At 57.1% G+C, this 55,704-nt stretch carries 62 protein-coding genes (1 of these 62 only partly in view); 36 read left to right on the forward strand and 26 right to left on the reverse strand.

Annotation, left to right across the window (positions count from 1 at the left end):
- Positions 1–91: 91 nt before the first annotated feature.
- The gene (ilvD, locus tag ACR0NM_RS13255) at positions 92–1,924 is read right to left on the reverse strand and encodes a dihydroxy-acid dehydratase (RefSeq protein WP_170395133.1); all 1,833 of its coding nucleotides are present in this window, start codon (positions 1,922–1,924) and stop codon (positions 92–94) included.
- A 104-nt stretch (positions 1,925–2,028) separates the two neighbouring features.
- Here ilvD and ACR0NM_RS13260 point away from each other — a divergent pair, with 104 nt between their 5' ends.
- From ACR0NM_RS13260 to ACR0NM_RS13275, 4 genes are all read left to right on the forward strand, one after another.
- Positions 2,029–2,586, forward strand: a complete 558-nt coding sequence (locus ACR0NM_RS13260; RefSeq protein ID WP_170395136.1) for an XRE family transcriptional regulator — start codon at positions 2,029–2,031, stop codon at positions 2,584–2,586.
- Positions 2,587–2,600: 14 nt separating this feature from the next.
- Positions 2,601–2,870 (forward strand): CBU_0592 family membrane protein, encoded by a 270-nt coding sequence (locus ACR0NM_RS13265; protein ID WP_170395139.1) that lies wholly within the window; start codon positions 2,601–2,603, stop codon positions 2,868–2,870.
- A gap of 93 nt (positions 2,871–2,963) precedes the next feature.
- Positions 2,964–3,818 carry a 3-mercaptopyruvate sulfurtransferase gene (sseA, locus tag ACR0NM_RS13270; RefSeq protein WP_480615135.1) on the forward strand — a complete coding sequence of 285 codons (855 nt, stop codon included), beginning with the start codon at positions 2,964–2,966 and terminating at the stop codon, positions 3,816–3,818.
- The gene (locus ACR0NM_RS13275) at positions 3,818–5,002 is read left to right on the forward strand and encodes an amino acid aminotransferase (protein ID WP_170664331.1); all 1,185 of its coding nucleotides are present in this window, start codon (positions 3,818–3,820) and stop codon (positions 5,000–5,002) included. The genes sseA and ACR0NM_RS13275 overlap by 1 nt, the downstream gene beginning before the upstream one ends.
- Positions 5,003–5,072: 70 nt before the next feature.
- On the opposite strand, the gene ACR0NM_RS13280 is transcribed toward ACR0NM_RS13275, so the two are convergent.
- Complete coding sequence (locus ACR0NM_RS13280; protein ID WP_170395150.1) at positions 5,073–6,395, reverse strand: ammonium transporter; 1,323 nt, start codon at positions 6,393–6,395, stop codon at positions 5,073–5,075.
- Positions 6,396–6,428: 33 nt separating this feature from the next.
- On the reverse strand, positions 6,429–6,767 hold the full coding sequence (locus ACR0NM_RS13285) for a P-II family nitrogen regulator (protein WP_039541190.1): 339 nt from the start codon (positions 6,765–6,767) through the stop codon (positions 6,429–6,431).
- 257 nt (positions 6,768–7,024) lie between these two features.
- Between ACR0NM_RS13285 and ACR0NM_RS13290 the strand changes: the two genes are divergently transcribed.
- Positions 7,025–9,211 carry a transglycosylase domain-containing protein gene (locus ACR0NM_RS13290; protein ID WP_480615137.1) on the forward strand — a complete coding sequence of 729 codons (2,187 nt, stop codon included), beginning with the start codon at positions 7,025–7,027 and terminating at the stop codon, positions 9,209–9,211.
- 57 nt (positions 9,212–9,268) lie between these two features.
- Here ACR0NM_RS13290 and leuB read toward each other — a convergent pair whose 3' ends face one another.
- Positions 9,269–10,372, reverse strand: a complete 1,104-nt coding sequence (leuB, locus tag ACR0NM_RS13295; protein ID WP_170515495.1) for a 3-isopropylmalate dehydrogenase — start codon at positions 10,370–10,372, stop codon at positions 9,269–9,271.
- Positions 10,373–10,463: 91 nt separating this feature from the next.
- Between leuB and ACR0NM_RS13300 the strand changes: the two genes are divergently transcribed.
- Positions 10,464–10,991, forward strand: a complete 528-nt coding sequence (locus ACR0NM_RS13300; RefSeq protein WP_480615139.1) for a redoxin domain-containing protein — start codon at positions 10,464–10,466, stop codon at positions 10,989–10,991.
- A gap of 6 nt (positions 10,992–10,997) precedes the next feature.
- Here ACR0NM_RS13300 and ACR0NM_RS13305 read toward each other — a convergent pair whose 3' ends face one another.
- Entirely contained in the window at positions 10,998–11,891 is an 894-nt protein-coding gene (locus ACR0NM_RS13305; protein ID WP_480615141.1) for a LysR family transcriptional regulator, read from the reverse strand.
- Positions 11,892–11,974: 83 nt separating this feature from the next.
- Between ACR0NM_RS13305 and ACR0NM_RS13310 the strand changes: the two genes are divergently transcribed.
- Entirely contained in the window at positions 11,975–12,880 is a 906-nt protein-coding gene (locus tag ACR0NM_RS13310; protein WP_480615143.1) for a sugar nucleotide-binding protein, read from the forward strand.
- A 7-nt stretch (positions 12,881–12,887) separates the two neighbouring features.
- On the opposite strand, the gene ACR0NM_RS13315 is transcribed toward ACR0NM_RS13310, so the two are convergent.
- From ACR0NM_RS13315 to ACR0NM_RS13340, 6 genes are all read right to left on the reverse strand, one after another.
- Entirely contained in the window at positions 12,888–13,910 is a 1,023-nt protein-coding gene (locus tag ACR0NM_RS13315) for an endonuclease/exonuclease/phosphatase family protein (protein WP_480615145.1), read from the reverse strand.
- The gene (locus ACR0NM_RS13320) at positions 13,907–14,737 is read right to left on the reverse strand and encodes a hypothetical protein (RefSeq protein WP_170395166.1); all 831 of its coding nucleotides are present in this window, start codon (positions 14,735–14,737) and stop codon (positions 13,907–13,909) included. Before ACR0NM_RS13320 ends, ACR0NM_RS13315 begins: the two co-directional genes overlap by 4 nt.
- A gap of 331 nt (positions 14,738–15,068) precedes the next feature.
- Positions 15,069–15,674 carry a 3-isopropylmalate dehydratase small subunit gene (gene leuD, locus ACR0NM_RS13325; RefSeq protein ID WP_170395169.1) on the reverse strand — a complete coding sequence of 202 codons (606 nt, stop codon included), beginning with the start codon at positions 15,672–15,674 and terminating at the stop codon, positions 15,069–15,071.
- Positions 15,675–15,716: 42 nt separating this feature from the next.
- On the reverse strand, positions 15,717–16,271 hold the full coding sequence (locus ACR0NM_RS13330; protein WP_170395171.1) for an HdeD family acid-resistance protein: 555 nt from the start codon (positions 16,269–16,271) through the stop codon (positions 15,717–15,719).
- 38 nt (positions 16,272–16,309) lie between these two features.
- Positions 16,310–17,713 carry a 3-isopropylmalate dehydratase large subunit gene (gene leuC / locus ACR0NM_RS13335; RefSeq protein WP_170395174.1) on the reverse strand — a complete coding sequence of 468 codons (1,404 nt, stop codon included), beginning with the start codon at positions 17,711–17,713 and terminating at the stop codon, positions 16,310–16,312.
- A gap of 43 nt (positions 17,714–17,756) precedes the next feature.
- A complete protein-coding gene (locus ACR0NM_RS13340; RefSeq protein WP_260023663.1) occupies positions 17,757–17,852 on the reverse strand; it encodes an isopropylmalate isomerase in 96 nt (31 codons plus the stop codon).
- Between the two features lie 123 nt (positions 17,853–17,975).
- On the opposite strand from ACR0NM_RS13340, the gene ACR0NM_RS13345 reads away from it, so the two are divergent.
- The 4 genes from ACR0NM_RS13345 to ACR0NM_RS13360 all read left to right on the forward strand — a co-directional run bounded on the left by ACR0NM_RS13345 (position 17,976) and on the right by ACR0NM_RS13360 (position 20,863).
- Entirely contained in the window at positions 17,976–19,337 is a 1,362-nt protein-coding gene (locus ACR0NM_RS13345; RefSeq protein WP_170408707.1) for a mechanosensitive ion channel domain-containing protein, read from the forward strand.
- A 164-nt stretch (positions 19,338–19,501) separates the two neighbouring features.
- The gene (gene rsfS, locus ACR0NM_RS13350) at positions 19,502–19,861 is read left to right on the forward strand and encodes a ribosome silencing factor (RefSeq protein WP_039541351.1); all 360 of its coding nucleotides are present in this window, start codon (positions 19,502–19,504) and stop codon (positions 19,859–19,861) included.
- Positions 19,862–19,905: 44 nt separating this feature from the next.
- Positions 19,906–20,376, forward strand: coding sequence for a 23S rRNA (pseudouridine(1915)-N(3))-methyltransferase RlmH (rlmH, locus tag ACR0NM_RS13355; RefSeq protein WP_480615147.1), 471 nt, complete (start codon positions 19,906–19,908; stop codon positions 20,374–20,376).
- 1 nt (position 20,377) lies between these two features.
- Entirely contained in the window at positions 20,378–20,863 is a 486-nt protein-coding gene (locus ACR0NM_RS13360) for a flavodoxin family protein (RefSeq protein ID WP_480615149.1), read from the forward strand.
- Positions 20,864–20,866: 3 nt separating this feature from the next.
- Here the strand turns inward: ACR0NM_RS13360 and ACR0NM_RS13365 are convergent, their stop codons facing one another.
- Positions 20,867–21,214, reverse strand: coding sequence for a hypothetical protein (locus ACR0NM_RS13365; RefSeq protein WP_170395187.1), 348 nt, complete (start codon positions 21,212–21,214; stop codon positions 20,867–20,869).
- A gap of 35 nt (positions 21,215–21,249) precedes the next feature.
- Positions 21,250–21,960 carry a DUF599 domain-containing protein gene (locus ACR0NM_RS13370; RefSeq protein WP_170818477.1) on the reverse strand — a complete coding sequence of 237 codons (711 nt, stop codon included), beginning with the start codon at positions 21,958–21,960 and terminating at the stop codon, positions 21,250–21,252.
- A gap of 80 nt (positions 21,961–22,040) precedes the next feature.
- Here ACR0NM_RS13370 and ACR0NM_RS13375 point away from each other — a divergent pair, with 80 nt between their 5' ends.
- The 15 genes from ACR0NM_RS13375 (at position 22,041) to ACR0NM_RS13445 (ending at position 36,573) form a co-directional block, all read left to right on the forward strand.
- Positions 22,041–23,480 (forward strand): FAD-linked oxidase C-terminal domain-containing protein, encoded by a 1,440-nt coding sequence (locus tag ACR0NM_RS13375; RefSeq protein ID WP_480615152.1) that lies wholly within the window; start codon positions 22,041–22,043, stop codon positions 23,478–23,480.
- A 50-nt stretch (positions 23,481–23,530) separates the two neighbouring features.
- On the forward strand, positions 23,531–24,625 hold the full coding sequence (locus ACR0NM_RS13380; protein ID WP_480615154.1) for an FAD-binding protein: 1,095 nt from the start codon (positions 23,531–23,533) through the stop codon (positions 24,623–24,625).
- Between the two features lie 3 nt (positions 24,626–24,628).
- Positions 24,629–25,942, forward strand: a complete 1,314-nt coding sequence (glcF, locus tag ACR0NM_RS13385) for a glycolate oxidase subunit GlcF (RefSeq protein WP_480615156.1) — start codon at positions 24,629–24,631, stop codon at positions 25,940–25,942.
- A 117-nt stretch (positions 25,943–26,059) separates the two neighbouring features.
- Positions 26,060–26,845, forward strand: coding sequence for a trypsin-like serine peptidase (locus ACR0NM_RS13390; RefSeq protein WP_170423291.1), 786 nt, complete (start codon positions 26,060–26,062; stop codon positions 26,843–26,845).
- Entirely contained in the window at positions 26,842–27,660 is an 819-nt protein-coding gene (locus ACR0NM_RS13395) for a trypsin-like serine peptidase (protein WP_480615158.1), read from the forward strand. The genes ACR0NM_RS13390 and ACR0NM_RS13395 overlap by 4 nt, the downstream gene beginning before the upstream one ends.
- A gap of 122 nt (positions 27,661–27,782) precedes the next feature.
- Positions 27,783–28,250, forward strand: a complete 468-nt coding sequence (locus ACR0NM_RS13400; RefSeq protein WP_170395206.1) for an Hsp20 family protein — start codon at positions 27,783–27,785, stop codon at positions 28,248–28,250.
- Between the two features lie 223 nt (positions 28,251–28,473).
- Positions 28,474–28,905 (forward strand): hypothetical protein, encoded by a 432-nt coding sequence (locus ACR0NM_RS13405; protein ID WP_170395209.1) that lies wholly within the window; start codon positions 28,474–28,476, stop codon positions 28,903–28,905.
- A 209-nt stretch (positions 28,906–29,114) separates the two neighbouring features.
- The gene (locus ACR0NM_RS13410; RefSeq protein ID WP_170423295.1) at positions 29,115–30,194 is read left to right on the forward strand and encodes a coiled-coil domain-containing protein; all 1,080 of its coding nucleotides are present in this window, start codon (positions 29,115–29,117) and stop codon (positions 30,192–30,194) included.
- 20 nt (positions 30,195–30,214) lie between these two features.
- Positions 30,215–30,592, forward strand: coding sequence for a hypothetical protein (locus ACR0NM_RS13415; protein ID WP_480615160.1), 378 nt, complete (start codon positions 30,215–30,217; stop codon positions 30,590–30,592).
- Entirely contained in the window at positions 30,585–31,703 is a 1,119-nt protein-coding gene (locus ACR0NM_RS13420) for a hypothetical protein (protein ID WP_480615161.1), read from the forward strand. The genes ACR0NM_RS13415 and ACR0NM_RS13420 overlap by 8 nt, the downstream gene beginning before the upstream one ends.
- A gap of 55 nt (positions 31,704–31,758) precedes the next feature.
- Positions 31,759–33,693 carry an AAA family ATPase gene (locus ACR0NM_RS13425; RefSeq protein WP_480615163.1) on the forward strand — a complete coding sequence of 645 codons (1,935 nt, stop codon included), beginning with the start codon at positions 31,759–31,761 and terminating at the stop codon, positions 33,691–33,693.
- Positions 33,690–34,316, forward strand: a complete 627-nt coding sequence (locus ACR0NM_RS13430) for a hypothetical protein (RefSeq protein ID WP_480615165.1) — start codon at positions 33,690–33,692, stop codon at positions 34,314–34,316. Before ACR0NM_RS13425 ends, ACR0NM_RS13430 begins: the two co-directional genes overlap by 4 nt.
- Positions 34,313–35,650: a DUF6638 family protein gene (locus ACR0NM_RS13435; RefSeq protein ID WP_480615167.1), complete on the forward strand. Its 1,338-nt coding sequence runs from the start codon at positions 34,313–34,315 to the stop codon at positions 35,648–35,650. Before ACR0NM_RS13430 ends, ACR0NM_RS13435 begins: the two co-directional genes overlap by 4 nt.
- Position 35,651: 1 nt before the next feature.
- Entirely contained in the window at positions 35,652–35,918 is a 267-nt protein-coding gene (locus ACR0NM_RS13440; RefSeq protein WP_170395242.1) for a hypothetical protein, read from the forward strand.
- 10 nt (positions 35,919–35,928) lie between these two features.
- Positions 35,929–36,573, forward strand: coding sequence for a DUF1523 family protein (locus tag ACR0NM_RS13445; protein ID WP_480615169.1), 645 nt, complete (start codon positions 35,929–35,931; stop codon positions 36,571–36,573).
- A gap of 38 nt (positions 36,574–36,611) precedes the next feature.
- Here the strand turns inward: ACR0NM_RS13445 and ACR0NM_RS13450 are convergent, their stop codons facing one another.
- The 6 genes from ACR0NM_RS13450 to ACR0NM_RS13475 all read right to left on the reverse strand — a co-directional run bounded on the left by ACR0NM_RS13450 (position 36,612) and on the right by ACR0NM_RS13475 (position 43,840).
- Positions 36,612–37,706 carry a flagellar basal body P-ring protein FlgI gene (locus ACR0NM_RS13450; RefSeq protein WP_170395247.1) on the reverse strand — a complete coding sequence of 365 codons (1,095 nt, stop codon included), beginning with the start codon at positions 37,704–37,706 and terminating at the stop codon, positions 36,612–36,614.
- Positions 37,703–38,710, reverse strand: a complete 1,008-nt coding sequence (locus tag ACR0NM_RS13455; protein ID WP_480615171.1) for a flagellin — start codon at positions 38,708–38,710, stop codon at positions 37,703–37,705. Before ACR0NM_RS13455 ends, ACR0NM_RS13450 begins: the two co-directional genes overlap by 4 nt.
- Before the next feature lie 2 nt (positions 38,711–38,712).
- Positions 38,713–40,164: a flagellar hook-associated protein FlgK gene (gene flgK, locus ACR0NM_RS13460; protein WP_480615173.1), complete on the reverse strand. Its 1,452-nt coding sequence runs from the start codon at positions 40,162–40,164 to the stop codon at positions 38,713–38,715.
- A gap of 33 nt (positions 40,165–40,197) precedes the next feature.
- Positions 40,198–41,493, reverse strand: a complete 1,296-nt coding sequence (locus ACR0NM_RS13465; RefSeq protein ID WP_255611994.1) for a flagellar hook protein FlgE — start codon at positions 41,491–41,493, stop codon at positions 40,198–40,200.
- Between the two features lie 98 nt (positions 41,494–41,591).
- On the reverse strand, positions 41,592–42,431 hold the full coding sequence (locus ACR0NM_RS13470; protein WP_480615175.1) for an OmpA/MotB family protein: 840 nt from the start codon (positions 42,429–42,431) through the stop codon (positions 41,592–41,594).
- A gap of 83 nt (positions 42,432–42,514) precedes the next feature.
- Complete coding sequence (locus tag ACR0NM_RS13475) at positions 42,515–43,840, reverse strand: FliI/YscN family ATPase (RefSeq protein ID WP_480615560.1); 1,326 nt, start codon at positions 43,838–43,840, stop codon at positions 42,515–42,517.
- A gap of 107 nt (positions 43,841–43,947) precedes the next feature.
- Between ACR0NM_RS13475 and ACR0NM_RS13480 the strand changes: the two genes are divergently transcribed.
- Genes ACR0NM_RS13480 through ACR0NM_RS13520 form a run of 9 tightly spaced genes read left to right on the forward strand, consistent with a single transcriptional unit; the run spans position 43,948 to position 48,478 of the window.
- Positions 43,948–44,334: a FlgB family protein gene (locus ACR0NM_RS13480; protein WP_480615177.1), complete on the forward strand. Its 387-nt coding sequence runs from the start codon at positions 43,948–43,950 to the stop codon at positions 44,332–44,334.
- 11 nt (positions 44,335–44,345) lie between these two features.
- Positions 44,346–44,732 carry a flagellar basal body rod protein FlgC gene (flgC, locus tag ACR0NM_RS13485; RefSeq protein WP_170395265.1) on the forward strand — a complete coding sequence of 129 codons (387 nt, stop codon included), beginning with the start codon at positions 44,346–44,348 and terminating at the stop codon, positions 44,730–44,732.
- Positions 44,733–44,744: 12 nt separating this feature from the next.
- Positions 44,745–45,035 carry a flagellar hook-basal body complex protein FliE gene (fliE, locus tag ACR0NM_RS13490; protein ID WP_480615179.1) on the forward strand — a complete coding sequence of 97 codons (291 nt, stop codon included), beginning with the start codon at positions 44,745–44,747 and terminating at the stop codon, positions 45,033–45,035.
- A gap of 3 nt (positions 45,036–45,038) precedes the next feature.
- The gene (locus tag ACR0NM_RS13495) at positions 45,039–45,311 is read left to right on the forward strand and encodes a flagellar biosynthetic protein FliQ (RefSeq protein WP_170395271.1); all 273 of its coding nucleotides are present in this window, start codon (positions 45,039–45,041) and stop codon (positions 45,309–45,311) included.
- Entirely contained in the window at positions 45,311–46,021 is a 711-nt protein-coding gene (locus ACR0NM_RS13500; RefSeq protein WP_480615181.1) for a flagellar hook-basal body complex protein, read from the forward strand. Before ACR0NM_RS13495 ends, ACR0NM_RS13500 begins: the two co-directional genes overlap by 1 nt.
- 21 nt (positions 46,022–46,042) lie before the next feature.
- A complete protein-coding gene (flgG, locus tag ACR0NM_RS13505) occupies positions 46,043–46,828 on the forward strand; it encodes a flagellar basal-body rod protein FlgG (RefSeq protein WP_480615183.1) in 786 nt (261 codons plus the stop codon).
- Positions 46,828–47,241: a flagellar basal body P-ring formation chaperone FlgA gene (gene flgA, locus ACR0NM_RS13510; RefSeq protein ID WP_170818494.1), complete on the forward strand. Its 414-nt coding sequence runs from the start codon at positions 46,828–46,830 to the stop codon at positions 47,239–47,241. The genes flgG and flgA overlap by 1 nt, the downstream gene beginning before the upstream one ends.
- Positions 47,241–47,972 carry a flagellar basal body L-ring protein FlgH gene (flgH, locus tag ACR0NM_RS13515; RefSeq protein ID WP_480615562.1) on the forward strand — a complete coding sequence of 244 codons (732 nt, stop codon included), beginning with the start codon at positions 47,241–47,243 and terminating at the stop codon, positions 47,970–47,972. The genes flgA and flgH overlap by 1 nt, the downstream gene beginning before the upstream one ends.
- 11 nt (positions 47,973–47,983) lie before the next feature.
- On the forward strand, positions 47,984–48,478 hold the full coding sequence (locus ACR0NM_RS13520) for a flagellar basal body-associated FliL family protein (protein WP_480615185.1): 495 nt from the start codon (positions 47,984–47,986) through the stop codon (positions 48,476–48,478).
- Between the two features lie 11 nt (positions 48,479–48,489).
- Here ACR0NM_RS13520 and ACR0NM_RS13525 read toward each other — a convergent pair whose 3' ends face one another.
- The 7 genes from ACR0NM_RS13525 to ACR0NM_RS13555 all read right to left on the reverse strand — a co-directional run bounded on the left by ACR0NM_RS13525 (position 48,490) and on the right by ACR0NM_RS13555 (position 55,367).
- Complete coding sequence (locus ACR0NM_RS13525; RefSeq protein ID WP_480615187.1) at positions 48,490–48,876, reverse strand: hypothetical protein; 387 nt, start codon at positions 48,874–48,876, stop codon at positions 48,490–48,492.
- Positions 48,873–49,958, reverse strand: coding sequence for a flagellar type III secretion system protein FlhB (gene flhB, locus ACR0NM_RS13530; RefSeq protein ID WP_480615189.1), 1,086 nt, complete (start codon positions 49,956–49,958; stop codon positions 48,873–48,875). Before flhB ends, ACR0NM_RS13525 begins: the two co-directional genes overlap by 4 nt.
- Positions 49,955–50,728, reverse strand: a complete 774-nt coding sequence (locus ACR0NM_RS13535; protein WP_170395294.1) for a flagellar biosynthetic protein FliR — start codon at positions 50,726–50,728, stop codon at positions 49,955–49,957. Before ACR0NM_RS13535 ends, flhB begins: the two co-directional genes overlap by 4 nt.
- Positions 50,725–52,812 carry a flagellar biosynthesis protein FlhA gene (flhA, locus tag ACR0NM_RS13540; protein ID WP_170515397.1) on the reverse strand — a complete coding sequence of 696 codons (2,088 nt, stop codon included), beginning with the start codon at positions 52,810–52,812 and terminating at the stop codon, positions 50,725–50,727. Before flhA ends, ACR0NM_RS13535 begins: the two co-directional genes overlap by 4 nt.
- Positions 52,813–52,821: 9 nt before the next feature.
- Complete coding sequence (locus ACR0NM_RS13545; protein ID WP_480615191.1) at positions 52,822–53,490, reverse strand: transglycosylase SLT domain-containing protein; 669 nt, start codon at positions 53,488–53,490, stop codon at positions 52,822–52,824.
- A gap of 72 nt (positions 53,491–53,562) precedes the next feature.
- Positions 53,563–53,991 carry an Lrp/AsnC family transcriptional regulator gene (locus ACR0NM_RS13550; protein WP_170626321.1) on the reverse strand — a complete coding sequence of 143 codons (429 nt, stop codon included), beginning with the start codon at positions 53,989–53,991 and terminating at the stop codon, positions 53,563–53,565.
- A 56-nt stretch (positions 53,992–54,047) separates the two neighbouring features.
- On the reverse strand, positions 54,048–55,367 hold the full coding sequence (locus tag ACR0NM_RS13555; protein ID WP_480615194.1) for an MFS transporter: 1,320 nt from the start codon (positions 55,365–55,367) through the stop codon (positions 54,048–54,050).
- Between the two features lie 144 nt (positions 55,368–55,511).
- On the opposite strand from ACR0NM_RS13555, the gene ACR0NM_RS13560 reads away from it, so the two are divergent.
- Positions 55,512–55,704: the 5' end (the start) of a ribonuclease D gene (locus tag ACR0NM_RS13560; RefSeq protein WP_170408673.1), read on the forward strand. 422 nt of this gene lie beyond the right edge of the window; the window shows 193 of its 615 coding nt (coding positions 1–193); its start codon is at positions 55,512–55,514; its stop codon lies off the right edge, out of view.

The following is a 55,704-nucleotide window of genomic DNA, read 5'->3' on the forward strand; positions in this document are numbered from 1 at the left end:
AAAGCGCGGCGCCGGGCCCAAATTCCGAAAGTGGAATCGGCGCAGCCGATTCCATGTATCGGGTGCGGGAGTATTCGCTCACCCGCAGTGCTTAGACCTGACGGACGGCCCCTTTCGCGGCACTGGTCGTCAATTTGGCATAGGCTTTTAGCGCGGTGGACACTTTACGCTTACGTGGTGCAACGGGCTGCCAGCCCTTCTCGTCCTGCTCTTCGCGCCGCGCGGCCAGGTCTTCGTCGGAGACCGCCAGATGGATGCTGCGGTTGGGAATGTCGATTTCGATCGTGTCGCCGGTTTTCACCAAACCGATCTCACCACCTTCCGCTGCTTCGGGCGAGACGTGGCCGATTGACAGTCCCGAGGTACCACCCGAGAAACGACCGTCAGTCAGCAGCGCGCAGGCTTTGCCCAGTCCCTTGGATTTCAGATACGAAGTCGGATACAGCATTTCCTGCATTCCCGGCCCACCGCGCGGGCCTTCGTAGCGGATGACCACCACGTCGCCTTCCTTGACCTTGCCGGTCAGAATATCATTCACTGCCTGATCCTGGCTTTCGCAGACATAAGCTGAGCCTGTGAATTTCAGGATGTTCTCATCCACACCCGCAGTTTTCACGATACAGCCGTCGCGCGCAATGTTGCCGAACAATACCGCCAGACCGCCATCCTGGCTGAATGCGTGCTCTTTCGAACGGATCACGCCGCCTTCGCGATCAGTGTCCAACTCCTTGTAGCGGTTAGACTGGCTGAATGCTTGTGTAGTACGCACGCCGCCGGGCGCCGCTTTGAATAGGTCCTGAGCCTTCGGGTTGTTGGCGACTTTGATGTCCCAGTTGGCAATTGCTTCGCCCATGGTGCCCGAATGCACTGTATGGCAATCCTCATGCAGCAAGCCTGCACGGCTGAGTTCACCGAGGATCGAGAAGATGCCACCAGCGCGGTGGACGTCTTCCATGTGCACGTTTTCGATGTTGGGCGCGACTTTGCACAAACAGGGCACTTGGCGGCTCAGGCGGTCCATGTCGGACATGGTGAAATGCACTTCACCTTCGTGCGCGATGGCCAGCAAATGAAGCACCGTATTGGTCGATCCACCCATTGCGATATCCAAGCTCATGGCATTTTCGAACGCGTCGAACGTGGCGATTTCACGCGGCAGGAAGCCTTTCTCGTCCAGATCATAGTGGCGCTTGGTGATCTCGACGATGCGGCGACCAGCTTCCAAGAACAACTCTTTACGGTCGGCATGTGTGGCCAGGGTCGAGCCATTGCCCGGCAGCGCCAGACCCAGTGCCTCGGCCAGACAATTCATCGAGTTCGCGGTGAACATGCCCGAGCATGAACCACAGGTTGGACAGGCGTTTTCTTCAATGTGTTGCACCTGCTCATCGGTAAATCGATCATCCGCTGCGGCAACCATCGCGTCGACAAGGTCGATCTTCTTGGCGTCCAGATCGGCGATGTCGATCTTGCCCGCCTCCATAGGTCCACCCGAGACAAAGATCGCAGGGATGTTCAGACGCATGGCCGCCATCAACATGCCGGGCGTGATCTTGTCGCAGTTCGAGATACAGACCATAGCGTCCGCGCAGTGGGCGTTAACCATGTATTCAACAGAATCCGCAATCACCTCACGCGAGGGCAGCGAATACAGCATCCCGTCATGGCCCATGGCGATGCCATCATCGACCGCGATGGTGTTGAACTCTTTGGCGACACCGCCAGCGGCCTCAACCTCACGCGCAACCATCTGTCCCAGGTCCTTCAGGTGGACGTGACCGGGTACAAACTGGGTGAACGAGTTGACGATGGCGATGATCGGTTTGCCGAAATCGTCGTCTCCCATACCGGTGGCGCGCCACAGGCCGCGAGCACCGGCCATGTTGCGGCCATGGGTGGAGGTTCTGGATCGGTACATTGGCATGATGCTGTATCCCTATTGCCCAAACTGCGATATTGGGTGTGTACGTTATAGCGCACGTATCATATGTACGTTATAACGCACAAGGCAAATCGCAGGGCGCGGGTATGGAATCGGACGAACTAACGCTAAAACTAAGGGATGTGCGGGCGGCATCCGGGCTAAGCCTGTCAAAAGTCGCGGAACTCACCGGGGTCAGCAAAGCCATGCTGGGCCAGATCGAGCGTGGCGAATCAAGCCCGACCATTGCGACCCTGTGGAAGATCGCGAAGGGTTTCCAGCTCCCGCTGAGTGCTTTGATTGGTACTGCTGCAATGCGTGACACGACAGATGCCGATGTGTTCAGTACCGTGAGATTTCCAGGAAGCATCGAAGTCAAGATTGTCTTTCCCTTTGATCCCGCATTGGGGGCCGAAACATTTCATGTCGAGTTGTCACCCAATCAAAGCCACGAATCTCCGGCCCATGCAGCAGGCGTAACCGAAGAGGTTTTTGTTCTGAGCGGAGCTTTGGACGTGCTGCGAAATGGAAACTGGGTTCCGCTACAATCCGGTCAAGGGTTGCGATTTTCTGCGGATGTGCCGCATGGATACCGCGCTGGTGATCAGGGAGCTGCTTTTCTAAATATGCACCACTATTCGCAACCAGCGGAAGTTTCAGAATAGGAAAGCCCCATACAATGACCGCACTACTGGACAGTTTGACCGTCGTCGATGCCATCGGCTCATTCGGGGCTTTGATCGTTGTTGCGGCATATTTTGCGACCCAGATGCGAGTGATGAACTCGGAGGATCTGGCCTTTCCGCTGGTGAATCTTATCGGTTCGGTGCTGATCGTGTTCTCACTGCTGCAGAACTTCAATCTGGCGTCGATGCTGATCGAAGGCTTCTGGATCATCATCAGCGTTATTGGGATCATCCAGTATTATCGCCTGCGTCGATTGCGATAAATCCAGTGTGGTCGGGACGCTAGCGCTATCCAGCCTTGAACCTGCATCCAGCCAAGTATAGGGAAAACCCAAGCTCGCTTAGGGGAGGCATAGATGCAGGACGATCCAAAAACCCTCGTTTCTACCGAATGGCTTGCCGCACATCTCAAGGATCCGGATCTAAGGATTCTGGATGGGTCGTGGTACCTGCCGCAGCAAGCGCGAGACGCCAAGGCAGAGTATGACTCTGCCCACATCCCTGGTGCGCGGTTCTTTGATATTGATGAGATATCCGACCATCGTTCTGACCTGCCGCATATGGCACCTCCGGTCGAGAAGTTCATGTCGCGCCTGCGCGCGATGGGCGTTGGAGATGGCCATCAGGTCGTGGTCTATGACGGTGCGGGGCTGATGTCGGCGGCGCGGGTCTGGTGGTTGTTCCGTCTGATGGGACAGGACAATATTGCCGTTCTGGATGGTGGATTGCCCAAATGGCAGTCTGAAGGGCGCGAGATCGAAGACCTGCCCCCCATTATTCGCGACCGTCATATGACGGTGCGGGTTCAGAACCACCTTGTCCGCGATGTGACGCAAGTTTCATCAGCCGCGAAGCTTGCGGATCACGAGATCATCGATGCCCGCTCGGCGGCCCGTTTCGTCGGGACCGAAGCTGAACCGCGCGAGGGGTTGCGCTCGGGTCATATCCCAGGCTCGCGCAACGTGCCTTTTGGAATGCTGTTGAACAAGAATGGCACGATGAAGTCGCCCGAAGACTGCCGCGCGGTTTTCGAAGATGCCGGCGTCGACTTATCGAAACCCGCGATCACATCCTGTGGCTCTGGTGTGACTGCCGCAATTCTCAGCCTTGCATTGGAACGCATGGGCAAGAAAGACCACGCGCTTTATGACGGCTCCTGGGCTGAATGGGGTGCCTTCCCAACCCTGCCCGTCGCAACCGGAGAGAACTGATGTTCGAGAACCTTAAACCGCAGCCAGCAGACAAGATTCTGGCGTTGATGCAGATGTACCGCGACGACCCACGTGATCAGAAGATCGATCTGGGCGTTGGCGTCTACAAGAACGCCGAGGGGGTCACTCCGGTGATGCGCGCGGTGAAAGCAGCTGAAAAGCGTATTCTCGAAGAGCAGGAGAGCAAGGCTTATACCGGTCTGGCTGGTGATCCAGCCTTTGCGGACGCGATGATCGACTTGATCCTCGGAACTTCTGTCCCGCGTGGCAACATTGCAGCCGTAGCCACCCCCGGTGGTACCGGTGCCTGTCGTCAGGCGTTTGAGATGATCCGTATGGCCAACCCCACCGCGCGTGTTTTCGTGTCGAACCCCACATGGCCAAACCATTTGTCGATCCTGAACTATCTAGGGATCGAGACAGTCCAATACCGTTATTTCGACGGAGAATCTCGTGGCGTCGATTTCGACGGTATGATCGAGGACCTGAAAACTGCCAATGCAGGCGACGTGGTTCTTCTGCACGGCTGTTGCCACAACCCAACGGGTGCCAACTTAAATATGGTGCAATGGCAAGAGGTCGTGAACCTGATCAACGCGCGTGGCCTCGTCGCAATGATCGACATCGCCTATCAGGGCTTTGGCGACGGTCTGGAAGAAGATGCGCAGGCAACCCGTCTGGTAGCATCGTCAGTGAAGCGCTGCCTGATCGCGGCGTCTTGTTCGAAGAACTTCGGCGTCTACCGTGAACGCACCGGCCTGCTGATGGCGATCAGTGACGATCCGGCACAGACTGCACTGAACCAGTCTACGCTGGCATTTCTGAACCGCCAGAACTACTCATTCCCGCCTGATCACGGCGCGCGGGTGGTGACGACGATCCTGAATGACGATGCTCTGCGGGCAGATTGGGCGACCGAATTGGAAGATGTCCGCCTTTCCATGCTGGGCCTGCGTCAGCAACTGGCTGATGAGCTGCAGAGCCTTAGTGGATCGGATCGATTTGGATTTATCGCCCAGCATCGCGGCATGTTCTCGCGACTGGGGGCCGCGCCAGAACTGGTTGAAAAGCTGCGTGCCGATCACGGCATTTACATGGTCGGTGACAGCCGTCTGAACATCGCTGGTTTGAACGCCAATACTGTGCCCATTCTGGCGCAGGCGATTGTCGATGTCGGCGTCTGAGCGATATCTTTGAATGAAGGAAAACCCGGGCGCGAACGCCCGGGTTTTTTTGTTTTTACTTGGTTGGCTATTAGCCCTTGGAGAATTCCGGATACGCTTCCATACCCAGTTCAGCCATGTCGAGGCCGTTGATCTCGTCCTCTTCGCTAACACGGATACCTACGGTGGCCTTCAGGATCGACCAAAGGATAAGAGCAGCACCAAAGGTGAAGACACCATAAGCAATGATCCCGGTCAGCTGAGTGATCAGGCTGGCTTCGCCATAGAAGATCACGGCGATGGTGCCCCAGATGCCAGCGAACAGGTGGACCGGGATGGCGCCGACTACGTCGTCGATCTTGAACTTGTCCAGCATCGGAACCGCGAAGACCACGATGATACCGCCCACAGCACCGATCCACAGAGCGCCGAACAGGGTTGGGGCCAGCGGCTCAGCAGTGATCGACACCAGTCCCGCCAGCGCGCCGTTCAGCACCATGGTCAGGTCGGGCTTTTTGTACAGCAGCTGTGTCATGATAAGGGCGGCAACGGCTCCGGATGCAGCAGCCATGTTGGTGTTGGCAAAGATGCGCGATACGTCCGAGACATCTCCTACAGTGCCCATCGCCAGCTGCGAACCACCGTTGAAGCCGAACCAACCCAGCCACAGGATAAAGGTACCCAGAGTGGCCAGAGCCAGGTTCGAACCAGGCATCGGGTGCACTTTACCGTCCTTGTACTTACCGATACGCGGCCCAAGGATGAGAGCACCTGCCAGAGCCGCCCAGCCACCGACCGAGTGCACGATGGTCGAACCAGCGAAGTCCGAGAAGCCTGCTTCGGACAGCCAACCACCACCCCACTGCCACGAGCCCGAGATCGGGTACATGATGCCGGTTAGGACAACAACGAAGGCAAGAAAGGGCCACAATTTGATCCGTTCAGCCACCGCACCGGACACGATCGAGGCGGTCGCTGCGACAAAGACCAGTTGGAAGAAGAAATCCGAACCGATTGAGGCGTAGTCAAGCGCCGCAGCATCTGCACCGACACCCACTGGGTCAAGCACGGTGGTCGAGAAAAACGGGCCCAGCCAGCCAGAAATGGTCCAACCATCACCGGGGTACATCAGGTTGAAGCCGATCAGCCAGTACATGATCGCGGCGATCGAAAACAGTGCGATGTTTTTGGTCATCTGCATCGCGACGTTCTTGGACCGCACCAGCCCGCCTTCGAGCATGGCAAAGCCTGCAGCCATGAAGAACACCAGGAAACCGCCCATCAGGAACAGCAGCGTGGTGAATATATATTGGGTGTGTTGCGCGGGCTCTCCGGTAGCGGCCTCTTGCGCAAGACCCATCTGCGGCAGTGCGACGATCGCAGCGGCAGGGATGAGAGATTTCATCAGGTTCATTGTTAGTCCTCGAGTGATTGTGAGTAAGCGCGCTTAAAGCGCCTCTTCGTTGGTTTCCCCGGTCCGCACGCGCAGGGCTTGCTCGACATCGAGGACGAAAATCTTGCCGTCACCGATCTTGCCGGTCTTGGCGGTTGTGGTGATGGTTTCGACGATCTGGTCGGCCATGGTGGCGGGCACCACGATCTCAAGCTTGATCTTGGGAACGAAATTCACGGCGTATTCGGCACCGCGATAAATCTCGGTGTGACCCGATTGCGAGCCAAACCCTTTGATCTCAGTCACCATCATGCCGCGCACGCCTGCATTGGTCAGTGCTTCGCGCACCTCCTCAAGCTTGAACGGTTTGATTGTCGCAATGATCAGTTTCACGTCTTTCCCCTCTACTACTCCGGGCGGCCCGGCATTTTGCACCTGCAGAAAAATGCGCGACAGAGGTTCAGATGGAACGTTTTCGGAGGGTAAATGAGGGTAAAAAATCAGCAATTATGCACAATTTTTGCACAAAACACGCTATTTGGTGAAAATATAGGCAAACTTGTGAGGGGAAATACGGGTATTTCACACCTCTACATGGCCGTTCCGGCGGGGTATGGTGCCCCAAAAGCATAACCGGGCAGAGTTTGAGCATGACTGAGTCCAACCGTCGCAAATCGCGCCTTGTCGCGGATAAAAGGTACCCGTCCAAAGGCCGAAAGCCTGCGGCGACCAAGCGGGCAGCAAAACCTGCTGGTAAGAAGTCGACGGCCCGAAAAGCCGCTCCGCGCAAAACGGCGCGGAAGAAAACGCGGCGCAGTTCTGGTGGGAAGGGCGGTGGCATTTTCCGCCGGCTGTTCCGCTGGCTCTGGCGCATAATTTGGGGGATCACTTGGAGGGTCGGCGCAGTGGCGGGGTTGCTGTTGGCGCTGGCGGTGGGTGTTGTTTACACCTCATTGCCGGATGTCGATGCCCTGCTTGATGGGCGGGCACGTGGTTCGGTGACCTTGCTGGATCGCGACGGCAAGGTCTTTGCCTGGCGCGGCGATCAGTTTGGCGGCGTGATTACGGCGGATACAGTTTCGCCGCATCTCAAGAACGCCGTGATTGCAACCGAGGATAAACGGTTCTACCGCCATTTCGGCGTCAGCCCGCGCGGTGTCGCCAGCGCGGTACGCATCAACCTGAGTGAAGGACGTGGACCGCTGTCTGGTCACGGTGGTTCAACGATCACCCAGCAAACCGCGAAACTTCTATGCCTGGGTGTGCCTTATGAGCCCAGCGAATGGGAGTCTGAGGCTGCATATGAAGCCGATTGCCGTCAGGGTTCGCTTTGGCGCAAGGCGAAAGAGGCAGTTTATGCCATTGCGATGGAGGTCAAATACTCCAAGGATGAAATTCTGACGATCTATCTGAACCGCGCCTTCCTCGGTGCGGGAGCCCGCGGCTTCGAGGCCGCCAGCCAGCGGTATTTCGGTATTTCAGCAGCCGAAGTGTCTCCGGCCGAGGCAGCAATGCTGGCAGGTCTATTGGTGGCCCCGACACGCTATGCGCCTACGAACAACCTGCAACGTTCACAAGATCGAGCACGTTTGGTGGTTGGGCTGATGGAGGCTCAGGGCTATCTGAGCAGCGCGCAGGCCAGCGAGGCCCGCAGCCGTCCGGCGCAGTTGTCCGAGGCCGCTGCCGCGCGTGCTGGTGGTTACTTTGCCGATTGGGTGATGGCCAGCGGGCCTGAGTTTTTCACACGTAACACAACCGAGGACGTGGTGATCCGAACCACACTGGATCAGCGCATTCAAACGTCGGCAGAAGAGGCGCTTAAATTCATCTTCCAGGAGAAAGTGCGCGAAGGGTCCAAAGCGCAGGCCGCTATTGTGGTGATGTCAGCGGATGGCGCGGTTCGAGGTATGGTCGGTGGGCGCAAGACTCGTGTTTCGGGGGCGTTCAACCGGGCTACGCAGGCTCTGCGTCAAACGGGTTCGTCGTTCAAACCGTTTGTCTATGCGACGGCCTTGGAGTTGGGATATTCACCGCTGGACACGGTGATGGATGAACCAACGTGCTGGAACATCGCAGGTTCAGGTCAGTGGTGCCCGAAGAACTACACCAATAAGTTCTATGGCCGGGTGACATTAGCAGATGCGTTGAAGAATTCGTTGAATATTCCCGCAGTCAAAGTGGCGGATATCTCGGGGCTGGACAACGTGCGCACGGTTGCCAGTGGTTTCGGCCTTTCAAGTGATCTGGCCGAGGGACTCGCGCTGGCGCTCGGCGCATCGGAAAGCACGCTGATAGAGATGACGGGCGCTTACGCTGGTATCCTGAACGGCGGTTCAGCGGTGGAACCCTATGGTCTGACCGAGTTGAAGCTGCTTGGTGAGACCGATCCAGTTATGATCACGACAACCGGTATTGGTGAACGCGTCATCAACGACAAGGCCGCCAAACAACTGACCTGGATGATGGAGCGTGTGGTCTCTGAAGGTACAGGCGGACGGGCAAAGCTGCCGGGCTGGCAGGTGGCGGGCAAGACCGGCACGACCCAGGCCGCACGCGATGCGTGGTTTATCGGATTTACCGCGGACTACGTTACGGGCGTTTGGATGGGGTATGATGACAATACGCCGTTGTCAGGTGTCACAGGTGGAGGCTTGCCGGCGGAGATATGGAAAGAGACCATGCTGCGCGTGACAGAAGGGATGACGCCCACGCCGTTGCCCATGTTGGTGCCGGACCCACCGGTTAGAACCGCGCAGCCGCACCAACAGCGCCGTAAGAATCAAACCGGTTTGGACCGTGCGATCAACAACCTGCTGAACAACATCTTCGGAAACTGACCAACAAAAAAAGGCGGTGCGCTGGGCACCGCCTTTGATGTCTGAATAATCGTAAGATCAGACGCTTTCGTCTAGCGCTGCCAGAATTGCATCACCCATTTCGCTGGTCGAAACCGGCTCAACCCCTTCTTCGGCCAGCAGGTCAGCTGTGCGAACGCCGTCGGCCAGAACCTTCTCGATCGCGGTTTCCAGACGATCCGCTTCGTCGCCCTGGTCAAAGCTGTAGCGCAGTGCCATGGCGAAGCTGAGGATACACGCAATTGGGTTGGCCTTGCCTTGACCTGTAATGTCCGGGGCCGAGCCATGAACGGGTTCATACATGGCCTTAGGGCGGCCATTCGCCATCGGTGCGCCCAGCGAGGCAGACGGCAGCATGCCCAAAGATCCGGTCAGCATCGCTGCGCAATCGGATAGTACATCGCCAAAGAGGTTGTCGGTGACGATCACGTCAAACTGTTTGGGCGCGCGCACAAGCTGCATCGCGCCGTTGTCTGCATACATGTGTGACAGCTCGACCTCGGGATATTCCTGGCCGACGCGGGTCACGACTTCGCGCCAAAGAATACCCGATTCCATCACATTGGCTTTTTCCATCGAGCACAGTTTCTTGTTCCGGCGCATCGCCAGCTCGAATGCCGAACGTGCGGCGCGTTCGATCTCGGATTCAGTGTAGCGCTGGGTGTTGATGCCAACGCGTTCATTGCCTTCCTCGAAAATACCGCGCGGCTCACCGAAATAGACGCCCGAAGTCAGCTCGCGCACGATCATGATGTCGAGGCCAGCGACCACATCCTTCTTCAGCGACGAGAAATCCGCCAGCGCGTCGAAGCACTGAGCTGGGCGCAGGTTGGAGTACAGGTCCATTTCCTTGCGCAAACGCAACAGGCCACGTTCGGGCTTCAGGCTGAAGTCCAGATCGTCATACTTAGGGCCGCCAACCGCACCCAGAAGAACCGCATCAACCTCTTGTGCTTTGGCCATGGTTTCGTCCGACAGGGGCTTCCCGTGCGCGTCATAGGCAGCGCCGCCGACCAGATCCTCGCTCACGTCAAATTGAAGACCGCGATTGGCGCCGAACCAATCGATGATTTTGCGCACTTCGGCCATAACTTCCGGGCCAATTCCGTCTCCGGGCAGGATGAGGAGCGAGGGGTTGGACATCGACAGTCTCCTTGCGTTTTGTCGCACAGGCCCTAGCGTTTGCGGCGCATCGGGTCAATGAGACGAACCCATCAAATCACGAGGAAACCACATGCTGACACCCGGAAATCCGGCCCCATCGCTAAAAATCGAAACAGTAAGCCATGGCACCTTTGATCTTGAGCGCGACACTGGTGAAAACGGAACGCTGGTGATTCAGTATCGTGGTCTGCATTGCCCGATCTGCGTTCGCCAAATGGGTGAGGTCGAGGCTGCGCTGGATGAATTCGCCGAGCTGGGGATTGAGGTGATCATGATCACCACGGATACCGACGAACGTGCGGCCGAGACGGTTGAGAAGGCCGGAGTGTCGAAGCTGCGCGTAGGATACGGCCTGTCCATGGCCGACGCGCGGGATATCTGGGGTCTGAACATCTCGGTGGCTCGTGAAGGTAGCGCCGAGCCAGCGATGTTCGCTGAGCCGGGACATTTCTATATCAAACCTGATCAGACCCTCTATTACGTCTGGCAGCAGACAACGCCTTTTGCGCGACCGCCGATGTCGGACATCGTCGGCGGTTTGAAATTCACCTTGGCCAATAACTATCCTGCGCGCGGCACCTATACCGGCGCGCTGTAGGCGATTTTAAAGCCGGGCCTTCAACCTGTCGGCCAGCAGATCCCAGACTCTGCGAATGCGCGGGGTCTGTCGCATCGCCTGAGGGGCAGCCAGCCAGACCGGCAGCACCGGTATCTCGACATCAATATCTAGCACTTCGACCAGAGGATCGGACTGCGCGATGCTGAGTTGGCTGAAGCCCACCCCACACCCTGCGCGGATCAATTCCCAATAGGCAGTCTGGTTGTCGCATCGCGTGGCAAAGCTGTCCCGGCTGGCAGGCCAGCCCTTGTTCCGCATAGCGGTGATAATGTCTTCATTGGTGTCAAATCCCACAAGGTCGTGCTGCATCAGCTCTTTCGGCGTTGTTGGTCGCCCCGCACGATCCAGATAGCTTTGGGCGGCGCAGAAACACAGCGGAACCTCACCGATATGCTTTGCCACGATGTCGACCTGTTCGGGGCGATACATGCGCACGGCAATATCGGCTTCGCGGAACAGCAAGTTTTCGCTGGCATCCGAGGCGACCAGATCAAGCTGAATCGCCGGTTCTGCCTCACGGATTGCGGCAAGTATCGGCGGCAACAGGTGATGCGATACAAATACCGAAGCGGTGATCCTGACCGACCCTTCCAGCTGTTGCGCCTGACCCGCTGCCGTCAGCCCCAGGGCATTGACTGCGCTGTACATCTGCTGCGCCATTGGCAGCACTTGCTGCCCCACCTCGCTGAGCGTCAGTCCACGCGCGTGACGATCAAACAGCGAGACCCCCAATTCTTCTTCCAGCGCATGCACCTGACGTCCAAGCGTCGGCTGGCTGCGACCCAGTTGCTTTGCGGCTGCGGATAGTGAGCCGGTTTCGGCAACCGCCAGAAAGCTTTGAACTAAGGACCAGTCGGATAGTTGGAGTGTTTTAGCCATTCAAAAACGAATACATAATCTGCGATTTTTCGCAATTTCCAAAACATCGTGAATGAATAGATTGATCCGGAACGGAGGGATCAATGCCACAAACGGTACTTATTCTCGGGGCCACCGGTCGATTTGGACGCAACGCTGCAAGAGCCTTTTCGGATGCGGGATGGATTGTGCAAAAGTTTGATCGACGCAGGGAGGAATTGCGCACGGCGGTACGTGGAGTAGACGTCATCGTGAACGCCTGGAACCCGCTTTACCCCGACTGGGCGGAGCAGGTGCCAGAGTTGCATCGTCAGGTAATCGCCGCTGCATCAGAGCGTGACTTGACGGTCATTGTCCCGGGGAACGTTTATGTTTTCGGTGCGGATACGCCCGGCCCCTGGTCGACCAGGACACCGCATCTTGCGCGAAATCCGTTGGGACGCATTCGGATCGAGATGGAAGAGGCTTATCGTGCCTCGTCGGTTCGGACCATCATGTTGCGGGCAGGTGATTTCATAGACACCACGGCCTCTGGCAATTGGTTCGATCAGATTCTCATCAAACACTTGCGGCGCGGGCGCTTTGTGTATCCCGGCAATCCGGATATCGAGCATGCTTGGGCCTATCTGCCCGATTTAACTCGCGCTGCTGTGGAGTTGGCAGAAATGCGCAGCCTGCTACCGCGTTTCTGCGATGTCCCCTATGCTGGATACACCTTGACCGGCAATGAAATGGCATTGGCGCTTTCGCAGGTTGCGGGGCGTGAACTCACCCTTAAACAGATGGCATGGTGGCCTTTGCATCTGGCCCGCCCGTTCTGGCGTATGGCGCCTCATTTGCTTGAGATGAGGTATCTATGGAATACTTCTCACCGGCTGGACGCACGCCTCTTTGATGCTCTGCTCCCGGAATTTGCGCAGACCGACCTAAATGACGCGTTGAGGAACGCCGTGTCTGAACCTGTGCAATATGAATCCCGCCAGCGATTCGGCACAGTCATACGGTCATGATCGAAGCCTATTCGTCGAATAGATCGACCCAGACAAGCCGGTGACGGCTTGCGGCGACGGCCGCGTCACGGGATGTGGGTTCCGGCCAGTAAATGCCCGCATCGTGCACACGCCAATCCGCCGAAGGTAGGACATAATCCACTCTCATCTCGCCAACGCCCTTCCACAAAACTGTTGAAGTTGACCCCGCAGGGTCAACAGGCATCGGATCCTGCAGTTGCGGATCGGCCAGAAGATTACGGATTGCTGATTTGCGACCCTCGCCTTTGTAAGGATCCTGGTTCGCATCACCTGCGATGACAAAACGGCCTGTAGGTTTCTCACCCAGATCACCGTTCAGCAAAAGCGACCAGAGCCGAATTTCATCCCGGTTGCGCAGTCCGTTCCGATCTTCAGGTCCATCAAAGACAGGCGGGCTGGCGTGAAACGTCATCAGGTTTAGGCGACCACTCGGGGTGTCGACCGGAACGACCCAATGCGATGTAGAAGACAGCCGCTGAACAGCCTGCGCTTGTGGTGATGGGAAGGGCTCTCCATCCTCGGCTGGCAGCTGGGCATTCGGCAAGTCGCGCCACCGCAACTGGGTGAATGACCGCACTTGATCGGTAGCGATAGGATAGCGGGACAGCACTGCCAGCCCATTCTGGCCGGTGAACCGCCCCCAGCCTTGTGCATCGCCCGGACCGCCCGTCTCGCCGTCCCCATCCAGATCCAACGCGGTTTCGATCCCGGAATTGGGTTGCTCGGCGTAACTGTATCGATAATCCAAGCCGTTGCTTTTCAGCGCCTCGACCAGCGCAGCAAGGGCAAGCCCGTCTAAATCCCAATCGATGCCTTGCAGCGCGACGATATCGGGACGGGTTGTCATCAGCACCTCGATCACCGCAGCGACCTGAGGGTCGTTCCGCCGAATATCACGCAGCAACAGGCCGGGACCTTCGCGACTGAGTTCTGTATTGAAACTTGCGATGCGCAATGTCTCTGCCTGTGCCGTAAACGGCAACAGCAACAGAACCAGCAGTCGGATCATGCGATCTGAGTTGACTCGGAAGTTGAGTATGCGCGGCGCTTCTCAACGATCAGGCCGGCAATGCGTAGTGTCGCCATGCCTCGCATGATCATGCTGGCAGGCAGGAATGCCCATGCGCAAAGGGTCCAGATCAATGTCTGCGGATTGCTGAGCGCGATCGGCGTGATGAAAGCAGCCATCAGTTTGATCAGGGCGGGAATCAGGAAAGGCAGCAAAGCCCCAATTGCGATGTTGAGCCGCCCGTCACGCTGCAGACGGGTGACCACATCACCACCCTTGGTTGGGTCAAACAGCGGTAGATTGGTCCAGACGTTGAACGCGCCGTTGCCTGTTGGCCATCCCCGAAGCTTCACCGCATAGGCAAAGCTGGCGATGGTAACCAAGGCCGCGACATAAGCGACGCTGGCGGAGATACGCACCAAATCTACGAGGGGCTGGCTGGCATCGGCGGGCAGCATCAAAACCACAAGACGAACGGGGGAGTAGGGGAAATCCACCACATTCGCGACCATCAGGCCAACTGAATAAAACAGGCCAGTAAGTTCCGAGGGGGCATAGGCGTTTTTGCAGATCAGCGTCAGGAAGGTAACCATCGACATCAAACCGACAAAGCGCAGCCTGTTCACAGGTGGTGCGTCACGAAATTCGATAAAGCTTGGAAAGGCCGAGTTGTATTCCGAGAAAGTCAGGATAAACGCAAGGATCGCCAGAAAGACGACAATCTCAGTCCCATTCGACGTCGATGTAGGCAGGTACAACGCAGGGGTAAGCACCATAAGTGCTACCAATAATCCACGTATCGCCGCCCCCGTTGTGCGTGCAATCACAATCCGAACCCTTTTTCAAACCGGCGTAGTCGATTCTGTGCCGACTTATCGTCCAACTTGTGCTCACCGCTCGTTCGTTGGCGGCTACCTCATGGGTGCCAACTTTGCCGATAAGCGGTATTTCGCTCAAGCCAATGAGCAAATAACACGCAATTTCGGGCAAAATGATGGCGCAACTGGTGCGGGATTGCATCAATTTCGACGCAAATCCGACGTGTATCTCAAATTGATACCTATATGTTGTGGTGCACTGGGTTTTTGCCCCAAGAATGCGAACAGGGCCGCGCTTGCGACCCTGTTAGGTTGAGTATCAACAGATTCGTCCCCAGAATCATACCCAGGGGCGGGCCTGACTCGCATGATCTTCGAACTTGTCGATGTGATGGTCTTTTTCCATCGTCAGGCCAATATCGTCCAGACCGTTCAGCAGGCAGTGCTTGCGGTGTGGGTCAATGTCGAACTCGATGACCATGCCATCCGAAGTGGTAATCTGCTGATCTTCCAGATGCACGGTCATGCGGGCGTTTTCACCCTTGTGCGCGTCATCCATAAGAATCGCGTGATGCTCTTCTTCGACTACGATGGGCAGGATGCCGTTCTTGAAGCAGTTGTTGAAAAAGATGTCGGCGAAGCTTGTCGAGATCACCACCTTGATGCCGAAATCCTTGATCGCCCATGGCGCATGTTCCCGCGACGAGCCGCAACCGAAATTGTCGCCAGCCACCAGAATCTCGGTGTTGCGATAAGCGGGTTTGTTCAGAACGAAATCTTCGTTCTCGCCGCCATGATCGTGATAGCGCATCTCATCAAACAGCACGACACCCAGGCCAGAGCGTTTGATGGTTTTCAGGTGCACTTTGGGAATGATCATATCGGTGTCGATATTGATCAGTGGCATTGGGGCGGCCACCCCGTGGACTTTTTCGAACTTTTCCATTTCTACACTCCTGCGGGGTAGGGCCGCGCCCGTGCTCCGCGTTTAAGCTTCTTTCGCTTCTGTTGTTTCGTCCTTGGGTGCGTTCTTGACGAAGAACGCCATGAAGACCAATCCGAACCCGTTGAACAGCATCTCAATGCCCAGGAAGATCCCCAGTATACTCAGCAGAGCAGCCGGTTCCTTGCCCACATAGGTCCAGATGATGCCGGCGAGGATGATCGACAAGATGCCCGAGATCATCGTGGGCCAGAAAAACTGCGTTCCTTTCATCTGGAACGACAGAATGACCCGCGCGATACCGCCTGCCATGAACAGGATCAGCATCACAGTTGCTAGCGTCAGCGTGCCCTGCAGCGGGTGATCCAGAAAGGACCAGCCCAGAAACAGCATGACCGCACCCATGATGAGTGACAGGATCTTGTTGCCAGTGCCTTCAACCGTGAAGCCACCAACGATCTGCATTCCGCCCGCAATCAATAGCAACACACCAGTTACTACTGTTACGGCAACGGACGCCACGACCGGTGCGCCCAATACGAACACCCCGAATGCTATGGACAAAAGTCCAAGCAGTAGCCATTTGACCCAATCACTCATGTTAGTCTCTCCATCAAATATCTAGATATGAGAGACTCTTACATCAATTCACGGACGTCTGTCAGCCGTCCTGTGATTGCCGCAGCGGCAGCCATTGCAGGGCTCAGCAGATGGGTACGCCCACCGCGACCCTGACGGCCTTCGAAGTTGCGGTTCGAAGTCGCGGCACAGCGCTCGCCCGGTTGCAGCTGGTCGGGGTTCATCGCCAGACACATTGAACAGCCCGCGAGACGCCACTCGAAACCGGCATCTTTGAAGATCTCGGCCAAACCTTCTTCTTCGGCCTGTGCACGCACCAAGCCCGAGCCTGGTACGACCATGGCGCGCATGCCGTCCTTGATCTTCTTGCCTTTCAGGATTTCCGCCGCAGCGCGCAGGTCTTCGATCCGACCGTTGGTGCAAGAGCCGATGAAAACAGTGTCGATTTCAACATCGCTCAGCTTTTGACCGGCTTCCAAGCCCATATACTCGATCGAACGGCGGGCCGCGTCGACTTTACCGCCTTCGAAATCTTCGGGATGCGGTACGGATGCGGTGATCGGCAGCACATCTTCGGGACTGGTGCCCCAAGTGACGACCGGCGCGATATCTTCACCACGCAGCGTGATGACTTTATCGAAATGCGCATCTTCGTCGGTGTAAAGCGTCTTCCACCAGTCCATCGCGGCTTCCCACTGGGCACCTTTCGGCGCATGGGGCCGGCCTTTGACATACTCGAACGTAGTCTCATCCGGCGCGATCAGGCCAGCGCGGGCACCGCCTTCGATGGCCATGTTACAGACGGTCATGCGCCCTTCCATCGAAAGATCACGGATCGCTTCGCCGCAATACTCGATGACATAACCTGTACCGCCAGCAGTACCGGTCTCGCCGATCACAGCCAGAGTGATATCTTTGGCGGTCACACCCGGCTGCAGTTTGCCGGTGATTTCGACCTTCATATTCTTGGACTTCTTCTGGATCAGAGTCTGGGTGGCCAGAACGTGTTCAACCTCGGATGTGCCGATGCCGTGCGCCAGAGCGCCGAATGCACCATGAGTCGCCGTGTGGCTGTCGCCGCAAACAACGGTCATGCCGGGCAGGGTCCAGCCCTGTTCGGGGCCGACGATATGCACAATGCCCTGACGGACGTCGTGCACAGGGTAATAGTGAATGCCGAAATCTTTGGCGTTCTTGTCCAGTGCCTCGACCTGAATGCGTGATTCCGGGTTTTCGATACCATTCACACGGTCCGGCGTGGTCGGAACGTTGTGATCCGGCACGGCGATGGTTTTTTCTGGCGCGCGCACCTTGCGGCCCGCCATGCGCAGGCCTTCGAACGCCTGTGGGCTGGTCACTTCGTGAACCAGATGGCGGTCGATATACAGCAGGCAGGTGCCATCATCGGCCTCGTGGGCGACATGGGCATCCCAGATCTTGTCATAGAGTGTTTTGGGGGACATCGGTCCTCTCCCGTATGAAATGAGAAATAGCTGGCGAGTTGGCTTAGGCCGCCGATAGGCGGGCCAAGACCGTGCGGGCAGCCCCAAAGAACCGTTCACGCAGACGCGCGCGATCTTCCAGATTCTGTTCTTGGGCCACATTGAGTCTCATACGCACCAGATATATCGGGCATTCGTGTCAATCAAGGTTCAATCCCAACCGTCTCACTGCGGGCTTGCATCATCCAGCATCGCTGTCCAAGCTGACCTGCAGGAGAGGTGAATGAACCAGGATTTACTACCGGAGACGCTCTCGGAGCTTTACGCCAACATGACGGCGGCGTTTTCCTCGCAAATTGAAGGTCTGGTCGAGTTGATCGTCACCCCAGGATGGCGGCAGTATCAACTCATCATCATCCTGTTTCTCTGGGCAATCTCATTCTTGCTGAAACTGCTGACGCAGGGCCGATGGGAAACCTGGGCGAGGGCCCGGGTGGGATGGCCGAAATGGCGTCTGCGGATATTGATACAACTGATGCGCCGTCTGACATTGGTCTATTTTGTGTTGCTGTCTGGTGGGCTTTATCTGGTGATGCAACAGGTCACATGGCCGTCGCGGAGCTATATACTTGGTGTCTTCGCAACGCTGGCTGTTGCATGGCTGGCCATCGCGTTGGTTTCGCGATTGGTGAGAAACCGAACGCTGCGACAAATATTTAAATGGTCTATGTGGGTCTATGCCACGCTGATTGCGTTGAACCTGACGGATGATGTAGCCGGTTTCCTAGACGGCGTCGCCATTTCTATCGGTGATCTTCATATCTCGGCGCTGGGCATCATCAAGGCTGTACTGCTGATCGGCGTCCTGCTGACTTTGGCGCGTGTCGGCACACGCGCGGCTGAGCGCGGCCTTACGAACAATCAAGACATAACACCATCGATGCAGGTTCTTCTGGCCAAGGGTATTCAGGTGCTGCTCTACGGGGCGGTGTTCATGGCGGCGATCCGCACCCTCGGGTTTGATCTGACTGGCATAGCGTTGCTGTCCGGGGCCATTGGCGTCGGGATTGGGTTTGGCCTGCAAAAAGTGGTTTCGAACCTGATCTCAGGCATCATCATCCTGATGGACCGGTCGATCAAACCGGGCGACGTGATCTCACTCGGGGACACATTCGGTTGGATTAACGCGCTGGGCGCGCGCTATGTCTCGGTGGTTACGCGGGATGGTCGGGAATATCTGATTCCAAACGAAGATCTGATTACCAATCAGGTGGTGAACTGGTCGCATTCCGACCGTTTCGTGCGGTTGGATCTTGATTTCGGCACCAGCTACGACGACGACCCGCACAAAGTCCGCGCGACAGCGATCCGTGCCGTCAAGACGGTTGGTCGAGTGCTGAGTGGAGGCAAACATGAACCTGTCTGCCATATCACTGGTTTCGGTGACAGCAGCGTGGACTATGTGTTGCGCTTCTGGATCAGTGATCCGAACAAGGGTCTGACAAACATTCGGGGCAATGTCTTCCTGGCGCTGTGGGATGCGTTCAAGGTCGAAGACATCTCGCTTCCGTTCCCGCAGCGTGAAATCCGTGTATTGGGCGGCCCGGAGGCCGACGCCGAGGTGCAACATCTCGCCAAAGAGTGACCGGATGTGGGGCGCAGCGTCGGCCCTTTCATTGAAATGTTGCAATCCCCTTGTTACCTTATTAGTACCCCGGCGCCGGGGTTTGGCGGCGCGCAGCAAAGGAGGACTATGTCCTGTCTCTACATACACAGGCGGGTTTGCCCGCCGATGATGGGGCCGGTGTAATGGCCCACTCTCAGTCAATCAGCGACAAGCTGCTTGAACGTATCCTTTCCTCACTTTCCGATGACAAGGCCGAAGACGTCGTGCAGATCAACCTGCAAGGTAAGTCTTCTGTTGCGGATCACATGGTGATTGCCTCGGGTCGGTCGACCCGCCAGGTCTCGGCCATGGCGGAAAAGCTGACGGATCGCATCAAGCAGGAATTCGGTTTCACCTCGAAGGTCGAAGGCAAGGATGCCGGCGACTGGGTGCTGATCGATACGGGCGACGTGGTCGTTCATATCTTCCGCCCCGAAGTGCGTGAATTCTATCAGCTGGAAAAGATGTGGCTGCCTCAGGGCGGCAGCGCCTCGGCGAATTGAGGCGCTATCCCGGCCTGTATTGAGGGGTCGGAGGCGAGAGAGACATGCGTATCAGCATCGTTGCGGTCGGGCGATTGCGCGCCGGACCGAAGAAATCCCTGCTTGACGACTATCTGACCCGATTTGACCGGACCGGCCGCGCGCTGGGGCTTGGGCCTGCGCGCGTGATCGAGGTTGAAGACAAGAAAAACGCTGGCATGGGGGCCGAGGCCACCCTGCTGCGCAAGGCGCTGCCCAAAGGTGTGGTGATCTGTACCCTAGATGAGCGCGGACGGGTGTTGTCCTCGCCTGATTTTGCAAAAAAGCTGGGTGGATGGCGCGACGCGGGCCGACAGGATCTGGCGCTGATCATCGGCGGAGCGGACGGAATAGACCCTAATCTGCGGGCGGAGGCTGATTTTTCCCTATCCTTTGGGTCAATGGTCTGGCCCCATATGTTGGTCCGTGTGATGCTGGCCGAGCAACTTTACCGGGCCGCGACCATCCTTTCAGGCGGCCCTTATCACCGGGTCTGACATGGCGCAGCTATTGATCGTCTACCACTCGCGCACCGGCGGCACCCGGCAAATGGCTGAAGCCGCAGCCGAAGCAGCGCGGGATGAAGCGAACACCATCTTGAAAACCGCCGATCAGGCCGGTCCGAACGACTTGCTGGCCTCCGATGGCTATATCTTCTGCGCGCCCGAGAACCTGGCCGCGATCTCTGGGCTGATGAAAGAGTTCTTTGACCGCTGCTATTATCCGGTGCTGGGTCAGATCGAAGGTCGACCCTATGCGCAGATGGTCTGCGCCGGATCAGATGGTGAGAATGCCGTGCGACAGATGGCACGGATCGCAACGGGGTGGCGGTTGAAAGAGGTGCAACCGCCCCTGATCATCTGCACTCATGCGCAAACACCCAAAGCGATCTTGGCCGAAAAGATCATTCCTGAAGAACAACTTGAAAACTGTCGTGAGGTTGGAGCGGCCTTGGCCGCAGGTCTCAGCCTCGGGGTGTTCTGAGGGTCAGTTCAGATCGACCACGGTCGTGTCTTCGCTCCAACCACCGACATTGTCGCGCGCTTGAATTTGCACCTGCGTGGTCCCGTCCGGAATCACCACCCCGCCAAGTGACCGTGTAAAGGGCTGCTCATCGACATGAGGGTGATGCAGCACACGCATCCCCAGCTCGTTCCCCTGCATATCCAGAACACGCCAGCCGTCGGCATAGTCATCCCATCCGGTGTCGGAGTGGCGGATCGTGACGTCGAACCGCCAGGTATCCCCATTTGATTGGGCTGAAACCTGTTCGACCGTCGGAGGGTCGGCGAATGCGGGGCTGGCCAGTAAGGCGCTGAGAATCAGATATCGCATGGGGTCAAACTATGCTCTCGCGCATGGCATTGCGATCACGACTCTGTGTTTGGTGGCGCAGTCATGATTACGGTGCGTGAATGCGAGGCGAATTCGCGACGATAGAGCACACCGAATGTGACGATTGAGCTTAGGAACAAGGCTACCGGTCCAAGTATCCATGCAATTGAAGCCAACGCAAAATATGTCGCCCGCAACGCGCGATTGAAACTACGAGCCGCCGTGATGCAGATATCAGCGGATTGTGTGGCGCGTGGATAGGCCTGTGGATCATCGGGATCATTTGGAACAGCGGCCATCAGGATTGCGCAATACCCAAACAGGCGATGCGACCAGACAAATTTCAGAAAAGCGTTCGACAGAAAAAGCAGAATAATCAGTATCTTGATTTCCCAAACCATGGCAGGCGCACGGCCGATGGCAAGATCTTCAGCAACCCCAGCAAGGCGTTCGGTATTGCCAAGCAATGCCAAGCCGCCGCCTATTGCAATCATGATTGTCGAAGCGAAGAACGTGCTGCCCTGGCGCATGGCCGAGATCACTTGTGCATCGAACACACGCGGCTGGCGCGTCACCATTTCACGCATCCAGACCTTGCGGAAATCATCCATCATCAATGAAACCGATGGTTTCTGAGAGGACGGATTTTCGATCCTCCACCCAATCCCCAGCCATGTCGCGAACAATAGCAAAACGGCTGCATAGTCCAGCGAGGAAAACAGTAATGTGCGGTCGATCCAGGTCATGCCGCGACACTATTGTTGGATTCGGTAACTTGCCAGTCGATAAAATTGGTAATATAATTTTACCAAATGGAGGATCAGCGATGGAAATGCCCAAGCCAAATCCGGATGTCTTAGCACGCAAGCAGGCATTGGTTGCGCGACTACAGCAAGTGCTGCCGAAGGATGCTGTTATCCATGAAGAGGCCGAGACCAGGGCTTATGAATGTGATGCGCTGACCGCCTATAAATGCCCGCCAATGCTGGCTGTACTGCCTTCGACCACGCAGCAGGTTTCCGATGTCTTGCGCATTTGCCATGAACTGGGTGTGCCGGTTGTACCGCGCGGCGCGGGCACGTCATTGGCGGGTGGTGCCCTGCCGACGGCAGATTGTGTGATTCTAGGCGTTGCACGGATGAACGAAGTTCTGGAAATCGATTACGACAACAGGTTTATCAAAGTGCAATCCGGCCGAACCAACCTGAGTGTAACCGGTGCCGTTGAAGAAGAGGATTTCTTTTACGCCCCCGATCCCTCATCCCAGCTTGCCTGCGCCATTGCCGGGAATATCGCGATGAACTCCGGCGGCGCGCATTGCCTGAAATACGGGGTGACGACCAACAATCTGATGGGTGTGACTATGGTCATGATGGATGGCAGCGTGGTCGAAATTGGAGGTGCCTATCTGGATTCAGGCGGGTTGGACCTGTTGGGTGTTATCTGCGGATCCGAAGGGCAATTGGGTGTCGTAACTGAAGCAACGTTGCGCATCCTGCGCAAACCGGAGGGCGCGCGGCCCGTTCTGATGGGCTTTGACGATAATGAAGTGGCCGGTCAATGCGTCTCTGACATAATCAAATCGGGCATATTGCCTGTCGCGATCGAGTTCATGGACCGCCTTTGTATTCGAGCCTGCGAGAATTTCGCCCAAGCGGGTTATCCTGATTGCGAGGCGTTGCTGATCGTCGAAGTTGAAGGATCAGAGGCAGAGATCGATAGCCAGTTGTCGAAGATTATCGAGATCGCCAAGCGGCATAATCCGATTGAGCTGCGAGAAAGCCAATCGGCTGATGAAAGCGCCCGTATCTGGCTGGGGCGGAAATCGGCCTTCGGCGCGATGGGGCAAATCAACGATTATATGTGTCTGGATGGGACGATCCCGGTCTCATCGCTACCCTTCGTCCTGCGCCGGATCGGGGAGCTGAGCAAAGATTATGGCCTGCCAGTCGGCAATGTGTTCCATGCCGGTGACGGCAACATGCACCCCTTGATCCTGTTTGACGCCAACAAACCCGGCGATCTTGAGAAATGTGAAGCGTTCGGGGCGGACATCCTGAAGCTTTGCGTTGATGCGGGGGGCTGCCTGACTGGTGAGCATGGGGTCGGCATCGAAAAGCGTGATCTGATGACACACCAATATGAACCACAGGATCTTGAGGCGCAGATGGCGGTGAAAGATGTGTTTGATCCGAATTGGCTGTTGAACCCAGCCAAGGTGTTTCCGCTAAAGGCGTCTGCCACGCGCAGGATGGCCGCGGAATAGATGAGCCTTCCCCATCAATACCCAGAGTATTTGCGAAAAGATGAAGTGCCATGACACCTGAAACCGAGGCTGAACTTGCGGACATCGTTGCCGGCCTGGATGGCCCAGTGCGTATTGCCGGAGGCGGCACGCGCGGCCTTGATGGGCCCGAGCCTGTGCTGAACCTATCGGGACTGCACGGAATTACACAGTATGAGCCGGGCGCATTGACTCTGGTCGCGCATGCCGGGACTCCAGTGACTGAGATCGAAGCGGCTTTGGAGGCCGAGGGCCAGCAACTGGCGTTCGAGCCGATGGATCATCGCGGTTTGCTGGGCACCACGGGGGAACCGACAATCGGCGGTGTTGTCGCGGCCAACATCTCGGGGCCGCGTCGAATTCAGGCTGGCGCCTGCCGGGATTTCCTGTTGGGCGTACGTTATGTCGACGGGTTGGGGCAGGTAATCAAGAATGGCGGGCGGGTGATGAAGAATGTCACCGGTTACGATCTGGTCAAGCTCATGGCAGGTTCCTGGGGCACGCTAGGGGTGCTGTCCGAGGTCTCACTGAAAGTGCTGCCTAGACCTGAGGTCGAGACCACTCTGGCAGTCGGGGCCGCTGATGTAGGAACCGCAGTTGATCTCATGTCCACTGCCCTGAAATCCCCCTTCGAGGTGAGCAGCGCAGCCTATGATCCACTGGGTGGGCAGGCGCTGTTGCGGATCGAAGGATTTGCCGACTCGGTTGCCTATCGGGTAGGTCGATTGCGCGAAATCCTTGGGGGCGAATGCACCGAGTTAGAGAATTCGAGGAACCGCTGGGTCGATCTGCGTGATCTGCGTGCGTTTCAGGATCTGGAAGGTGATGTCTGGCGCTTATCGGTGAAACCCGGCGATGCAGCCAGCCTTGCAGAACGGATCGACGCGGATCGAACCTTATTTGACTGGGGCGGGGGCTTGATCTGGGTATTGGTGCCAAAGGGCACCGATCTGCGTGCACGACTGGGTCACTTTGAAGGACATGCAACGCTGGTACGTGCAGAGGCTGACACCATCGTTGAATTTGGGCGATTCCAACCGGAGAGCACGCAGATTCAGGCTCTAACAAAGGCAATTCGGAAGAGATTTGACCCTCGGAACGTGTTCAATCCGGGTCTGATGGGGTAGGCGATGCAGACGAAATTTACCGAAAAGCAGTTGCAAGACCCAGCGATTCAGCGATCCAACGAGATACTCCGAAATTGTGTTCACTGTGGTTTCTGTACAGCAACCTGCCCGACTTATCAGGTGCTAGGCGATGAGTTGGACAGCCCTCGCGGGCGCATCTATCTGATCAAGGACATGTTGGAGAATGAGCGTGTTCCGGACGAAAAGACTGTCAAGCATATCGATCGCTGCCTATCCTGCCTCGCCTGCATGACCACGTGCCCCTCGGGCGTGCATTACATGCACCTCGTGGACCACGCACGGGAATATATCGAAGACAACTACAAGCGCCCGATCTCGGATCGTGCTCTGCGCTGGATATTGGCCAGAATCCTGCCTTATCCGACACGCTTTCGCTGGGCTCTAATCGGGGCAAAGCTGGGTCGTCCGTTCCGGTTTCTGATGCCGGATGCCCGGCTAAAGGCGATGCTGGAAATGGCGCCGAGATATATTCCACCAGTCAGTCGCAATGATGACCCTCAGAGCTTTGCAGCAAAAGGCGCTAAGAAGAAACGCGTCGCCCTAATGACGGGCTGTGCGCAAAAAGCGCTGAACACCGACATCAACGACGCCACGATTCGCCTGCTGACCCGATTGGGCTGCGAGGTCGTTGTCGCCGAAGGTGCCAGCTGTTGTGGCGCATTAACCCATCACATGGGTAAAACCGGTGAAAGCCATGCGTCTGCTGCAGCCAATATCCGGGCCTGGACACGCGAAATGGATGGTGATGGTCTGGATGCGATCGTGATCAACACCTCGGGGTGTGGGACCACGGTTAAAGATTATGGGCACATGTTCCGCAGTGATCCGCTGGCGGTGGATGCGGGGCGTGTATCCGCCATGGCGATGGATATCAGTGAGCTTTTGGTGCAGCTAGAGATGCCGGACAGCGACAAGAAAGAACTGGTTGTTGCCTACCACGCGGCGTGTTCATTGCAACATGGGCAAAAGGTTACCTCTTATCCCAAGAACCTGCTGAAATCTGCTGGATTCACAGTGCTAGAGCCTAAAGATAGTCATTTGTGCTGTGGCAGTGCAGGAACCTACAACCTGATGCAGCCTGAGATTTCGGGTCAGTTGAAACAACGAAAAGTGCGCACGCTTGAGGCTAGGAATCCTGATGTTATCGCGGCAGGTAACATCGGATGCATGATGCAGATCGGCTCTGGGACTGACACGCCCGTTGTCCACACAGTCGAGCTGCTGGACTGGGCCACCGGAGGGCCGGAACCGCGCGCATTGCGCGGCGGCATGGCTGGGGTACCCCAACTGCGTTGATCGATTGCTGCACCCGCGCATCAGGTCCGGTTGAATTTCATCCAAGGGGCAATTGCCCTATTTTCGCCGCACCAACGGCATACGAATCTTGGTCGGACCCCATGACCGGAGACCCGCGTGCGCAACTGGATCACGGCTATTGTCTTCAGCTTGCTGCCCTTGGCAGGACAGGCGCAGGATACTGGGCTTAGGAGCCTGGAAACCACCGATGCTGGGCGCGAGTGGATGGCAGTTGGTCGGCTGGATATCGACGGCACCGGGTTTTGTACCGGATCGCTGATATCTCCGACTCTGGTACTGACGGCTGCGCATTGTCTGTACGACAAAACCACGAAACAGCGAATTAATCCGGCCCGGATCGAGTTTCTGGCCGGTTGGCGCCTTGGTTCCGCCTCGGCTTATCGTCCGGCGCGTCGAACAGTGGTTCACCCCGATTATGTTTATGAAGGCAATGTTTCTGCAACGCGGGTGCGTCATGATATTGCGCTGATCGAGCTGTGGCAGCCGATCCGCAACACCTCGGTCATTCCTTTCGAAACCGGACGCCGTCCTGCCCGCGGTCAAGAGGTGGGGGTTGTCTCGTACGCGCATGACCGCGCCGAAGCGCCAGCATTGCAGGAAGTCTGTTCCGTCATTGGGCGACAGGCTGGAATTCTGGTTATGTCCTGCAACGTGGATTTCGGGGCATCCGGTGCGCCGATCTTTTCGTTTGACGGCGAGCGGCCACGCATTGTGTCGGTCGTTGCAGCGAAGGCCGAATTGCAGGGTCAACGCGTTGCGCTGGGCACCGCCTTGGATGAATCGCTGGAATTGTTGCGGGCCGAGCTTTCGCAGGGGCGGGGTATGAACGCCACATTGGACAACAACACCAAAAACCTCGGAGCAAAGTTCCTTAAGCCATGATGCGTGTTTTTCTAAGTATCACCTTGCTTGTTTCTATTCTCGTAACTGCCGCGCAGGCCCAGACCAGCAGCAAGCGCCGACTGACGGATCGCGATGAGCTGTATGGGTGGGAGGCGGTCGGACGTCTGGATATCGGCGAACAGGGCTTTTGCACCGGTACTTTGATCGCAAAGGACATCGTGCTGACAGCGGCGCATTGCGCTGTGAGCAAGGCCACCGGAAAACCCTATGCCCCCGGTGAATTGACCTTTCGCGCCGGTTTGAGCGACGGTCAGGCGCTTGCGGATCGCAAGGTCATCCAGATTGCGACCCATCCCGATTTTGTTGCCAATGCGCCGGTATCGGCGTCACGTGTTCGAATTGATGTGGCTCTAATGCGGCTGGAAGAGCCGATTCCCTATTCGATTGCTGATCCGTTCGCCCTGCACAGCGGCCGCGTCAGCGACAGCGAAATCAGCGTCGCCTCGTATGGTCGCGGTCGGGCCGAGGCGATCACGCGCCAACGCTCTTGCCGCATCCTGCAACGCGGGCAGGGGCTGATCAGCTTTGATTGCGATATTACATTCGGTTCGTCGGGCTCCGCTATTTTAGCAAAAAAAGGCCCGCGTTGGCAGATCCTGTCGGTTGTTTCGGCGGGCGCATCGGATGGTCAACGCAAGATCGGCTACGGGATGGAGCTGTCGGGGATTGTCTCGGAACTCAAGGCGATATTGCGTCGTGACGCGCCCCGACCCACGGCAACAATCCGCAGATTGCAGCCGAGTTCAGCCAAGTCCAGTTCGGGTGCTAAATTCCTCAGCGCGGGCGGGTCTTGAACCCAGTCCTTTTACTTCCCATCTGAGTTTTACCGGATCGCCAAAGCTGGGGTCCGGCATAAATCACCGCCCGTCCATTTCGGAGGGCAATTTCGTGAATCGCTCAAAGATGAGGATACGACATGCGTACATTTGACTTCGCACCACTTCACCGCGCAACCATCGGTTTCGACCAGATTGCAGACATGATGGACCGGGTTTTGACCAATGACGTGGCTCAGCCCAGCTATCCCCCTTACAACATCGAAAAGACCGATGCTGATACCTACCGCATTTCGGTCGCTGTTGCAGGGTTTTCCGAGGCCGATCTGTCGGTTGAGGTAAAGGAAAATTCTCTGGTGGTTTCCGGCAAGAAAGCTTCGGACGAAAAAGAGCGCAGCTACCTGCACCGTGGCATCGCCACCCGCGCGTTCGAGCGCCGCTTTGCTCTGGCCGACCACGTTCGTGTCACCGGCGCGAGCCATGAAAACGGCATGCTGAACATCGATCTGAAGCGCGAAGTGCCAGAAGCGCTGAAACCGCGCCGGATCGAAATTTCGTCTGGCAAGGCCATTGAAAAGGACGTGGTTGACGCCAAAGCCGTGAACTGAGGCTGTTGATCACTTAGCGACAGTCCCGCCTCTCTGGATTGTCGCACCACACGCCCCGCGTTCCTCCAGGCGCGGGGCGAAGTTGTATCCATCGCAACACGGACATGGTGGGCAACACGTTTTCACGAAAATCTGGCAATAGTTTAGGTCGTCAGGCTAGTCTCTTCTGGAACACTTCAATGAACTGAATTTTGTTCACTGCCTACAGAGGGAGACGAAATAGATGCGAATGAAATCCGTTTTTGCCGCTATAGTCTGTGCCGTTGTTGCATCGACCACACTGACCGCGACATCAACCCGTGCCAACGATACCGGAGCGCTTATCGCTGGGGTCGCGTTGGGTGTGCTGGGAGCGTCGATCGCCAAACACCATCACAAGCACGGATCAAAATACCAGAAGCACCCGCACGTTTCGCCCGAGGAGAATGCGATCGGGCTTTGTATGCATCGGACCCACACCGCCATGAGCAATCAAGGCTACTATGCCGTCGATTTTGAGCGGACGCTTTCCTATACGACAAATTCTGATGGCATCGATCTGATTGATCTGGAGGTCGCGCGCTCGAAGGACAGCAATGATGCGCGGAGCCACATAAAAGCCCATTGCGCTATTCAAGATGATGCTGTGGTAAATTTCCGGTATTCGAACTACTGAGCTTGCCATCGGCAGCTTCAACTTAAGAAATCCAAGAGCTTCTATTTTCCCTTCTGAAAACCAGTAGGCAATGTGTCTCGGCCTTGTCTCTGCGTCTATCTTTTTAGCGTCGAGTTTGTCACAGTCTTGGTGATTTGGAGGCCCAAGGGGATGTAAATTGCCATAACATTCCCTATGTCATTGGATGATAAGAAGAATAGGGATAGCAGATGTCGAACCAGCAATTCGAAGCATTGATTCAAGAGACGCAACAGAAAGTCCGCGAAAGCCAGTCGCAGATTGAAGGCTTGACCTCACGGATCGAAGCGGCGCGTGCCAAGATCGGAACCGCAGAGGCAGATATCGACATTGAAAATGCCACTTTGGAAGATGTGCACGCCCATACCGAGGTGATGAACGCCAACATCGCTGAGCTGATCATGGGGCTCGACGACGTGACCAACGCGTTTTCCAAGGATTTCGACGAAATGCGTTCGAAAACCGGGTGGGAGTCGTTCGTCGGCATCTTCGCCAAGGCCAAATCCGAGTCCATGCGGCAGGAACGCATGCGCACCGCCAATATTGATGACAAGCTGCAGGACCTGATCGCCAAGTCCGATGTGATCGTAAAATTGCTGGAAGGGCAGTTGTCGGTACTGGAGGAACAGCGCGTCAAGGTCGAAGACAACCTGACTGTCACGCTGGATGACCGTGAGGCGACGGTGGCCGAGTTGGAAGCACTGCGCGCCGAGATTCAGGGTATGGACCCGACAATCATCACGCTGGAAAACAAAATCAGCGTCGAACAGGACGCCGCCGCGCGGACCCAGCTGGAAACTGAACTGGCCGAGCTGAACAAGCAATACAACGCCAAGGTTCAGGAAGAGCAGGTCAAGCTGGCCAAGTCTCAGACGCTGGAACGCTATATCGAAAAGGGCAAAACCTGGGTCGACTCACTGCAAAACCAGGCGGCGACGCAGATGGTGCTGATCAACAAGCTGCAGACAGACACGCAACAGCGCGTGGTGCTGTATGACGCCCTGACCAAATCGCTGAAAACAGCACAGCAGCAGGACGTGGCCCACCGCATCAACGAGATCGGCGTGCAGACGGATCAAGAAGCGCAAACCGCCATGGCCGCCATCGGCACCGCGACCAACCAGAAGATGGCCGACATGCTTGAGGCGCATGAGGACCACATGGTCTTTGCCCGCGACGTGCTGGAGAAAAAGGCCAAGGCGGATGAACGCTTTGCCCGCCGGTTCGCCTCGATTGTCGAGAAGCATGATAAGAATTTGTATGGGGGTTGAGGAAAGGGTCGGGAGTTACAATGAAAACAACGACTCTTTTGCTTGCGACGGTCCTGTTTCTGACGGCGCTAACATGCCTGGTAGTAGGTTTCGTGACTTATCAATCTGCAGGTTCCCCCAATTGGCAACTTGTTCAGATAGTTTCGGCTATTGGGTTGGGACTGCCGATATTCGTATGGCTTTGGGTTAGGATGGTCAACGTATTCTTCCCGCTACTTCTTTGGGTATCTTGGAAATACTTCTGTCTGATCGAATGGGCCTTCGGAATTCGAATTGGGGCTTGGTTCGGCAAGCAACTCATTGGCGATCCAATGATCCAAGGTAACGAAAGAGGATTCTGGCCTTTTTTGCATCGAGAAGTAGCGGGACCATTTGAGCCAAAAGAATCGCATGACTGACCCCACCCAAGACCATATCGGCCTGACCGACACCTTCGCCTCGCGCCGTTATTTCCGCAAATTCGAGGTGATCACCGTCCACCTCCTGCGCGTGGCCGCGACGATGGAGGCTGAGGGTGCCATCTCGAAGCAAGAGGTGCGGATCGTGTCGCGCTACCTCTCGGGGCTGCTCTACACCTTCCGGGCGCTCAGTATGAAATACCTGCTGGTCGGGCGCGATACGGGACGGTTTTTTGGTAGCCTTGCGATGGACAAGCGTGACAGCGGGTTTCCGGTGGCGGCTGAGCTGCTGACCATGGCCAATGACGCGCAGCAGGCGCAGGTGCATCTGGCGAATATGCCGTCCGAGGATGACCTAAAAACTGACATGGTGCGGACGATCATTGGCGATCAGGAAATCCCCACCAAGCTGCAATTCGCGCTGTCACAAAGGCTCTACTATGAGGAATTGCTGAAAGGTCAGCTGTTCTGGGCCCGCAACGATCCCGAGTGCCACTGGATCGGGAATGAGGGCGAACGGCGGAAGTTCATGATCCACTGGGCGGTCTATGACAGCCAGATCAACCTGCCAGTGATCTACCTGATGCAACTGGAGGACAGCGGCAAAACCGCCCTTCCCAAAGACCAACGCCGCTGGCCCGAAGTGCAGGCGCATCTGATGGCGCAGTCTCTGGGCGGGTTGAAACTGGTGACCATAGCCAAAGGGTTCGATCAGGATTTCGACGACCTGCACCCCAAACACCTGCGCCGCATTCATGTGGGGCCAATGTATTCCTCGGCCTATACCGAACAATCCGGCCCCCTGCGGCAGGTTCTGGAGGACGCGCAGTCTCCGCAAGGACAGGATTGGGCACTGGCCTGGACCACTGAAGAGCTGGAAAGCGAAGAGGTGATCGAAGAGCGCGCCGGGTGGTTTTCGACCGTCGAGCGCGAAGTCTTTGCGCTTGACCCGTTCGGCGGGCAGGGGGCCGAGACCGGAGCCACGCGCACCCAACGGTCGATCATCCTGCCCCAGCGTCCGTTTCAGGTGCTGGCCGAGCGTAACCCTCCAGGGTTTGCCGATGTGCGCAAGTTCGTGGTCAGCAAGTCAGGGCAGGTGTTGAGGTATTAGTTTCGCCTTCGGCGAGAGTATTTTTGAAAAAGATGAATCAAGGGCGGTTTTTGAGATGAGTTTGACGTCAGATCAGATGGAATTGCGCGAGGCGGATATTCGCAAGCATTACCCGGCAGCGACCGCCTTGCTGAATGGGTTCGAACACGCGCCGCGGATTGCCAAGGCGGTGGAGACGTCGACGGAACGGTCGCCGGGGGTGTCGACCGGACGGAGGTTTCGATCCACCACGCCGGGTTTGGTGACACGGCGCACAGTGCGCGCAGACGGGGTGCATTTGGTCGAACGGATCGAGGCCTCGGATGATGGCGATGCGCTGGTCTCGCCACCGCAGGCCACAACGCAGCAGGCAATCCGCCGTGCGGTTGCCATCGCTCTGGCGGTGAGCGAGGCCTACGCCGAACAGACACCGTTGGTAGACTTGAAACGCGCGAACCTTGCGGGCGATTTGCCCGCCGCGCGAAAGACCGAATTCTCGGAACTGCTGACTGCCGAGGCTCTGATCACCTCGCACACCTTCGGCAATGCGCTGGCGTACTTGATGTCCTCGCATCTGGGAGAGACCACTGTCGATATCGGTGAGATCGAAGAGGTCCTGACCGACAACGGCCAACTCGCCTTGCACGGCGCGCTGTGGGAGTTGGACCAGATCCTTGCCAAACACGCCCCCGATGATGCCCACCTGATCGCGGCCACCAGCGCCTATGCCGAGCAACTGTTGGAAAAGGTCGCTCTACGCGCCCAGTCCGCAGGCCATCTGGCACCGTTCCAGAGTGCCGCCTGGCATATCGAAGCGGATGACCTGACAATCCGGGGGTTCGAACCTGCGTCCAAAGCCAAATCCACCGCGCTAACCATGACGTTCAAGAAACCGAACGAGGTGGTGGGCAACCATATCGCCAAGTATCAGGCGATGAAACTGGCCAAGATGGTGATGGCCTACGACTTCGACCGACGCCTGAACCCGTTTGCCGAGCTTGGCGGGTTCATCTTCACCTTCATGGGCGACGGCAAACCGGGCACCGGCAAGACCACACTGATCCAGATGATGGCCGGGCTGATCAACGACTATTGCCAGAACGCGGGCTACCCCTTCCGCTATCAGAACCTGAGCACCGACAATATCGACAGCTATCAAGGCAAATCCGGCCAGAATGCCAAGGCATTTATCAACACGATCATCGACCCCACGGTTATCGGCTTCGGCACCATCGACGATATCGACCAGCTGGCTGGCAAACGCGGCGACCGTCAATCCTCGGCCGGGCAACTGGAAATCACCGCCGTTCTGATGGAGAGTTTTGCCGGGGCCAACACCGTCGTGCGCGGCAACTGCACCTTTGGCATGTTCTCGAACTACCCAGAGAATGTGGACGACGCCCTGCGCCAGCGGGCGGGCGCGCGGTTCTTGGTGGACGGGCCGCAAACGCGTGAGGACTACATCGACATCCTGCACCTGCTGATGGGCCGCAACCACGACATTCCGCTGGGTGAACACGTAGCCTATGCCGCGCAGGAAATCAAAAAGGCCGTCGCCGCCAGTTTCGAAAGCCACTCCCGCCCGCATGAGGACGCCTTGCTGCAGGTCTATGACCGGGTCTCCGGCGAGATTGGCCAGATGGACACGATCGCCAAGCTGGGCACTTACCTCAAGGCGATCCAGCAGGCGGATGAGCGGTTTACCGGCCGTGCGATCAAGAACATCACCGATGCGGTCAAGGTCCGCGCGATGGATTTCGAACTGCCCGACGAATGGATGGAAAACCCCGACCTGTTCCTGTTCCGTGACTACGACACCAAGAAGGCCATGATCGAGGACCTGCGCCAGCCGATCACGGTTGAGATGGTGATGCAGGAAATCAACCGCTACGCCGACAGCGAGTTCCGCTATGCCGACAAGAGCGACGAGGTCGCCATCGAAAACGCCGTCCGCGAGATGGGCCGGATGGAAGAGGCCAAGCGGCGGTATCTGGAGGGGAAAGGCAGATGAGTGCTGAAGCTTGGGCTGCGTTGGCTAACACTGTTATGGCGGGCGCTGCCGTTGCAGCAGCAATCGCCGCATTTCGAGGCTTGAGCACTTGGAAAAACCAAAACATCTGGACCGCCGACTCTGATCTGGCGCGCCGCATCATGATTGCAACATACCGATACCGCGATGCGCTTTATTCGGTTCGCCACCCCGCTATGTCGAACTCTGAATTGCGGATCGACGAGGCTGAAGCTGACGGATTGCCAGATGCAGAACTACGTCGGCGGGGAGTTATCAACGCTTACGCAAAACGTTGGGAACGCCACTCGAAAAAACGAAACGAACTCGACGCTTTGTTGCTAGAGGCAGATGCAGTCTGGGGAGAAGAATTGTCCAAACTCTTTGAACCTCTAAAGACACTTGAACATGAGCTATTGGTCTACATTAAGCTTTTTCTGGACGCTAATTACTACGGGGATACTGAATTAGCGAAGTCTTATCGAGAAATCTTAGGAGAGAAACGCGATATCCTTTATGACCGCTTGGATGATGAAAAGGATGTATACCGGCAAGATTTTTTGAAGGCTTTGAAGCCAGTTGAGGTATTCGTTCGAGGAAAACTGGGCAGAGAGCAAGTGTCATGATCCGCCTCATCGAAAAAGGCCTGATGTTCGGCAATCTCGTCCACATCTCCAGCCCGGCTCTGGTCGAGCGGTATAACCGCGCGTTGCAACATCTGGCGGGCAAGGCCACGGCGCTGACGGATTTTCATGTCGATATCTCGGGCTATTCGCCAGAGGTGGGGATTGAGCTGGAGGACGAGCTCTACCTCAATCCCAACGGGGTCAACCGGCAGTTCATCCTGCTGACGACCGAGCAGAAACGCGCGCCCCTGCTGAACGTCAAATTCTCGACCTCGCGCGATATCCTGCGTGAGTTCATCGAGATGAACGAGGCGCAGCTGTTTGCTCTAACCGCCACCGATGCGGTGGCCGGAGAGCTGGTGAACTCGGTCATCAAACTCAGCACGCCGCGCGACCTGTTGAACCTGAGCAAGATCGAGATTGAGGCTGATACCGCAGGCGGCACCCTACGCAAGGCCCAGCAACTAGCGGGCATGGTCGAACGCTTCAAAACCGAAGAGGATGCATGGTTCGACGATGTGCTGATCGCCAAGATGATCGAAACCGCCAAAGAAACTGGCGACGTAACGCGCAATCCGGTGCGCCTGCGCCATACCGCTTTCGAGCAGTGCAACTTCTGGACGGCACACTTTGGCGGGCTCTACCTGTTCCCGGATATGGATCACCCGGCGGCGATTTGCATGGGCGAAAAGCCTGACGATATGCCGATCAAATATATTTTTGACCCGTCGCAGCGGAACCAGATTGCCAAGTTTCTCGACTACAACGATCTGGTTGAACCTATCGTTAAGGCGCGCGGCGTGGATGCCGCAGCGATCTTACAACAGAAGATGGACTTTCTGACCATTGCTGCGGCTGCTGACGCAGATGTTGATCTGAGCGGGCTGGATCGCAGCGATATGCGACGACTGGCCCGCAATCACGCCGATCGCCTACCCGAGGCGTATCACGGCCTCGCACAACTGTTGCGCTGGGCGACGGATGGCGGGCGCTGGCCACGCATCACCTCGGATCATCCCGCTTATTTCTACACATTGCGCGCAGCCGATACGCCGAACCGCGATCTGGTGAATATGCTGTTGACCGAATTGGCTCCGCTGGATCCGCGGCAGATGTTCATCTGCCACAAGGAATTGTTTTATAGTACTTACAGGACCTGGCCCGAGACCAAGAAAGCCTATGTTGCCGACTTCCTTGCCCGCGAGTATCAGGTGGACAAGGCTGGTGCGCGGGCGGCTCTATTTGGTCATGAACCGGATATGACCGGCAATGACCGGGTCAGCGAAACAGTGATCGCACGGGTCGGCCCTTGGGGCGCGGTCAGGAGAGATTAAGATGTTCGGAGCGATGCGCCTGTTTCTGATCCTGCTGGTGATCCAGACGATTGCCTATTTCGCGCTGTCCTTTTATTCGCGAGGAGTTAGGCGGCGAAAGTTGGAGACGTGGTGGGACGAAAAGGGCAAAACCGGTAACAAAGAAGCGTTTGTTGCGCGTGGTTTGCACGTCTACGACAACTCATTCCGGCGCAAACTGATTTTGGGTGTCTATATTGTACCTTGGGTGGCGATTGGCGCGCTGATCTACATCGTGAATTACATGTGAGGGTTAAGGCATGGCCTATGTGAAATGGGCGTTCATTATCATCTTCTGGGGCACGATCGCCGTGATCTTGCAGTATTCCCTACCGCAGCACGATGTGGTGCGGATCGTCAACACCTACGAGGAACGTCAGGACCTGACGGACTGGACGCGAATCTTCTGGTCCGAGCCTGAAGATCAATCCACCAGCCTGTCAAACCGCGATGTACAGTTCATTCAGGCCGTACGCGCCAACGGGAAGCCGATTGTCTATCGCAACGAAGACACCGGTTGGGGCTGGCCGCCTTATTTCAAGTTCGACACTGCGAACCTTTACACCGAGGCCAACGATGCCAAGTCGACCAAAGATAACCCCGATTGGGTGGTCGTAACGCACTACGGCTGGCGGAATGAATTCATGTCGATTTTTCCCAACGCAATTTTCATCCGGCATGTCGAGGGGCCGGATGTCCGCATCATCCCGTGGTTCAATATCGTCTTCCTGACTTTGTTTGCTGCGCTGGTTTGGGCCATCTGGGTTCGATGGCGGCGGTTTCGGCAAAAGAAGATCGATCCTGTTTTGGAGAACATGGAAGATGTTCTTTACGCCGCTGGTGATGCAATAGATGAAAAGCGCAAGGGCTTTCGCCGCTGGCTGGACAGTTGGAAATCCAAGTAAAACCGTACACCAAAAGGCGCACGCTGTGGTCTGACTGCTCATCTCACGATGAACTCTGCATGAAGTGCCCCGGCAGCTTTGATGGTTTTCAGGATGTCGATCATATCGCGTGGCGACACGCCCAAGGCGTTCAACCCGGCGACCACTTCGGACAAGGTGGTTGCCTCGGGGATTTCTGCAAGCCCCGTTCCTTCTTCCTCTTCGATCCCAGCGTAGGTGCGCGGAACAACGACTGTTTCGCCTCGCGCAAACGGATTTGGCTGAACAGCAATCGGGGCTTCCTCGACTGTGAGGGTCAAGTTGCCCTGCGATACCGCGACGCGTGAAATCCTGACGTCCCGACCCATAACAATTGTGCCGGATCTCTGATCCACCACGACGCGGGCCTTGCTTTCGGGTTCGACCAGTATGTTTTCAATACGTCCAATCGCATGCGCGGTTGATACGGCCCGCGTCGCCTCAATGCTCAACTCCACAGTGCCGGAATCGCGCATGAGTGCCACGGCGCGGTTGAATTCTCTGTTGATGGCGGCCTCAATGCGGCTTGCGGTCGTGAAATCCGGTTCTCTCAACGCCAGTCTGAATTGAGTCAAATCAGCAAGCTGAAAATCGATCTCGCGCTCCACACGCGCGCCCGAGGGTATGACGCCCGATGTCGGCACCCCGCTTACAACCGACGCTGCTTCGCCTTCAACCGCAGCGCCTCCGGCTAGCACTGTCCCTTGCGCCACGGCATAAATCTGACCATCTGCTGCATTCAGGGGTGTCATGATCAATGTCCCCCCAAGAAGTCCTTTGGAATCTCCGATGGCAGAGACGGTGACGTCAATCTGACCGCCGACGCGCGCGAAGGGTGGTAGGGTGGCGGTGACCAATACGGCGGCGACGTTTTTGGGGCGAAAATCTTCGCCATTCACGTTTACGCCCAGCCGTTCGAGAATGTTGGACATAATCTCTTCGGTGAACGGAGAATTGCGCAAGCCGTCACCGGTGCCATTCAGGCCAACCACAAGGCCGTAGCCAACCAGATCATTGCCGCGGACCCCGTCGAAATCCACCAGATCTTTCAGGCGTATAGCCCCGGCATTGGCAATGCAAGGTAAGACTATCAAAAGGAATGCGAGTATCTTCATCTCAGGAAATTCACCAGTGACAGGTTGGCATTGCGAACGGTCACGGAATACAGACTCTCCAGTTGGAACTGCACGGTTTGCAACTGTGCCGCAGTCTCATAGGGATCTGCAGCGATCAACGCATTGCGCGCATGCTCAGCGCTGGTCCTTGCGGCGGCGTTGCGCGTTGCGGCTTGCTCCACACGCGCCTCAGCCGCGCCGACCTGGGCGCGCAAATTGACCGTCGCATCCTTTGTATTGGCCAGCTCAACACCAAGCTGCGTGAACAATGCGGTTCGTAGATCAGGTGTCCATCCAAGCGCATCATCTGTGGCCAGAGCCGCAACCGCAACATCGCGCAAAGCGTCCTTGAGCGTGGGGTCTGTCGCAGTGATCGGAAGCGTGATCCGCTCGTTCTCGGAAATCTGCATCGGAGCCAAGGTGTCTGTGCCACCTTGATATATCACCGCATCAAATCCGGCGGGGTCGTTGAACCAATCCTCAGCGGCCTGTTGGATATCTGTTAGGGAGGTCAGCCCTATCAATTCGGCCTGCAGCGCTGTCAATAATGTTTCAGCGGAGGGCAGAGGTGAGACGTCAGTCGATGTTCCGGAATACAGGCTGCGCCCTCCCGCCCGCGTATTCAGGGCTGAGATCATTGTGTCGAGCTCATTTCGTGCCTGAACCGATGCTTGTTCATGTGTCACGGTCTGGTTCGCCGTGCCGAATGATAGCAGCGACGCTGACATCTCGGCGACCGAGCCGCTTAGCGTTGTCAGGCTCAATTGCATTGCGTCCGTGAATAGCCGCGCCTCGGCGGTGGCGATGGAAAGCGCGTCCAACCGTTCCAGGCTGCGATCTAGATCCAGTAGGTGCGAGTAATCACCACCCAGACGACCCGAGATATCCTGCACCTTGCCGGTGGACATCTCATACGACAGTGTTTCGATTTGTGATTTGATCTCGGCGCTGCGAGTTCTGAGGGTAAGGCCGCGGGCCAGATCCCCGATCGAATTCAGTGTCATGTTCATAACCTCAACAGGGTATCCATCAGTTCATCCACGACAGCGACGATGCGTGCGTTTGCGGCATAGGCTTGCTCGATCTGCATCAAGCGCTGCAGTTCCGCGTCACTGTCAACACCTTGCTCCGCGACGACTTTTTGCATCTCCAGCTGCGCGTTTGCTGCAAAACTGCTGCGCTGGTCAGCTGTGTGTGCGTTTGCCCCGGCTTTGGAAAGCAACGCCTCGGCGATCTCGGCCGCGCGCATCGTGCCTGTCCCAAACCCCACGCTGGGGGCCGGGCGCGAGTCGGTCAGAACGGCCCCAAAAGCTTGCAACTGGCTGGCATCACCCGGCGCACCGGGGATCAATGCCCCCAGACCCGCGCGTAATCTCCAGCTGTCACCCCCTGCATCCGGGTCGACCACAACATTTAGTGAGATGCGCGACGCAAGACCGGTTTCAGAAACCGGATCAAAGCGGCTGCCGTCATCCGTGAAGACGCCCGGATCGGTCGCGGCAGCGGTCGGGTCCAACCCAGTGGTTTCAAAGCGCTCGATCAGGTCGCGGGCGACGGCGTCCAGATCGGCTTGCGCTTCGACGGTCAGTTCGTCGCGGACCGAGAACTGGGCCATCAATGCGCCGCCTCGGATTTGGGCGAACTCTCCGCTCACGCGAACGGGTCGGCCGTTGATCTCGAGCCCGGACAACAACCCGTTGCCAACGGTCATATGCGGCATGGTATCGCCTGTAGTCGAGAACGAAAACTCGGCCGCGGTTCCTTCCAGCAGGATCAACCCGCCATCGGAATAAAGGGAAATCTGATCATTATCGCGCGCGATCGCGTTGACAGGCACCAACTCGTTGACTTGATCGACCAGAATCTGACGATGATCCAACAGCGCGCCAATATCACCGCCCGAATTGCGGACAGCGGGGATACGAGCATTCAGTTTCTCGATGTCTTTCAGAGTCTGATTCAGCGTATCGACCTGTTTGCCTATCGTGCGATCCGCATCGGATCGCATTTGCCGCACCCCTTCGGACGCTGTATTGAGCGCTGTGCTCAATGTACCGCCTGCACGGGCGGCCTGATCCAGCCGTTGGGCTGAGCCGGGCAGGCTTGCAGCTGTAATCAGGCTGCTTTCGAATTGGGCTAGTCTGGCCGAGATCGAAGTGGCATCGTCGGCTGCCCCCAACAGTTTCTCGTAACTTGAATGAAATTGCGCCACGGTTTTGGCTGCCATCAGGTCTGCATCGGTCGCACGGCGGTTTGCGATCAGTACCGGATCCTGGTGCCGAGTGATACCAACGACACGAACGCCATTACCAGAAACTGCGCTGGTCGCCAGTTCAAGCGATCTGCGAGCATATCCCGGGGTCAAGGCGTTGGCGATGTTTCCTGAAACCACCGCCGCACCACGGCTGGCTGCGCTCAGCCCGCCCAGAGCGTTGTTCAGTGCTGTCGACATACTCATCGGACGCATCCCTTTCGTTGATCAATCATCAGATCAGCGTTTGATATTGGTGGTTTCCTGCAGCATCTCATCCACAGTCTGAATGACCTTGGCGCTTGAGGAATAGGCCCGCTGGGTCTGGATCATTGAGGTCAACTCGGTGGCGACATCGGTGGTCGATTCCTCGCGTGCGAAAGACACGAGATCGCCTGTCGGACCTTCACCCGCGTTCCATAAGAAAAAGGTGCCGCTGTCGCGCGAGGGGGCATAGGTCTGACTGTCCAACGCCGTCAGACCGTTTGGATTCGGCACATCGGCCAGCGGAATCTGGAACATCCGGCGGCTGACCCCAGTATCATAGAAAGCATAGACATAGCCGTTCTCATCAACCTGTACGCTTGTCATCGTGCCAACGGCCGAACCATCGCGTGTGATCGAAACCGGAGCAAAGGTATCGGAAAGCTGTGTAATGCCGTCCGCATCGCCGATCTGGCCGATGTTGATCTCCATCGGTCCGCCGGCGACGTTGACGACAACGCTGCCGTTTGCCGGGTCATAGGCACCGCCGGTCACGGCGGTGACGCTGGCTAGTGTACCACCGGCTGTACGGCTATCGGTGAAGGTCAGGGTATATTCTCCGATGACAGCACCGCCCGAGGCTGAATCGCGCAATGTCATGGTCCATTCATTGCTGCTGCCGGTTGCAGGAACGGTGGGGACCAATTCGATATCGACGCTTTCAGACTTGCCCAAATTGTCAAAATACTCGACCGACAAGGGCTGCGTGTCACCCGGAGCACCGGCGTCGGTCGCTGTTGCAGGCAGGTTCATCCGCAGGTTCATGGATGTTGTGGGGGCGCCCGAAAGTTGATTAACGCTTAGCTGAATGGGTTCCAGAGCGGCGGGCGTATCCCTCGGGACGCTGGGGATCGAGCCATCTGGATTGGCACGCCAGCCAAGAAGTACAAGGCCGGATTGTGTGACCAGATATCCCTCCTCATTGGTGCGGAATGAGCCTGTCGTGGTCAGCAGCATCTCATTTGAACCTGACGCGATCTGCGAACTGGGACGAACCGGTAGCATACCCCTTCCGCGCACGGCCAGATCGGTTGAGTTGTTGGTGGTTACCAACGATCCGCGCTGATCTATCAGGCGTTGGCTGGTGGTTCTGACCCCGCCTGCCGAATAGCTGCCGCCCTGACCAGACGTGACCATGGAGTGAAAGTCGGTCTCGACCCTTTTATAGCCAAATGTCGATGAGTTGGCGATGTTGTCAGAGATCGTGGCCAGCCTGTTGGCGTTGGCCTTCAACGCTGCCACACCGGCATTCAGCGAAGAGGATATGGTCATCGGTACGCCCTTTTGTTGCGTCATTCGTTGATGCAACACGTACCGCACTGGCCCTTAACAGCCGGCTAACAGCTAAAATGCTGTCTATCCTTTACCCCTTAAGGGTTGCGTAAAAAGATGATCTCAATCCGATTATTGCGTATCGCCATGGGGTTTTTATCCGAAAGCTCTCGGTCCGCGTGCCCAGTCACGCGGTCCAACCGCTGTGGCTGGATGCCTTTGTTCTGCAGCAGTTGGCGGGTGCTTTGCGCCCGCGCGGTCGACAGATCCCAGACCGGGTTATTCGCCAACACGACGGGCGCAGACCGCACATGCCCTTCAACCGCGATTGCGTTTGTCGCCAGATCAGAAGACCGCGCTACCAAAAGTGCCAGCGCGCGCATCATTTGGGTTGGCGTGTCTGTCCCCGATTCGAACAACGGTTGATCCTCAGTGGCGAACAGCTCGACCACCAGCCCTTCGTCGGTGACGCGGGTCACGATGTGCTTGCGCATCTTATCGGACACAAGGCTTTCCCCAGCGCGCCCCAGCAACTGCGCCTCGAGCGACGAGAAATCTTCGAACGCACCCTTACCGCCGCCTTTCGCATCCACGCCGGTTGATCCGCGCGCCTGTTTCGCCTCGGTGGGGTTCCGATTGCTGGCACCTGATCCATCCATAACCATGGTTTTTTCCGAAAACATGTTGTCACCGCCGAAGGCACCATCACCACCGCCCGAGACCGGATTGACCGGAATCGTGGGCGAAAAATAATCCGCCAGACCCTTGCGTTGCGTCTCGGTCGTTGCATTCAGCAGCCACATCAACATGAAGAACGCCATCATGGCAGTGACAAAGTCCGCATACGCGACCTTCCACGCACCACCGTGGTGAGCATCGCCACCCGATACACGTTTCTTCTTGATGATGATTGGCGCCGCATTGGATTGCGCACCCATCTCCACCACCTTCTATTCACCCGCTTACTGGCCTAGCAGGGCAGGTGTTAAGGTGGGCTTAACACTTAAAACTGTTCTGAATTCTAAGATTGCGACACCGGGTTTACACCAGCGCGCCTTAAAATCAGAGATAATCGATTAAAGCTGTTTTCGATACCATCGGGATCGGCCTTCGCAAAAAAGCTATCTAGCTCTTCGTGGACCCGGACGGCGCGATCCAACAAAGGATCTGTTCCTTCGGCATAGAGACCGGCTTTGATCATCACCTCAGATTGCTCATAACTGCCGACCAGCTTGCGGGTTTCTGTAATCAACTGGTTCTCATCTGCGGTCGCCGCACCTGGTAGGCTGCGTGATACGGATCGGCTGAGGTCAATCGCTGGGAAGCGCCCGCGTTCGGCGATGTCTCGGCTCAGCACGACATGTCCGTCCAAGACGCCGCGCAGAATGTCCGCAATGGGCTCGTCCATGTCAGAACCCGCGACAAGAACACTGAAGACTGCGGTGATGTCACCTTGATCGGCAGTTCCGGGACCCGCCCGTTCGCACAGGTTTGCAATCAGCGGCGTGACCGATGGCGGGTAGCCACGTAGCGATGGGGCCTCACCCATTGCGGCGGCAATCTCGCGATGCGCTTCGGCAAAACGAGTAACTGAATCGGCCAGAAACAGAACGTTTAACCCTTGATCCCGCAGGTATTCCGCCACCGACATGGCCGACCATGCGCACCGTCTGCGTATCAGGGCCGATTGATCCGAGGTTGCGGCCACGACGACGGATCGTTTCAGACCTTCGGCACCCAGGGCGTTCTCGACAAACTCATTCACTTCGCGCCCGCGTTCGCCCACCAATGCAACGACCACAGCATCCGCCTGGACTGAGCGGGCAAGCGTCGCCAGAAGTGTCGATTTGCCAACGCCTGAACCAGCGAACAGGCCGATTCGCTGACCCTGGACAATGGGCAGCATCGTGTTGAGGATGGCCAACCCGGTTTCCATACGACCGCCCAGCGGCTTGCGCGATACCGCAGTTGGCGGGGCCTGCATAAGGTCACGTTTAAGCGTGCCAGGCAGCAGGGGCTTGCCGTCCAGAGGTTTGCCAAACGGATCGATCACCCGCCCAAGCCAATGCATTCCGGGCGCAAAGGCAGGCATCTGGTCGAGAGAGACCTGATCCCCCAGGCTTACGCCATCGGGTGCGGAGGCTGGCAGCATATGGATCGCGCCTGATTCGACATGCAGGACCTCGCCCGGCAGGTCCGGGCCTTTTTGTCGGCGCAGCGTCAGATGATCCCCGATCCGGGCTTGGGCGGTCAGACCATCGATTTCAACCACGCCGCGCGCAACACCGGTCACACGCCCGATATGGTGTACCGCCGACATCCTATCGAATTCGCATTTCAGACGCATCGGATCGAGATCGGCCATCGCAGGTCCTCCAAATAGATTTGTTGAAAACGGTTTCTAAAGGAATCGGGGTTAAGCCTTGATTGAAATTGATCGAGGGAGAAGCCCCGATGTTCAATGACCTGAACGTCTTTAAGACTGCGTACGCAATGGCAACCCATGCCGGACAACGGCAAGCGATTGTTGCGCGCAACATGGCCAACGCGGATACGCCGGGATACAAGCCCCGCGATATTGAAGCCTTCCAGACAGCGTTTGAAAACACGAGCCGAGAGGTCGCGATGACCGCGACTCGGACGGGTCATCTGAATGGTGATGTGCGCGCTCAGCCTTGGGCTGAATTCACGGTCGCGGCTTCGAGCGATCCGAATGGCAATGGTGTTTCATTGGAAGAAGAGATGCTGAAAGCTGTCGAGGTCAAGCGACAACATGACCGGGCATTAGCGATCTACAAGTCTTCAATCGGTGTGCTGCGCACGAGTCTGGGCCGGGCATAGGGGGTTTCACGATGAGCGATTTTTCCTACTCATTGGACGCGTCGGCTAGCGCACTGCGTGCGCAAGCAGCGCGGTTGCGTCATGTGTCCGAGAACATCTCGAACGCCGATACGCCCGGATACCGGCGTAAGACAGTCCCGTTTGAGACAGTCGAACGGGACGGAAAAGAGATGGTTCAGGCGGGGCGCGTCAAACTCGATCGTCGCGACCTGAGCCGAATTTATGATCCTGGCCACCCTATGGCTGATGAGACTGGCCATTACAGAGGATCAAACGTCGATCTGATGATCGAAATAGCAGACGCCCGAGAGGCGCAGCGCAGCTATGAAGCCAACCTCAAGATGTTCGACCAGACCCGGCAGATGTCATCGAGTCTGATGGATCTACTCCGAAAATAAAGGAATACCAGAATGGATGTTCGCTCACTTACCGCCGCACAGAACTATACGGGTGCGCGCCCTGCAACGCAGGCCGACCCCGGACATCAGGGGACAGCGCAAGGGCTGCGATCCTCGTTTCAGGATTTCGTGGCGACGCTGAAACAAAGCGAGCAAGTCACGCAATCTTCGATGGTTGGGCAGGCCGACCCGCACGCTTTGGTTCAGGCGCTGGCGCAGACAGAGTTGGCAGTGGAAACGGCTGTGATTGTTCGGAACAAAGTCGTTGAAGCCTATCAGGAAATCTTGCGGATGCCGGTCTGAACGATGCTGAGCGAAGGTCTGTTCTACGACATCGTGCGCCAGGCGCTTTGGGTTGCAGTCATCACGTCGGTTCCGATCCTGGCGGTGGCGCTGATCTCGGGCCTTACAGTTGGTTTGTTTCAGGCGCTGACCTCGGTTCAGGAGATGACCCTGACCTTCGTGCCTAAGCTGATTGCAATTGTGGTCGTGTTCTGGATGTCGATGGGCTTCATGACCCAGACCCTTGTTACATTTTTTACCGGGACATTGGTCCCGCTCATTGCCGGAGGTCGCTGATGGACACCGCTTATGTCACCTTGTCCCGCCAATCCGGTCTCATGGATGAGATGCGAATGGTGGCCAACAATATCGCCAATGCCAACACGACCGGGTATCGTCAGCAGGGGCTGGTGTTCTCCGAATTCGTCCGGGATATGCCGGGCAACCCTTCACTATCGCTCAGCCGTGCGCAGGTTCGAAACACTTCTCTGCAACAAGGTGTGCTGACCGAGACAGGCGGGTCCTTCGACTTTGCCATCGAAGGGGACGGGTTCTTTATGATCGAAACGCCCGCTGGGAACCGCCTGACGCGTTCCGGCAGTTTCTCACCCAATGTTGAGGGCGATCTGGTGACGATGGACGGGCACCGGGTTCTGGACAGCAATGGCGCGCCGGTCTTTGTCCCGCCCGACGCCGCAACGATCGATGTTGGCAGCGACGGCACGATGAGCGTCGATGGACAACTTCTGAGCCAGATCGGTGTCTACAACGTCGCTGATCCCGAAAACCTGGTGCGCGAAGGAAGCACACATTTTCGTGCAGGCGGGCAGGTGGAACCGGTGGGCGAGCCGGTCGTGCTGCATCGGTTCCTCGAAGGATCGAATGTCAATGCCATTGGTCAGGTGACCCGGATGATTGAAATTCAGCGGGCCTACGAGCTCGGGCAGAGTTTTCTTGAGGCCGAAGACGAACGGGTTCGCGGGGCGCTTAAGGCATTGATGCGCTGATTACCGGAAGGAGAATACGACATGCGAGCATTGAAGATCGCGGCTACGGGCATGGCCGCACAGCAGATGCGGGTTGAGACAATTTCAAACAACCTCGCGAATATGAATACAACCGGCTACAACACCCGCCGGGCCGAGTTTGCCGATCTGCACTATCAACAGATGGTGCGCGCCGGGGCGGTCAATGCCTCGGATGGAACGGTCCTTCCGACAGGTATACAGCTGGGGTTGGGCGTGCGCCCTGCCGCCGTCACCGTACAGCTGCAACAGGGTGGGCTCTCGGCAACGGGCAGTGATCTGGATATCGCCATCGAAGGGCGAGGTTACCTTGAAGTCACCATGCCGAATGGCCAATCCGCCTTTACCCGAGACGGAAGCCTGAAACGTTCGGCCGAAGGTCTGATCGTAACTTCTGATGGCTTTGCCGTTGCCCCTGAAATTACCATTCCAGACGATGCCAGATCGATCTCGATCAATGCGGCGGGTGAGGTCTATGCCTATTTCGATGATACGGCCGAGGGGCAGTTGCTGGGCGAGTTTACGCTGGCCAGCTTCTCGAACGCCAAGGGTCTTGAGGCCATTGGTAGCAACCTCTTCAAGGAAACCGAAGCCTCGGGCGCTCCGGTTGTCGGCACCCCGGGCGAAGATGGGCTGGGCACATTGCGGCAGGGCTATCTTGAGGACAGCTCTGTCGATGCGGTGCGCGAGGTCACGGAACTGATCGAAGCGCAGCGTGGCTATGAAATGAACGCCAAAGTTATTTCCGCCGTCGACCAGATGATGGGCGCGACCACGCAGGTGCGGTGATGCGCCTGTTAACCCTCATACTATGCATGATGCCGATGCCAAGCTTGGCCGAGATCGTTGTGCCGACCCGCACGATCCGCGCCAAAGAGGTCATTGTCTCATCCGACATCGAAGTCAAAACCTCTGAGGTCAATGGGGCGGTTCGTAGGCCAGAGGATCTTATCGGTCAGGAGGCACGCGTCGCGCTTTATCCAGGTCGGCCAATCCGCCCTGCCGATGTCGGTCCGCCTGCGATCGTGGACCGAAACGATCTGGTGACGCTGGTGTTCGATCACGTCGCGCTATCGATCACTGCCGAAGGCCGCGCGTTGGGCCGGGGCGCAGCAGGCGAGCGTATCCGTGTCATGAATCTGGCGTCTCGCACAACAGTAACGGGCGTAATCCGTCCCGATGGACAAATTGAGGTTAAATGATGCCGAGCCTTTCGAAACCCCTGCTATTTGTCGTTCTGAGTGTTGCGGCGTGTGGACGATTGGACCACCTTGGCAAGCCGCCCAGCCTGACACCAAACACGGAATCGCCTGAGCATGTTGCGATGCTGTGGCCCGGACTACCTTTGCACAGCCAGCCTCAGCGAACCGTTGATCAGTCATCTTTGTGGAGTGGCGGTCAGCATTCCTTGCTTGGTGATCAACGGGCGATGAAAAAAGGGGATATTCTGACAGTCGTGATCGAGCTGGATGAAAAGGCCGAAATTTCCAACGATACCAATCGATCGCGCGCGGGGTCGGAAAGCCTTGCGGTGCCGGAACTCTTCGGCCTTCCTCAGCGCGCAGGTGAACAACTACCTGAAGGGGCCTCACTTGATGATGCGGTTTCAATTGACTCGGCTTCGGTCAGCAAAGGGAAGGGATCGGTCAAACGCAAAGAAAAATTGACCTTGCGCGTGGCGGCAACGGTCGTCGACGTGTTGCCAAACGGTGTGCTTTCGATTTCTGGATCGCAAGAACTGCGGGTGAATTTCGAACTTCGGGAACTGCTGGTCTCGGGCTATGTCCGCCCCGAAGATATCTCGCGCCAGAATGAAATCACTTATGACAAGATCGCGTCAGCGCGGGTGTCTTATGGTGGCCGCGGGCAGATCACGGATGTGCAGCAACCACGCTATGGACAACAGATACTTGATACCTTGCTACCTTTCTGAGGGCCGCTCTGATGGGAAAACTACTACCGATCGTTTTTCTGGTTTTCGGCCTGGCTGCCGGTGCGGGCGCCCGGATCCTATTGTCCCCGTCCGGGGAAGCTGAAGATCTTGCGGAGGCTGGGCAAAAACCCAATGAAGACAAGAAAAACAAAACTAAACCCGGCAAAGATGATCAATCAGAAACACATGAGTATCTGAAACTCACCAAACAGTTCGTGGTCCCCGTGGTTTCCGAGGACGAGATATCGGCGCTCGTCACCATGTCCCTCAGCCTTGAGGTGAGGCCGGGGATTGCCGAAGCGTTTTATGAGATCGAGCCAAAATTAAGGGACCGGTTTCTGCAAGTTCTGTTTGATCACGCCAATATCGGCGGGTTTGACGGCGCATTCACGCGGTCAGACAACCTGACGGCATTGCGCAATGCGTTGCTGGAGGTTGCGAGAAAGGATCTGGGCGAAGATGTCTCGCAAGTTCTGATCATAAGTGTCAGCCGACAGGATACCTGAACGGGTTGGGGTTACGATTCCAGAGCTTTAGATTGTCGCACGCGTCGCTTGTGTTCCTGCAGGCGGCGCGACAGATCGGCAACGGCCAGTTTGCGCCCAAATGCCCCACGCAATTCTTCCATTGCCGCAAGCTTTTGTGATCGCAGGCGCGCCAACTCGGTGTTCAGGTTGCGCCGTGTCAAAGATTCCCAGCCGTGCCACAACAGGTCTGCGCCGGTGACCTGATAGCCATCCGACTGTGAACTCGTCGATTTTACTTCGGCTAATTGAGAATCCAGACGCGTCAATTGCTGAAGCAACTGGGCTTCGCGCTGCAACAAAGGGTGCAATTTTTGGTGTTCCCGTTGATAAACAGCTTCAGCGACGGTCAAAAGGTTGTCCATGCGATCTTGCGTCATCCGACCTGACCCTTCGCTCGTTTGCGCATGGATTCGGCAAACCGAATAGCAGCTGCAACGGGTCGGTAGTATTCTTCGGTAATTTCCTGTCCGATCCCGACGGTCGCGTGCAATGCGCGTGCTGTTGGTGGATCGGAATGAATAGGAATGCCTGCGTCTCCGGCCGTGGCCCTGATTGTTGCCGCGATTTCATCTACCCCTTTGGCGACGCAAACCGGTGCGCTGCCACTTGCTCGCGACCATTTCAGCGCCACCGCATAATGCGTCGGGTTGACGATCACCACATCGGCCTTGGGCACATCCACCATCATCTGATTGGTTGCTATGTCCTGCGCGCGTTGGCGACGCTGCTGTTTGACGTGCGGATCACCCTCGGAATCCTTGGTTTCATCCTGAATTTCTTTGCGTGACATTCTGTTTTTGCGAAGGTGTTCGGCATGTTGCCACAGATAGTCGATCACGCCGATCGCCAGCGCGATCATTATGGCGATAAACAGAAATTGGCTTAGTAAGTTCATCATCAACAGAATTGAGGATCTCGGGGCGGCTGCACTGGCTGTCAGAATCTCGGGCAGGTGGGCGTGTAAAAATAGGGTCAGGCATGTTCCATGGATCAACAATTTAACAAAGCTCTTGGCGAACTCGAACAACCCGCCCCGGCCAAACTTGTTCTTTGCGTTTGAGACGATCGAGATGCGTGAACCGCGTGGTTTCAGCTTCTCCGGCGCGAAGATCAGTGCGCGCTGGGCGATCAGGCTGAGCAACACCGCGACTGCCGGAACGATAAACAACGCGGCGATTGGTGCCAGAGTTGATCTCAGAATCCCAGCGACGGTGGATGTCGCGGGTCCGATGGTCAGCAAGCTTGCGAATTGATCTGATTGGTCGATCAAGACCACGAACAGAGTCCCCAGATGCTCTGCTGTGAATTGCCCCGTGAGCAAAAGTGCGACGAGCAGTCCCATGTATGCAGCCACCACCGACAGATCATTGGACTTCGCCACCTCGCCTTTTTTGCGGGCTTTTTCCAGCTTTTGCGGGGTCGCCTCAAATGACTTATCACTGTCGTCTGATGCGCTCATCTCAGCCCTCCAAGCGGGTTTTGGAGAAAGGCGAACAAAGCGTCAGACCAGGTTGCCAGGATCAATGGTGCCCCGGCGAAAAGCAGGAAAAGGCCTGCGAAAGTGATTGCTGGGGCACCGACAAAAGCGACCATGAGCTGCGGCATGGCGCGGTTAATTACGCCCAGTGCGAGGTTGTAGATCAGCGATGCGATGACAAAGGGCGTCGCCAGCGCAAAGGCCAGTCCAAAGCTGCGGGCGACTTGCGCAACGCCCCATTGCGACAGATCAGGCGCAGTTGGAAGCGCGCCCATCGGAAACAGCATATAGCTGTGGATCATGAACTGCGCTGCACGGATATGAAGGCCAAGCAATACCGCCAGCGCCAAGCCGGCCAGCGTCAGCAGATACCCCATCGCCGGGACAGGTTCTGCGGCCGCTCCGCCCAGGATCTGAGACAAAGATGTCGCTTGCGCCGCGATTGAACCTGCAGTTTGTAATGCAAGGACAAAAAGGCGCAACCCGATGCCGAGCATAAGACCGATCAAGACTTCGATGGTGATTAATCCAATCATTTTGTGAAAGCCCGGCATAACACCCGATGCGGGTATGGCGGGAATGACAATCATTGTGAAAGCAACTGCCACGCCCAGTTTGACCCGCACAGGGACGCTGCGTTCACCAAAGGCCGGTAGCAGCGAAACCAATGCGGACACACGAAGAAATACGGCGAACAGATGCCACAGGTTTTGCCCCAGATGTGGCAAAAGCTCTGACGGGACTGAGATCACGCGGGCACCGTTCCGACCAAGGCGGGGCGCGCCTCAAGCCCGATCTCTTCAAAAGACAGGACGGGGTTGGCGACGCCGCGCGCGTGCATAATGGTCCTGAGCAATCTGCGTCGGCGGGTCGTGGTTACGACCGCCGGGAACAACCCGTGATCTGCTGATTTTGCGACGCTATCGACAACCCCATCGGCCAGCTTATTGAACAGGTTGGGCGGTAGTGCCACGTCGATACCTGCGTTCGCGGCGTCGATCTGGTAGGTGGCAAATGTGTCCTCCCATTCCGGCGCGAGTTGGATCAGAGGGATCGAGCCGTCCTCGCGCTTCATGTCGGCAACCAGTTGAAAGCCCAGCCGCTGGCGGACCAGTTCGCAGATCCCTTCGGGCTGGGTGGTGGTCAATCGTGCTTCAGCCACGCTTTCAAGGATCAGCGCCATGTTCCGGATCGAGACCCGTTCGTCTAGCAACAGCCGCAGAACAGCATGCAGTGTGTCGATCGGCACCTTGTCTGGGATCAATTCGTCCAGCATTTTGCGGTTGGCTTCAGCCCGGGTCGGATCGCTAAGCCGCGTCATCTCGGACAGCAGGCGGCGAAGGGATTTCAGAGTCAAAAGGCGCGAGAAATTCTGTTTGATGATCTCAAGCAGATGGGTCGCCAGAATTTCAGGAGGGGTGACGATGGTGGCCCCATTCAGTGCGGCGACCTCCTGGTCCTTGGGCAATATCCAGCGCGCCGGGGCACCGTAGACGGGTTCGGTCACATCGGTGCCATCAGGTAGAAAGTCGTGCCCGTCCTGTACCAGCGCGAGCACAAGTTCAGAATTCAGAACACCACGGGCCTGTTCGACCCCTTGTACTTTGATCACATAAGTTCCGGTCGGAAGATCGGCGCGGTCAGTCAATCGAATTTCGGGCAGGATAAGCCCAAAGCTTGAGGCGACATAGGTCCGCATGTTGGCGATCCGCGCGTCAAGGCCGGTACCGGGGTTCAGCACCATGCTGACCAGATCGGGGGCGAATTCCAAGTGAACGTCGTCGAGGTCCAGGATATCACCGATGGCCTGTGAAACCGGAGTGTCAGACTCGGCCTCGGGGGTCTGAGCCTCTGCCTCGCTGGCGTTGCGTTTTCTGAGGCCTGAATAAGCCGCATAGCCCAGCACCCCGGCCCCAAGAATGAACGGTAAGAACGGCAAACCGGGCACCAGGGCGAACAGCACCATCAGAACCGCTACGGTGCCCAACGCCGCCGGGTGGCGTCCAAGTTGCGAGAAGATCGCATTGTCGGTTGCACCCTGCGTACCGCCACGCGCCAACAGCAAGGCGGACGCAATCGAGATGATCACTGCTGGTATCTGCGATACCAACCCGTCCCCAACGGTCAGGATTGCATAGGTTTCGAAGGCGGACGATACCGGCATCCCATGCACGATGACCCCCATGACCAATCCCATCACAAGGTTGAGAAGTGTGATCAGCAACCCGGCAATCGCATCGCCTTTGACGAATTTCGACGCGCCGTCGAGCGAACCGAAAAAGGTGGTCTCCTGCTGCTCGCGCTCGCGTCGTTCTTTGGCTTGCTGGTGATCGATGGCTCCAGCCGACATGTCACTGTCGATGGCCAACTGTTTGCCTGGCATCCCGTCCAGCGCGAACCGGGCACCCACTTCGGCCATGCGGGCCGCACCCTTTGTGATGACCATGAAGTTCACGATCAGCAGAACGCCAAACACCACAAGGCCCAGAAAGATGCTGCCGCCCATGACAAACTGGGCGAAACCTTCGATCACGTCACCAGCGGCGTTGGTGCCGGTGTGCCCCTGACCGATGATCAGCTTGGTTGAGGACACGTTCAGCGACAAGCGCAACATCAGTGAGGCCAGCAAGATCGTCGGGAAGGATGAGAAATCCAGTGGCCGTTCGATGAACAGCGTCAATGTGAAGATCAGTATCGCCAGCGCAAAGGATGCCGCCAGCCCAACGTCCAGTACCCAGGCTGGCATGGGCAGGATCATCATCACGATGACCGCCATCAACGCCAGCGCCAGCAATATGGTCGGAGAGAACAAGGTGCGGGGATCGATACGGGGCACTATCTGCTCCTAATTGAAAGCGATAAAGGCGGTGGCTGTAGAGGTTTCGGGAACCAGTGACCCCAGCGCGTTCTGGCCGACCGGATGAGCGTTCAGCGGGATGAGCGGACTGGCAGATGCTGTGAATGGATCGCGTTCGTGGGCTGTGCCCAAGCCATCCAGCTGCGCCAGGACGGTCTGAAAACGATCAGAATATGAGGCCGCAAGGTGCTGCGTGCGCGAGTGGTAGGCGCCGGCAGCGGCAGGCCATGATCCAAGCTCCGCATAAAGCTGGGCCAGAAACCGCGCCGCATAGGTTGCGTTTTCATCCGGATCGAACATCGCGTCGATCGAGCGAAAAGCCTTGCCGTGCCAGCGATAGTTGATCTGAAAGCAACCGACGTCAAAGCTGCGTACACCGGATTTGAAGATGTCAAACACGTAAGACTTTGCCTCAACCTCGGAGGCAAACCAATATCCCTGTCCTTCACGATTGACGGTCCATGGCCAGGGTTCCAGTACCCCGTCCAGCGTGCGGCCTGTTTCAACGCGGGCAATTGCCTTTAGAACATCGAGCGGAACGTCTTCGGCCAGCGCAGCCCGTTGCGCTGCGCGGTCACAAAGAGCTGTCGTTGCCGCCGCGTCTGCGTCCTGCGCCAAAAACATAAGCGCCGCAATCAGGAGGTTTTGAATTGGCATTCTGCCGGTCCGGGATTCTGATCAGTCCGGGCCAAGCTATCCAGTTACCTGTTTACAGAGAGTTAGCGCGCCTTAGTTTCGATCAATCTTTCGGCCAAAAACCACACTGGTGTTGGTACGCAATACGCCGGGGATGCGCGCAAGTTCGTCGACCAGAATGTCGAGATCTTCGATCCGTGGCGCTTCGGCGGAAAGCAGCAGGTCAAATTCGCCATTGATTGATAAACACAGTTTGACCTCGGGATAAGCTTCAAGCCGCTTGATGATCCGTGTGGTTTCTTTCTGCTGCACTTCAAGCAGAACGATGATCTGAACGCGTGGCGTATCTTCGGTTTCGCGCAAGACAACCGAGTACCCTGCTATAACGCCTCGCTCCTCCATGCGATTGATGCGTTCATGCACCGTTGTTCGGGCGACGCCAAGCTTAGAGGCGATGAGGGTCGTCGAATCGCGTGCATTGTGTTGCAAAGCGGCGATGATGCGTCGGTCAAGCTGGTCCATTGCGGCTCCGGGTTCAGGCAACTTCGCCTCGGTTTAGGGTAGTTTGGTGTTCGGGCTCAAGGCTGGTGCGGATAACGGGGATGCAGTTCATCAATGATGATCGGATGCGCATGAGGTTTTGGCCCAGACAGGTGGGGGTGATCCTGTGGGAGGTCAGGGTGGCCGTGAACCACCGCATTGTCTTCGCACCGTGGCCAGGCAATGAGCACAAGAACCAGACCCAGAATCGCTGCGGTCGCCATTCCGGCCATGGCCACAGTTACGCCAAAGCGGGTCATCAGCCACCCGGCCAGGGGATAAAGCACCAGCCAGCAAGCATGAGACAGAGTGAACTGTGCGGCAAACACAGCGGGTCGATCTTCGGGGTGGGCGGATCGGGTCAGCAGGCGGCCCGAGGGCGTCAACGTGCTGGAGTATCCAAAGCCGACCAATAGCCAGGTCGTTGTCAGTAAGCCCAGCGTCATCGGTAGGGTGGCAGATAGCAGCGCCGCTGCTGCCATGGTGCCCGTCGCCAATGATGCACCTCCCAGCATGACGCGACGCTCTGGAATGTGATCAAGAAGGCGTGGCAGTGCAAATGCCGCGAGCATCGAACCGCCACCGAACCCGGCCAGCGCGACGGCAACGGCGCTTTCAGAAAGACCAAGATCGCCGCGCACGATCACGACCGTGTTGACGATGACCATCGAACTGAGCGCGGCCGCGCTCCAACTCAGCGCCAGCAGCCCCCGCAGGCGCGGGGTTTTAAGATAAATTCGAATGCCGCGCGTGGTGCGGTCATAGATGCCACGCGGCTGGGAGGGTTTGGGTGAGGGCAGGGTTGCAGACACCACAAGCAAGGCCGAGGCGACAAAACCGACACAGGTGCCCAGAAACAGGCTGTCGAAACTGACGAACAGCAGCAAGGTGGCGGCCAGCATCGGGCTCAGCAGGCTTTCCAGATCGTAAGCCAGCCGCGACAGGGAAAGGGCTTTGGTATAGTCCTGTTCGTTGGTCAGCACATCCGGGATGGTGGCCTGAAACGCGGGAGTAAATCCGGCTGAGGCGGATTGCAGCACAAAGATCAGCACGTAGACCTGCCAGATTTCGGACACGAAAGGCAGGCAGAGCGCAACCACAGCGCGCACCAGATCCAGTGCAACCAGCATCCGGCGACGATCCAGCCGCTCGGCAAAGGCAGCAGCAAGCGGGGCAACGGTGACATAGGCAATCATTTTGATCGTCAGGGCGGTGCCAAGGACCATCCCGGCGGCCTCTCCGGCCAGATCAAAGGCTAACAGCCCCAAGGCAACCGTCGCCAGCCCGGTTCCGGTCAGCGCCACGATCTGCGCGGCCAGCAGATGTCTGTAGGTGCGGTTTCTCAGGATGCTGAGCATTGTCGGAATTTCTCAATCGCGGTGTCGCCGATCCATAGTTCAAGTGTTGGCCACAAGGTCAAGGGGACGCTTTTCCAAGGACGGCGTTGAGTTTGTGGGCCAAACCGCCTATCTCGGGGCCGAAAGCGCACAAAGGACAATTCCGTGGCGAACCATCTGTATAAAAATGACCTGCCGGACGGGTTGGATTTGGGCCCCATCGTGGCCATTGACTGTGAAACCATGGGGTTGAACCCGCATCGAGATCGCCTGTGCGTGATCCAGATGTCAGGAGGGGACGGCAACAGCCATATCGTTCAGGTCGAGATTGGGCAGACGCAGGCGCCGAACCTCTATG

It is taken from the genome of Ruegeria sp. AF2 (genome assembly GCF_056542025.1).

Coding starts and splice junctions, on each gene's coding strand:
- ACR0NM_RS13305 (WP_480615141.1), bottom strand. CDS start 11,891: ATGGCTAAAACACTCCAACTATCCGACTGGTCCTTAGTTCAAAGCTTT.
- flgA (WP_170818494.1), top strand. CDS start 46,828: ATGCGCCTGTTAACCCTCATACTATGCATGATGCCGATGCCAAGCTTG.
- ACR0NM_RS13330 (WP_170395171.1), bottom strand. CDS start 16,271: ATGAGTGATTGGGTCAAATGGCTACTGCTTGGACTTTTGTCCATAGCA.
- ACR0NM_RS13300 (WP_480615139.1), top strand. CDS start 10,464: ATGCTGACACCCGGAAATCCGGCCCCATCGCTAAAAATCGAAACAGTA.
- flgK (WP_480615173.1), bottom strand. CDS start 40,164: ATGAGTATGTCGACAGCACTGAACAACGCTCTGGGCGGGCTGAGCGCA.
- sseA (WP_480615135.1), top strand. CDS start 2,964: ATGCAGGACGATCCAAAAACCCTCGTTTCTACCGAATGGCTTGCCGCA.
- ACR0NM_RS13280 (WP_170395150.1), bottom strand. CDS start 6,395: ATGAACCTGATGAAATCTCTCATCCCTGCCGCTGCGATCGTCGCACTG.
- ACR0NM_RS13410 (WP_170423295.1), top strand. CDS start 29,115: ATGTCGAACCAGCAATTCGAAGCATTGATTCAAGAGACGCAACAGAAA.
- leuB (WP_170515495.1), bottom strand. CDS start 10,372: ATGTCCAACCCCTCGCTCCTCATCCTGCCCGGAGACGGAATTGGCCCG.
- ACR0NM_RS13425 (WP_480615163.1), top strand. CDS start 31,759: ATGAGTTTGACGTCAGATCAGATGGAATTGCGCGAGGCGGATATTCGC.
- ACR0NM_RS13450 (WP_170395247.1), bottom strand. CDS start 37,706: ATGAAGATACTCGCATTCCTTTTGATAGTCTTACCTTGCATTGCCAAT.
- ACR0NM_RS13315 (WP_480615145.1), bottom strand. CDS start 13,910: ATGATCCGACTGCTGGTTCTGTTGCTGTTGCCGTTTACGGCACAGGCA.
- ACR0NM_RS13435 (WP_480615167.1), top strand. CDS start 34,313: ATGATCCGCCTCATCGAAAAAGGCCTGATGTTCGGCAATCTCGTCCAC.
- ACR0NM_RS13465 (WP_255611994.1), bottom strand. CDS start 41,493: ATGACCATATCCTCTTCGCTGAATGCCGGTGTGGCAGCGTTGAAGGCC.
- ACR0NM_RS13405 (WP_170395209.1), top strand. CDS start 28,474: ATGCGAATGAAATCCGTTTTTGCCGCTATAGTCTGTGCCGTTGTTGCA.
- ACR0NM_RS13345 (WP_170408707.1), top strand. CDS start 17,976: ATGAACCAGGATTTACTACCGGAGACGCTCTCGGAGCTTTACGCCAAC.
- ACR0NM_RS13525 (WP_480615187.1), bottom strand. CDS start 48,876: ATGACGCAAGATCGCATGGACAACCTTTTGACCGTCGCTGAAGCTGTT.
- ACR0NM_RS13495 (WP_170395271.1), top strand. CDS start 45,039: ATGCTGAGCGAAGGTCTGTTCTACGACATCGTGCGCCAGGCGCTTTGG.
- ACR0NM_RS13445 (WP_480615169.1), top strand. CDS start 35,929: ATGGCCTATGTGAAATGGGCGTTCATTATCATCTTCTGGGGCACGATC.
- flgC (WP_170395265.1), top strand. CDS start 44,346: ATGAGCGATTTTTCCTACTCATTGGACGCGTCGGCTAGCGCACTGCGT.
- rsfS (WP_039541351.1), top strand. CDS start 19,502: ATGGCCCACTCTCAGTCAATCAGCGACAAGCTGCTTGAACGTATCCTT.
- ACR0NM_RS13420 (WP_480615161.1), top strand. CDS start 30,585: ATGACTGACCCCACCCAAGACCATATCGGCCTGACCGACACCTTCGCC.
- ACR0NM_RS13480 (WP_480615177.1), top strand. CDS start 43,948: ATGTTCAATGACCTGAACGTCTTTAAGACTGCGTACGCAATGGCAACC.
- ACR0NM_RS13415 (WP_480615160.1), top strand. CDS start 30,215: ATGAAAACAACGACTCTTTTGCTTGCGACGGTCCTGTTTCTGACGGCG.
- ACR0NM_RS13550 (WP_170626321.1), bottom strand. CDS start 53,991: ATGGACCAGCTTGACCGACGCATCATCGCCGCTTTGCAACACAATGCA.
- ACR0NM_RS13475 (WP_480615560.1), bottom strand. CDS start 43,840: ATGCGTCTGAAATGCGAATTCGATAGGATGTCGGCGGTACACCATATC.
- ACR0NM_RS13520 (WP_480615185.1), top strand. CDS start 47,984: ATGGGAAAACTACTACCGATCGTTTTTCTGGTTTTCGGCCTGGCTGCC.
- ACR0NM_RS13380 (WP_480615154.1), top strand. CDS start 23,531: ATGACACCTGAAACCGAGGCTGAACTTGCGGACATCGTTGCCGGCCTG.
- leuC (WP_170395174.1), bottom strand. CDS start 17,713: ATGTCCCCCAAAACACTCTATGACAAGATCTGGGATGCCCATGTCGCC.
- ACR0NM_RS13395 (WP_480615158.1), top strand. CDS start 26,842: ATGATGCGTGTTTTTCTAAGTATCACCTTGCTTGTTTCTATTCTCGTA.
- ACR0NM_RS13440 (WP_170395242.1), top strand. CDS start 35,652: ATGTTCGGAGCGATGCGCCTGTTTCTGATCCTGCTGGTGATCCAGACG.
- ACR0NM_RS13470 (WP_480615175.1), bottom strand. CDS start 42,431: ATGGGTGCGCAATCCAATGCGGCGCCAATCATCATCAAGAAGAAACGT.
- ACR0NM_RS13365 (WP_170395187.1), bottom strand. CDS start 21,214: ATGCGATATCTGATTCTCAGCGCCTTACTGGCCAGCCCCGCATTCGCC.
- ACR0NM_RS13555 (WP_480615194.1), bottom strand. CDS start 55,367: ATGCTCAGCATCCTGAGAAACCGCACCTACAGACATCTGCTGGCCGCG.
- fliE (WP_480615179.1), top strand. CDS start 44,745: ATGGATGTTCGCTCACTTACCGCCGCACAGAACTATACGGGTGCGCGC.
- flgH (WP_480615562.1), top strand. CDS start 47,241: ATGCCGAGCCTTTCGAAACCCCTGCTATTTGTCGTTCTGAGTGTTGCG.
- ACR0NM_RS13260 (WP_170395136.1), top strand. CDS start 2,029: ATGGAATCGGACGAACTAACGCTAAAACTAAGGGATGTGCGGGCGGCA.
- ACR0NM_RS13290 (WP_480615137.1), top strand. CDS start 7,025: ATGACTGAGTCCAACCGTCGCAAATCGCGCCTTGTCGCGGATAAAAGG.
- ilvD (WP_170395133.1), bottom strand. CDS start 1,924: ATGCCAATGTACCGATCCAGAACCTCCACCCATGGCCGCAACATGGCC.
- flhB (WP_480615189.1), bottom strand. CDS start 49,958: ATGAGCGCATCAGACGACAGTGATAAGTCATTTGAGGCGACCCCGCAA.
- ACR0NM_RS13370 (WP_170818477.1), bottom strand. CDS start 21,960: ATGACCTGGATCGACCGCACATTACTGTTTTCCTCGCTGGACTATGCA.
- glcF (WP_480615156.1), top strand. CDS start 24,629: ATGCAGACGAAATTTACCGAAAAGCAGTTGCAAGACCCAGCGATTCAG.
- flgG (WP_480615183.1), top strand. CDS start 46,043: ATGCGAGCATTGAAGATCGCGGCTACGGGCATGGCCGCACAGCAGATG.
- ACR0NM_RS13400 (WP_170395206.1), top strand. CDS start 27,783: ATGCGTACATTTGACTTCGCACCACTTCACCGCGCAACCATCGGTTTC.
- ACR0NM_RS13545 (WP_480615191.1), bottom strand. CDS start 53,490: ATGCCAATTCAAAACCTCCTGATTGCGGCGCTTATGTTTTTGGCGCAG.
- ACR0NM_RS13265 (WP_170395139.1), top strand. CDS start 2,601: ATGACCGCACTACTGGACAGTTTGACCGTCGTCGATGCCATCGGCTCA.
- ACR0NM_RS13430 (WP_480615165.1), top strand. CDS start 33,690: ATGAGTGCTGAAGCTTGGGCTGCGTTGGCTAACACTGTTATGGCGGGC.
- ACR0NM_RS13360 (WP_480615149.1), top strand. CDS start 20,378: ATGGCGCAGCTATTGATCGTCTACCACTCGCGCACCGGCGGCACCCGG.
- rlmH (WP_480615147.1), top strand. CDS start 19,906: ATGCGTATCAGCATCGTTGCGGTCGGGCGATTGCGCGCCGGACCGAAG.
- ACR0NM_RS13375 (WP_480615152.1), top strand. CDS start 22,041: ATGGAAATGCCCAAGCCAAATCCGGATGTCTTAGCACGCAAGCAGGCA.
- ACR0NM_RS13310 (WP_480615143.1), top strand. CDS start 11,975: ATGCCACAAACGGTACTTATTCTCGGGGCCACCGGTCGATTTGGACGC.
- ACR0NM_RS13500 (WP_480615181.1), top strand. CDS start 45,311: ATGGACACCGCTTATGTCACCTTGTCCCGCCAATCCGGTCTCATGGAT.
- leuD (WP_170395169.1), bottom strand. CDS start 15,674: ATGGAAAAGTTCGAAAAAGTCCACGGGGTGGCCGCCCCAATGCCACTG.
- ACR0NM_RS13455 (WP_480615171.1), bottom strand. CDS start 38,710: ATGACACTGAATTCGATCGGGGATCTGGCCCGCGGCCTTACCCTCAGA.
- ACR0NM_RS13275 (WP_170664331.1), top strand. CDS start 3,818: ATGTTCGAGAACCTTAAACCGCAGCCAGCAGACAAGATTCTGGCGTTG.